52 protein-coding genes, 1 other RNA gene and 1 pseudogene (1 of these 54 cut by a window edge) are annotated in these 57,671 nt (G+C 57.7%); 24 read left to right on the forward strand and 30 right to left on the reverse strand.

The genetic code is table 11. The features are described from left to right. Positions 1–133: 133 nt before the first annotated feature. Positions 134–766: a 23S rRNA (uridine(2552)-2'-O)-methyltransferase RlmE gene (rlmE, locus tag AB4N80_RS01025; protein ID WP_003177853.1), complete on the reverse strand. Its 633-nt coding sequence runs from the start codon at positions 764–766 to the stop codon at positions 134–136. 105 nt (positions 767–871) lie between these two features. On the opposite strand from rlmE, the gene AB4N80_RS01030 reads away from it, so the two are divergent. Further along, entirely contained in the window at positions 872–1,180 is a 309-nt protein-coding gene (locus tag AB4N80_RS01030) for a YhbY family RNA-binding protein (protein ID WP_003177852.1), read from the forward strand. Positions 1,181–1,190: 10 nt separating this feature from the next. On the opposite strand, the gene AB4N80_RS01035 is transcribed toward AB4N80_RS01030, so the two are convergent. The 8 genes from AB4N80_RS01035 to grpE form a co-directional block, all read right to left on the reverse strand. After that, entirely contained in the window at positions 1,191–1,595 is a 405-nt protein-coding gene (locus AB4N80_RS01035) for an MFS transporter (RefSeq protein WP_092328556.1), read from the reverse strand. 28 nt (positions 1,596–1,623) lie between these two features. After that, on the reverse strand, positions 1,624–2,100 hold the full coding sequence (gene greA / locus AB4N80_RS01040; RefSeq protein WP_030139783.1) for a transcription elongation factor GreA: 477 nt from the start codon (positions 2,098–2,100) through the stop codon (positions 1,624–1,626). A 2-nt stretch (positions 2,101–2,102) separates the two neighbouring features. Beyond that, positions 2,103–5,324, reverse strand: a complete 3,222-nt coding sequence (gene carB / locus AB4N80_RS01045) for a carbamoyl-phosphate synthase large subunit (RefSeq protein WP_122569139.1) — start codon at positions 5,322–5,324, stop codon at positions 2,103–2,105. 105 nt (positions 5,325–5,429) lie between these two features. After that, positions 5,430–6,566: a glutamine-hydrolyzing carbamoyl-phosphate synthase small subunit gene (gene carA, locus AB4N80_RS01050; protein WP_460080276.1), complete on the reverse strand. Its 1,137-nt coding sequence runs from the start codon at positions 6,564–6,566 to the stop codon at positions 5,430–5,432. 255 nt (positions 6,567–6,821) lie between these two features. Further along, positions 6,822–7,628, reverse strand: coding sequence for a 4-hydroxy-tetrahydrodipicolinate reductase (dapB, locus tag AB4N80_RS01055; RefSeq protein ID WP_122569137.1), 807 nt, complete (start codon positions 7,626–7,628; stop codon positions 6,822–6,824). A 9-nt stretch (positions 7,629–7,637) separates the two neighbouring features. Continuing rightward, on the reverse strand, positions 7,638–8,762 hold the full coding sequence (dnaJ, locus tag AB4N80_RS01060; protein WP_030139779.1) for a molecular chaperone DnaJ: 1,125 nt from the start codon (positions 8,760–8,762) through the stop codon (positions 7,638–7,640). A 322-nt stretch (positions 8,763–9,084) separates the two neighbouring features. Then, a complete protein-coding gene (gene dnaK / locus AB4N80_RS01065; RefSeq protein WP_122569136.1) occupies positions 9,085–11,001 on the reverse strand; it encodes a molecular chaperone DnaK in 1,917 nt (638 codons plus the stop codon). Positions 11,002–11,102: 101 nt separating this feature from the next. Continuing rightward, entirely contained in the window at positions 11,103–11,669 is a 567-nt protein-coding gene (gene grpE, locus AB4N80_RS01070) for a nucleotide exchange factor GrpE (protein WP_060739227.1), read from the reverse strand. Between the two features lie 243 nt (positions 11,670–11,912). Between grpE and recN the strand changes: the two genes are divergently transcribed. Next, positions 11,913–13,586 carry a DNA repair protein RecN gene (gene recN / locus AB4N80_RS01075; RefSeq protein WP_072411328.1) on the forward strand — a complete coding sequence of 558 codons (1,674 nt, stop codon included), beginning with the start codon at positions 11,913–11,915 and terminating at the stop codon, positions 13,584–13,586. Between the two features lie 75 nt (positions 13,587–13,661). Here recN and fur read toward each other — a convergent pair whose 3' ends face one another. Continuing rightward, positions 13,662–14,066, reverse strand: a complete 405-nt coding sequence (gene fur, locus AB4N80_RS01080; RefSeq protein ID WP_003197684.1) for a ferric iron uptake transcriptional regulator — start codon at positions 14,064–14,066, stop codon at positions 13,662–13,664. Between the two features lie 97 nt (positions 14,067–14,163). On the opposite strand from fur, the gene AB4N80_RS01085 reads away from it, so the two are divergent. After that, positions 14,164–14,691, forward strand: a complete 528-nt coding sequence (locus AB4N80_RS01085; RefSeq protein ID WP_122569134.1) for an outer membrane protein assembly factor BamE — start codon at positions 14,164–14,166, stop codon at positions 14,689–14,691. A gap of 59 nt (positions 14,692–14,750) precedes the next feature. On the opposite strand, the gene AB4N80_RS01090 is transcribed toward AB4N80_RS01085, so the two are convergent. Genes AB4N80_RS01090 through AB4N80_RS01100 form a run of 3 tightly spaced genes read right to left on the reverse strand, consistent with a single transcriptional unit; the run spans position 14,751 to position 16,904 of the window. Further along, positions 14,751–15,053 (reverse strand): RnfH family protein, encoded by a 303-nt coding sequence (locus AB4N80_RS01090; RefSeq protein ID WP_460080282.1) that lies wholly within the window; start codon positions 15,051–15,053, stop codon positions 14,751–14,753. Further along, positions 15,050–15,493, reverse strand: coding sequence for a type II toxin-antitoxin system RatA family toxin (locus AB4N80_RS01095; protein ID WP_122569132.1), 444 nt, complete (start codon positions 15,491–15,493; stop codon positions 15,050–15,052). The genes AB4N80_RS01090 and AB4N80_RS01095 overlap by 4 nt, the downstream gene beginning before the upstream one ends. Positions 15,494–15,500: 7 nt before the next feature. Further along, positions 15,501–16,904 carry a sodium-dependent transporter gene (locus AB4N80_RS01100; protein ID WP_122569176.1) on the reverse strand — a complete coding sequence of 468 codons (1,404 nt, stop codon included), beginning with the start codon at positions 16,902–16,904 and terminating at the stop codon, positions 15,501–15,503. Between the two features lie 117 nt (positions 16,905–17,021). On the opposite strand from AB4N80_RS01100, the gene smpB reads away from it, so the two are divergent. Further along, positions 17,022–17,504, forward strand: a complete 483-nt coding sequence (gene smpB / locus AB4N80_RS01105; protein WP_003197663.1) for an SsrA-binding protein SmpB — start codon at positions 17,022–17,024, stop codon at positions 17,502–17,504. 464 nt (positions 17,505–17,968) lie between these two features. Here the strand turns inward: smpB and AB4N80_RS01110 are convergent, their stop codons facing one another. Then, positions 17,969–18,736 carry an FCD domain-containing protein gene (locus AB4N80_RS01110; protein WP_122569130.1) on the reverse strand — a complete coding sequence of 256 codons (768 nt, stop codon included), beginning with the start codon at positions 18,734–18,736 and terminating at the stop codon, positions 17,969–17,971. A 262-nt stretch (positions 18,737–18,998) separates the two neighbouring features. On the opposite strand from AB4N80_RS01110, the gene AB4N80_RS01115 reads away from it, so the two are divergent. The 12 genes and pseudogenes from AB4N80_RS01115 to AB4N80_RS01170 all read left to right on the forward strand — a co-directional run bounded on the left by AB4N80_RS01115 (position 18,999) and on the right by AB4N80_RS01170 (position 32,124). Then, positions 18,999–20,693 (forward strand): lactate permease LctP family transporter, encoded by a 1,695-nt coding sequence (locus AB4N80_RS01115; RefSeq protein WP_122569129.1) that lies wholly within the window; start codon positions 18,999–19,001, stop codon positions 20,691–20,693. Positions 20,694–20,843: 150 nt separating this feature from the next. Further along, positions 20,844–21,668 carry a (Fe-S)-binding protein gene (locus tag AB4N80_RS01120; protein ID WP_122569128.1) on the forward strand — a complete coding sequence of 275 codons (825 nt, stop codon included), beginning with the start codon at positions 20,844–20,846 and terminating at the stop codon, positions 21,666–21,668. Next, a complete protein-coding gene (locus tag AB4N80_RS01125) occupies positions 21,665–23,122 on the forward strand; it encodes a LutB/LldF family L-lactate oxidation iron-sulfur protein (RefSeq protein WP_460080288.1) in 1,458 nt (485 codons plus the stop codon). Before AB4N80_RS01120 ends, AB4N80_RS01125 begins: the two co-directional genes overlap by 4 nt. Beyond that, entirely contained in the window at positions 23,119–23,790 is a 672-nt protein-coding gene (locus AB4N80_RS01130; RefSeq protein ID WP_122569126.1) for a LutC/YkgG family protein, read from the forward strand. The genes AB4N80_RS01125 and AB4N80_RS01130 overlap by 4 nt, the downstream gene beginning before the upstream one ends. Next, entirely contained in the window at positions 23,787–26,654 is a 2,868-nt protein-coding gene (locus AB4N80_RS01135; RefSeq protein WP_305491683.1) for an FAD-binding and (Fe-S)-binding domain-containing protein, read from the forward strand. The genes AB4N80_RS01130 and AB4N80_RS01135 overlap by 4 nt, the downstream gene beginning before the upstream one ends. Positions 26,655–26,753: 99 nt before the next feature. Then, on the forward strand, positions 26,754–27,044 hold the full coding sequence (locus AB4N80_RS01140; RefSeq protein ID WP_122569124.1) for a hypothetical protein: 291 nt from the start codon (positions 26,754–26,756) through the stop codon (positions 27,042–27,044). Between the two features lie 96 nt (positions 27,045–27,140). Next, positions 27,141–27,537, forward strand: a transfer-messenger RNA (tmRNA) gene (gene ssrA, locus AB4N80_RS01145). 90 nt (positions 27,538–27,627) lie between these two features. Beyond that, positions 27,628–28,323, forward strand: a complete 696-nt coding sequence (locus AB4N80_RS01150) for a hypothetical protein (protein WP_122569123.1) — start codon at positions 27,628–27,630, stop codon at positions 28,321–28,323. A gap of 129 nt (positions 28,324–28,452) precedes the next feature. Beyond that, positions 28,453–29,190: a hypothetical protein gene (locus tag AB4N80_RS01155; RefSeq protein WP_186729529.1), complete on the forward strand. Its 738-nt coding sequence runs from the start codon at positions 28,453–28,455 to the stop codon at positions 29,188–29,190. After that, positions 29,148–29,408 (forward strand): annotated as a pseudogene (locus AB4N80_RS01160) (transposase); the annotation flags it as partial. The gene AB4N80_RS01155 and the pseudogene AB4N80_RS01160, both read left to right, overlap by 43 nt. 846 nt (positions 29,409–30,254) lie before the next feature. Further along, a complete protein-coding gene (locus tag AB4N80_RS01165) occupies positions 30,255–30,659 on the forward strand; it encodes a hypothetical protein (RefSeq protein ID WP_163006894.1) in 405 nt (134 codons plus the stop codon). Positions 30,660–31,101: 442 nt separating this feature from the next. After that, on the forward strand, positions 31,102–32,124 hold the full coding sequence (locus AB4N80_RS01170; protein ID WP_122569120.1) for a hypothetical protein: 1,023 nt from the start codon (positions 31,102–31,104) through the stop codon (positions 32,122–32,124). A 222-nt stretch (positions 32,125–32,346) separates the two neighbouring features. Here AB4N80_RS01170 and AB4N80_RS01175 read toward each other — a convergent pair whose 3' ends face one another. Together AB4N80_RS01175 and AB4N80_RS01180 are read right to left on the reverse strand one after the other, a co-directional pair. Then, complete coding sequence (locus AB4N80_RS01175; protein ID WP_122569119.1) at positions 32,347–32,982, reverse strand: recombinase family protein; 636 nt, start codon at positions 32,980–32,982, stop codon at positions 32,347–32,349. Between the two features lie 167 nt (positions 32,983–33,149). Then, the gene (locus tag AB4N80_RS01180) at positions 33,150–33,986 is read right to left on the reverse strand and encodes a hypothetical protein (RefSeq protein ID WP_122569118.1); all 837 of its coding nucleotides are present in this window, start codon (positions 33,984–33,986) and stop codon (positions 33,150–33,152) included. Between the two features lie 141 nt (positions 33,987–34,127). On the opposite strand from AB4N80_RS01180, the gene AB4N80_RS01185 reads away from it, so the two are divergent. The 4 genes from AB4N80_RS01185 (at position 34,128) to AB4N80_RS01200 (ending at position 38,026) form a co-directional block, all read left to right on the forward strand. Then, the gene (locus AB4N80_RS01185) at positions 34,128–34,493 is read left to right on the forward strand and encodes a hypothetical protein (protein ID WP_122569117.1); all 366 of its coding nucleotides are present in this window, start codon (positions 34,128–34,130) and stop codon (positions 34,491–34,493) included. A gap of 439 nt (positions 34,494–34,932) precedes the next feature. Then, complete coding sequence (locus tag AB4N80_RS01190) at positions 34,933–36,111, forward strand: Arm DNA-binding domain-containing protein (RefSeq protein ID WP_122569116.1); 1,179 nt, start codon at positions 34,933–34,935, stop codon at positions 36,109–36,111. 189 nt (positions 36,112–36,300) lie between these two features. Next, positions 36,301–36,966 (forward strand): hypothetical protein, encoded by a 666-nt coding sequence (locus tag AB4N80_RS01195; RefSeq protein WP_163006893.1) that lies wholly within the window; start codon positions 36,301–36,303, stop codon positions 36,964–36,966. After that, complete coding sequence (locus tag AB4N80_RS01200) at positions 36,953–38,026, forward strand: helix-turn-helix domain-containing protein (protein WP_122569114.1); 1,074 nt, start codon at positions 36,953–36,955, stop codon at positions 38,024–38,026. The genes AB4N80_RS01195 and AB4N80_RS01200 overlap by 14 nt, the downstream gene beginning before the upstream one ends. A gap of 46 nt (positions 38,027–38,072) precedes the next feature. On the opposite strand, the gene AB4N80_RS01205 is transcribed toward AB4N80_RS01200, so the two are convergent. The 9 genes from AB4N80_RS01205 to AB4N80_RS01245 all read right to left on the reverse strand — a co-directional run bounded on the left by AB4N80_RS01205 (position 38,073) and on the right by AB4N80_RS01245 (position 45,191). Continuing rightward, positions 38,073–38,432 (reverse strand): transcriptional regulator, encoded by a 360-nt coding sequence (locus tag AB4N80_RS01205; protein WP_122569113.1) that lies wholly within the window; start codon positions 38,430–38,432, stop codon positions 38,073–38,075. After that, entirely contained in the window at positions 38,432–38,734 is a 303-nt protein-coding gene (locus AB4N80_RS01210; RefSeq protein ID WP_122569112.1) for a type II toxin-antitoxin system HigB family toxin, read from the reverse strand. Before AB4N80_RS01210 ends, AB4N80_RS01205 begins: the two co-directional genes overlap by 1 nt. Before the next feature lie 325 nt (positions 38,735–39,059). Further along, on the reverse strand, positions 39,060–39,428 hold the full coding sequence (locus AB4N80_RS01215) for a RidA family protein (protein ID WP_122569111.1): 369 nt from the start codon (positions 39,426–39,428) through the stop codon (positions 39,060–39,062). A 26-nt stretch (positions 39,429–39,454) separates the two neighbouring features. After that, positions 39,455–40,687 carry a D-amino acid dehydrogenase gene (locus AB4N80_RS01220; RefSeq protein WP_122569110.1) on the reverse strand — a complete coding sequence of 411 codons (1,233 nt, stop codon included), beginning with the start codon at positions 40,685–40,687 and terminating at the stop codon, positions 39,455–39,457. Beyond that, positions 40,687–42,114 (reverse strand): amidase, encoded by a 1,428-nt coding sequence (locus tag AB4N80_RS01225; protein ID WP_460080301.1) that lies wholly within the window; start codon positions 42,112–42,114, stop codon positions 40,687–40,689. The genes AB4N80_RS01220 and AB4N80_RS01225 overlap by 1 nt, the downstream gene beginning before the upstream one ends. 4 nt (positions 42,115–42,118) lie before the next feature. Further along, positions 42,119–42,802, reverse strand: a complete 684-nt coding sequence (locus tag AB4N80_RS01230; protein WP_122569108.1) for an amino acid ABC transporter permease — start codon at positions 42,800–42,802, stop codon at positions 42,119–42,121. Further along, positions 42,799–43,455 (reverse strand): amino acid ABC transporter permease, encoded by a 657-nt coding sequence (locus tag AB4N80_RS01235; RefSeq protein WP_122569107.1) that lies wholly within the window; start codon positions 43,453–43,455, stop codon positions 42,799–42,801. The genes AB4N80_RS01230 and AB4N80_RS01235 overlap by 4 nt, the downstream gene beginning before the upstream one ends. Next, entirely contained in the window at positions 43,455–44,243 is a 789-nt protein-coding gene (locus AB4N80_RS01240; RefSeq protein WP_122569106.1) for an amino acid ABC transporter ATP-binding protein, read from the reverse strand. Before AB4N80_RS01240 ends, AB4N80_RS01235 begins: the two co-directional genes overlap by 1 nt. 78 nt (positions 44,244–44,321) lie before the next feature. Further along, positions 44,322–45,191 (reverse strand): substrate-binding periplasmic protein, encoded by an 870-nt coding sequence (locus AB4N80_RS01245; RefSeq protein WP_122569105.1) that lies wholly within the window; start codon positions 45,189–45,191, stop codon positions 44,322–44,324. Between the two features lie 158 nt (positions 45,192–45,349). On the opposite strand from AB4N80_RS01245, the gene AB4N80_RS01250 reads away from it, so the two are divergent. The 3 genes from AB4N80_RS01250 to AB4N80_RS01260 all read left to right on the forward strand — a co-directional run bounded on the left by AB4N80_RS01250 (position 45,350) and on the right by AB4N80_RS01260 (position 51,734). Beyond that, entirely contained in the window at positions 45,350–46,378 is a 1,029-nt protein-coding gene (locus tag AB4N80_RS01250) for a GlxA family transcriptional regulator (RefSeq protein WP_354337130.1), read from the forward strand. Positions 46,379–46,785: 407 nt separating this feature from the next. Next, a complete protein-coding gene (locus tag AB4N80_RS01255; protein WP_122569103.1) occupies positions 46,786–50,031 on the forward strand; it encodes a DUF726 domain-containing protein in 3,246 nt (1,081 codons plus the stop codon). Then, positions 50,031–51,734 (forward strand): LeoA/HP0731 family dynamin-like GTPase, encoded by a 1,704-nt coding sequence (locus AB4N80_RS01260; protein WP_305469636.1) that lies wholly within the window; start codon positions 50,031–50,033, stop codon positions 51,732–51,734. Before AB4N80_RS01255 ends, AB4N80_RS01260 begins: the two co-directional genes overlap by 1 nt. A gap of 121 nt (positions 51,735–51,855) precedes the next feature. On the opposite strand, the gene leuA is transcribed toward AB4N80_RS01260, so the two are convergent. Both leuA and AB4N80_RS01270 read right to left on the reverse strand, forming a co-directional pair. Continuing rightward, on the reverse strand, positions 51,856–53,556 hold the full coding sequence (gene leuA / locus AB4N80_RS01265) for a 2-isopropylmalate synthase (RefSeq protein ID WP_122569101.1): 1,701 nt from the start codon (positions 53,554–53,556) through the stop codon (positions 51,856–51,858). A 336-nt stretch (positions 53,557–53,892) separates the two neighbouring features. After that, a complete protein-coding gene (locus AB4N80_RS01270; RefSeq protein WP_265072675.1) occupies positions 53,893–55,374 on the reverse strand; it encodes a leucine-rich repeat domain-containing protein in 1,482 nt (493 codons plus the stop codon). 521 nt (positions 55,375–55,895) lie between these two features. On the opposite strand from AB4N80_RS01270, the gene AB4N80_RS01275 reads away from it, so the two are divergent. After that, positions 55,896–56,168: a hypothetical protein gene (locus tag AB4N80_RS01275; RefSeq protein ID WP_122569099.1), complete on the forward strand. Its 273-nt coding sequence runs from the start codon at positions 55,896–55,898 to the stop codon at positions 56,166–56,168. Positions 56,169–56,543: 375 nt separating this feature from the next. On the opposite strand, the gene AB4N80_RS01280 is transcribed toward AB4N80_RS01275, so the two are convergent. The 3 genes from AB4N80_RS01280 to AB4N80_RS01290 form a co-directional block, all read right to left on the reverse strand. Next, positions 56,544–56,969, reverse strand: coding sequence for a hypothetical protein (locus tag AB4N80_RS01280; protein ID WP_354337127.1), 426 nt, complete (start codon positions 56,967–56,969; stop codon positions 56,544–56,546). Continuing rightward, complete coding sequence (locus tag AB4N80_RS01285; RefSeq protein WP_265072673.1) at positions 56,956–57,246, reverse strand: hypothetical protein; 291 nt, start codon at positions 57,244–57,246, stop codon at positions 56,956–56,958. The genes AB4N80_RS01280 and AB4N80_RS01285 overlap by 14 nt, the downstream gene beginning before the upstream one ends. A gap of 268 nt (positions 57,247–57,514) precedes the next feature. Beyond that, positions 57,515–57,671, reverse strand: partial view of a hypothetical protein gene (locus AB4N80_RS01290; protein ID WP_460090331.1) — the 3' portion only. 521 nt of this gene lie beyond the right edge of the window; 157 of the gene's 678 nt are visible here — the last part of the coding sequence; the start codon falls outside the window, past its right edge; its stop codon occupies positions 57,515–57,517.

The raw sequence follows: 57,671 nt of genomic DNA on the forward strand, positions 1-57,671 counted from the left end.
GCCTAACTTACTACATTACCTACGACTCTGGCAGGCGCCGTCTGTAACCCTTTGTGAAACACTTTCTACACAATATTCGCTAAGGCTCACGGGACGAAATACGAAAAACCTATCGCCCCGGTCGAAAAAGCTCTTATTCCTCACTGCGACCACGGAAACCACGGCCCAGCAGGTACTGCTCACGGGAGCGATCACGCGATGATTTCGGCTTGCGCGTCGTGACCTTCTCGAACTGCTTGCGCACGCTCTTGTGGTATTCGTCGAAGCCTTCACCCTGGAAGACCTTGATCAAAAAATCACCACCTGGCTTCAACACCCGAGTCGCAAGATCCAGTGCCAACTCGCACAGGAACATCGATCGCGGCATATCAACAGATGCCAATCCACTCATATTGGGGGCCATATCGGAAATCACAAGGTCCACCTCGTTTTTTCCAACCGCTTCAAGGATCTGCGCCAGCACGGCGTCCTCGGTAAAGTCGCCCTGAATGAAGGTCACATCCGGGATGCTGTCCATTTCCAGGATATCGGAAGCGATCAGTGTGCCTTGTCCACCAATCAGACGACTGGTCACTTGGGACCAGCCACCCGGGGCGGCGCCCAAGTCGATCACGCTCATGCCTGGACGGATCAAACGGTCTCTTTCCTGAATCTCCAGCAGCTTGTAGCTGGCACGGGAACGATACCCGTCTTTTTGCGCCATTTTCACGAATGGGTCGTTGAAATGCTCTTGCAGCCATTTAAGACTTGTCTTGGAACGGGCCACGGGCCACCTCAAAAATAAAACGGGTCGTGATTAAGTGGGCGGTCCCGGACTTGCTCGGGTAAACTGGCCGCCGCTTTTTACAAGATCAGACGCAGGGGTCAGATTATGCCGCTCACTCAAGAGCAGAAGAAACAATACAAATCCATTGGCCACCATCTGAAACCGGTTTTGACTGTGGCTGACAACGGTTTGACTGAAGGTGTACTCGCCGAACTGGAACGCGCCTTGGGCGATCATGAGCTGATCAAGATCAAGCTCAACATCCTCGATCGCGAAGCCCGCCTGGCTGCCGTTGCCGAATTGTGCAAGACCGGCAAGGCAGACCTGGTGCAGGTCATCGGCAAGATGGCGCTGATTTATCGCAAGAATTTCAGCGTCAACAAGCAACTGTCGAACGTTCACCGCTTCAAGTGATGCCAAAGGGTCAAGGGTGTGCTTCGCACACCCTGCCGCTCCAGCCGGGAACCGGCTGCAACACCAGCACCAATCCGGAAAAACCCAGCACCAAGTAACTGAATACCTGCCACTGGCTCGCATCCGGCCAGCCGAGATGCACCGCAAAGAACATCCCACACGCGTACAACGACATGAGCAACAATTGCCCACGAATGTCGCGCCATAGACTGGCAAGGCCCTCGGCCTGAACCAGCACCAAAGCCTGAAACATTACGCACGCCGCGGAAAAACCCACCAGCAGCGCCGTCAACATGCCCGCGATTTCATCGATCAGCAGCGGTGCCAGGCCGACTCGACCCAGCACCGGCAGCAAACCGATATGCAGCAACCAGACGCCACCCACCCACAACATCTGGGTGAGTTGCCAGATCATGGCGCCCGCTCGTAGCGGGCGCCTTCGTTCAGATGTGACGGACTTCGACAATCTCATACTCGATGACACCACCCGGCGTCTTCACCGCCACCACATCGCCCTCTTCCTTGGCAATCAAGGCACGAGCAATGGGTGAACCGACGGAAATCTTGCCGAGCTTGATGTCTGCCTCGTCCTCGCCAACGATCTGATACGTCACGCTTTCATCGGTCTCGACGTTGGCGATTTCCACCGTAGTGCCAAAAATGACCTTGCCGGTGTGCGGAATCGTCGTGACATCGATGATCACCGCATTCTGCATGCGGCCTTCGATGTCACGAACACGCGCCTCGACCATCCCCTGCTCCTCTCGGGCAGCATGGTATTCGGCGTTTTCCTTCAGGTCGCCCAGTTCACGCGCTTCACCGATCGCCTGGCTCAAGCGCGGGCGCTCGACCTTGGTCAGGAAAGCGTGTTCTTCTTCCAGGGCCTTCGCGCCCTGAACTGTCATCGGGTACTTGGTTATGCTCATGCCTTCAATCCTGCATGTAGATCCTGCAAGCGACGTACGGTCTTCTCGGGACCGAACTTGAGCGCTTCGCAGATCGCTTCGCCTGCCGCAATGGTCGTGGTGCAGTAGATCTTGTGCTGCAGCGCATTGCGACGAATGGAGTAGGAATCAGCGATCGATTGACGACCTTCGGTGGTGTTGATGATCAGCGTGACTTCGTCATTCTTGATCATGTCGACCACGTGCGGACGTCCCTCGGTCACCTTGTTCACGCGGCGCACTTTCAGGCCTGCGGCTTCGATCAACCTGGCAGTACCGGCAGTGGCGACCACTTCGAAGCCCAAGTTGATCAGATCACGGGCTACGCCTGCAACCAGTGGCTTGTCGTCATCACGCACGCTGATGAACGCCGTGCCACCAGTCGGCAACACTTCGCTGGCGCCCATCTGGGCCTTGGCGAACGCCTCACCGAAGGTATCGCCCACGCCCATCACTTCACCGGTGGATTTCATTTCCGGGCCGAGGATCGGGTCCACGCCAGGGAACTTGGCGAACGGGAACACCGCCTCTTTCACACTGTAGAAGTTCGGAATGATTTCCTTGGTGAAGTTCAGCTCTTTCAGGGTTTTGCCAGCCATGACTCGCGCCGCGATCATCGCCAGGGAAACACCGATGCACTTGGAGACGAACGGCACGGTCCGGGAAGCGCGCGGGTTGACTTCGATGACGTAGATGTCTTCGCCCTGCAGGGCCAGCTGCACGTTCATCAGGCCGACGACGCCCAGTTCCAGGGCCATTTTCTTGACCTGTTCGCGCATCTCGTCCTGGATGTGCGCCGGCAGCGAGTAAGGCGGCAGCGAACAGGCGGAGTCACCGGAGTGAACACCGGCCTGCTCGATGTGCTGCATGATTGCGCCGATCACCACGTCCTTGCCGTCGCTGACCGCGTCCACGTCCATTTCGATGGCGCAGTTGAGGAAGTGGTCCAGCAGCACCGGGCTGTCGTTGGACACCTGGACCGCTTCGCGCAGGTAGCGCTTGAGTTCGTCTTCCTGATAGACGATTTCCATCGCACGACCGCCCAGTACATAGGACGGACGCACCACCAGCGGGTAACCGATCTTGGCGGCGGCACGAATCGCTTCATCTTCGCTGCGCACGGTGGCGTTTGGCGGCTGGCGCAGGTTCAGGCGCTCGACCATCTGCTGGAAGCGCTCACGGTCTTCGGCGCGGTCGATCGCATCCGGGCTGGTACCAATGATCGGCACGCCGGCGGCTTCAAGGGCACGGGCCAATTTCAGCGGGGTCTGGCCGCCGTACTGGACGATCACGCCTTTTGGCTTCTCGACGCGGACGATTTCCAGCACGTCTTCCAGGGTCACAGGCTCGAAGTACAGGCGATCGGAGGTGTCGTAGTCGGTGGACACGGTTTCCGGGTTGCAGTTGACCATGATGGTCTCGTAACCGTCGTCGCGCAGGGCCAGTGCCGCGTGTACGCAGCAGTAATCGAACTCGATACCCTGGCCGATCCGGTTGGGACCGCCACCCAGGATCATGATCTTGTCGCGAGTCGATGGCGCGGCTTCGCACTCTTCTTCGTACGTGGAATACAGGTAGGCGGTGTCGGTGGCGAACTCGGCCGCGCAGGTGTCGACGCGCTTGTAGACCGGGAACACTTCCAGCTTGTGACGATGAGCGCGCAGGCTCTTCTCAGTCACACCCAGCAGCTTGGCCAGGCGCATGTCGGAGAAACCCTTGCGCTTGAGGCGGAACATTGTGTCGCGATTGATGCTGGACATGCCCAGGGTCTTGACCTTCTCTTCTTCCTTGATCAGATCTTCGATCTGCACCAGGAACCAAGGGTCAATCATGTTCATGCCGAAAATCTGCTCGACGGTCATGCCGGCGCGGAAGGCATCGGCTACGTACCAGATGCGCTCGGCACCCGGCACGGTCAGTTCGCGCTTGAGCACGCTCATGCTTTCCGGGTCGTTCAGGTCCAGCTTCGGATCGAGGCCGCAGACGCCCACTTCCAGGCCGCGCAGGGCTTTCTGCAGGGATTCCTGGAAGGTCCGGCCGATGGCCATGACTTCACCGACCGACTTCATCTGAGTGGTCAGGCGGGCGTCGGCCTTGGCGAATTTTTCGAAGGCGAAACGTGGCAGCTTGGTCACGACGTAGTCGATGGACGGTTCGAAGGACGCCGGAGTCTTGCCGCCGGTGATGTCGTTCGACAGCTCGTCCAAGGTGTAGCCCACGGCCAGCTTGGCGGCGACCTTGGCAATCGGGAAACCGGTGGCCTTGGACGCCAGGGCCGACGAACGGGATACCCGCGGGTTCATCTCGATGACCACCATGCGACCGGTGTTCGGGCAGATGCCGAACTGGACGTTGGAACCGCCGGTTTCCACGCCGATCTCACGCAGCACCGCCAGGGAGGCGTTACGCAGGATCTGGTATTCCTTGTCGGTCAGGGTCTGGGCCGGTGCGACGGTGATCGAGTCGCCGGTGTGCACGCCCATCGGGTCGAAGTTTTCGATGGAGCAGACGATGATGCAGTTGTCCTTTTTGTCGCGGACAACTTCCATCTCGTATTCTTTCCAGCCGATCAGGGATTCATCGATCAGCAGTTCCTTGGTCGGCGACAAGTCGAGACCACGGGCGCAGATTTCTTCGAATTCTTCACGGTTGTAGGCGATGCCGCCACCGGTGCCGCCCATGGTGAAGGACGGACGGATGATACATGGGAAGCCGAGGCGTTCCAGGACGGCGTTGGCCTCTTCCATGCTGTGGGCGATGCCCGAGCGTGGGCAGTCCAGGCCGATGGATTTCATCGCCTTGTCGAAGCGCGAACGGTCTTCGGCCTTGTCGATGGTGTCGGCGTTGGCACCGATCATTTCCACACCGAACTTCTCCAGGACGCCTTCGCGCTCCAGGTCCAGGGCGCAGTTCAGCGCGGTCTGGCCACCCATGGTCGGCAGCAGTGCGTCCGGGCGCTCTTTCTCGATGATCTTGGCAACGGTCTGCCACTTGATCGGCTCGATGTAGGTGGCGTCGGCCATGGCCGGGTCGGTCATGATGGTGGCCGGGTTGGAGTTCACCAGGATGACGCGGTAGCCCTCTTCGCGCAGGGCTTTACAGGCCTGGGCGCCGGAGTAGTCGAATTCGCAGGCCTGGCCGATCACGATCGGGCCAGCGCCGAGAATCAGGATGCTTTTTATGTCTGTACGTTTTGGCATGGGTTTGTCACTCAAATCCGCAGGTCAGTCGGCTAGGCCGTCGAACAATCTTTGAAGCGCCCGAGGGGGCCGCCGCACTCGGGGCCGCCCTCGGGCTTCACGCGGTCAGCGTCGCTTGGCCATCTCATTGATGAAGCGATCGAACAGCGGCGCCACATCGTTCGGGCCCGGGCTTGCTTCAGGGTGGCCCTGGAAGCTGAACGCGCTCTTGTCGGTACGCTCGATACCTTGCAGCGTGCCGTCGAACAGCGACTTGTGAATCGCACGTACGTTGGCCGGCAGGGTCGCTTCATCCACCGCAAAACCGTGGTTCTGGCTGGTGATCATCACCACGCCGGTATCCAAGTCCTGCACCGGGTGGTTGGCACCGTGGTGGCCGTGGCCCATTTTCAAGGTCTTGGCGCCCGAAGCGAGGGCCAGCAGTTGGTGACCGAGGCAGATACCGAATACCGGGATCTCGGTTTCCAGCACGTCCTTGATCGCCTGAATGGCGTAGTCGCAAGGTTCCGGGTCACCCGGGCCGTTGGACAGGAATACGCCGTCGGGCTTGAGGGCCAGGACGTCGGTGGCCGGGGTTTGGGCCGGCACCACGGTGACACGGCAACCACGCTCGACCAGCATGCGCAAGATGTTCAGCTTGACGCCGTAGTCGTACGCCACCACGTGGTACGGCAGCTCGGAAGCCTCGATCGTCGCGTGACTGTCGGTCTTCAGGTCCCAGACCGTGGAGCGCCATTCGTACTGTTGCTTGGTGCTGACGACTTTCGCCAGGTCCATGCCCTTGAGGCCAGGGAAGCCCTGGGCAGCGGCAATGGCGGCTTCTTCGGAAATGTTGTCGCCGGCCATGATGCAGCCGTTCTGCGCGCCTTTTTCCCGGAGGATGCGGGTCAGGCGGCGGGTGTCGATACCGGCGATCGCCACGACATTGTTGGCTTTCAGGTAATCGGACAGGGACATCGTGTTACGCCAGTTGCTCGCGACCAGCGGCAAGTCACGGATGACCAGGCCGGCGGACCAGACACGATCGGACTCGGCGTCTTCCGGCGTGGTGCCGGTGTTGCCGATGTGCGGATAAGTCAGGGTAACGATTTGCTGGGCGTAGGAAGGATCGGTAAGAATTTCCTGATAGCCGGTCATTGCGGTGTTAAACACCACCTCACCAACGGTCTGACCGTCGGCTCCAATGGCTTCGCCGCGAAAAATGCTGCCATCAGCAAGGGCGAGTATGGCTGGCTTAGTCAAGAAGACCTCCCGTAAATAAAGCCTGAAAGGGCGATCGCAGGTTGTAAAAAAGCGGAGTGACGTATGGACACGTCACCCCGCTTGTTCACTGAATTATTCTGCGCGCTTTTAGTGGACACACTAAAGCTGTAGCTTACAGAAAAAGGCTTTTTTGGTCCACCGCTAATGAGCCTTAAAGGCAGGGGAATGCGACAGGTCGTCGCGAAGCGGTGTAAAACGGGGCGCAGTATAACCTGAACCCCGCCTTCAATGGCATCAACGCAGGTCGAGAACGTCCTGCATGTCGTACAAACCAGGCTCACGGCCATCCAGCCACAGCGCGGCACGTACAGCGCCCTTGGCGAAGGTCATCCGACTGGATGCCTTGTGGGTGATCTCCAGGCGTTCGCCTTCAGTGGCGAACAACACGGTGTGATCACCTACCACATCACCGCCACGCACCGTGGCGAAACCGATGGTATCGCGCTCACGGGCACCGGTATGCCCTTCACGCCCGTACACGGCGACTTTCTGCAGATCACGCCCCAGTGCATCGGCAATCACTTCACCCATGCGCAAGGCCGTTCCCGAAGGTGCGTCGATCTTGTGCCGGTGATGAGCCTCGATGATTTCGATATCGGCATCGTCACCCAAGACCCGGGCCGCCATGTCCAGCAACTTCAGCGACAGGTTCACGCCCACACTGAAGTTCGCCGCGAACACGATCGGAATGTCTTTGCCTGCATCGGCCAGCAATTGCTTTTGCGCAGCATCCAGCCCCGTCGTGCCGATCACCATGGCCTTGCCGTGCTTGCGGCAGATCGTGAGGTTTTTCAGCATCACTTCCGGCAGGGTGAAATCGATCAGTACATCGAACTCATCAAGCACCTTCTCCAGGCCACCGGACATCGGCACGCCGATACGCCCCAGCGATGCCAGCTCGCCAGCATCGGCGCCCACCAGCGTACTGTCGGGCCGCACGATGGCCGCCGTCAGGCCGGAGAGCGGCGAGCGCTGCTGCACCGCCTCGACCAGCGCCTTGCCCATGCGCCCCGCAGCGCCCATCACAGCTATACGTCGCATGCGAACTCCTTACAGGTCGCCGAAGAAGCGCTTCACGCCTTCGAACCAACCGGTGGTTTTCGGGGAGTGACTGTTGTCATCCGCCAGCGAACTGCGGAACTCTTCCAACAGCTCCCGCTGGCGCCGACTCAGGTTGACCGGCGTCTCCACCGCCACACGACACATCAGGTCACCCGCACCACCGCCACGCACTGGCGCGACACCTTTGCCACGGATCCGGAACTGCTTGCCGGTTTGCGTGCCCTCGGGAATCTTCAGCTTGACGCGACCGTCGAGGGTCGGGATCTCAAGCTCGCCGCCCAAGGCTGCATCGACGAAGCTGATCGGCACTTCGCAGAACAGGTGCTTGCCGTCGCGCTGGAAAATCGCATGCTCGCGCACGTTGATGACCACATACAGGTCGCCAGTCGGGCCGCCCTGGGCACCCGCCTCGCCTTCGCCGGACAGGCGAATACGGTCGCCAGTATCGACACCGGCCGGCACTTTGACCGACAGCGTCTTGTACTCTTCGACACGTCCTTCGCCATGGCAGGAGTCGCACGGGTCGGAAATGATCTTGCCTTGGCCATGGCAACGCGGGCAGGTCTGCTGGACCGAGAAAAAGCCCTGCTGCATGCGAACCTGGCCGATGCCGCCGCAAGTCGGGCAGGTCACAGGCGAGGAGCCCTTCTTGGCACCCGAGCCATCGCACGGCTTGCAGTTGACCAGTGTCGGCACACGGATATTGACGGTGGTACCGCGCACCGCCTCTTCCAGGTTCAACTCCAGCGTATAGCGCAGGTCACTGCCACGCTGAGCGCCACCACGGGCACCGCCACGACCGCCGCCGAAGAAATCACTGAACACATCACCGAAAATATCGGAGAAGTTCTGGCCGCCGAAACCGGCACCGCCGCCGCCCATGCTTGGGTCGACACCGGCATGCCCGTACTGGTCGTAGGCCGCGCGCTTGCTGGAATCGGACAGAACTTCGTAAGCCTCGTTGGCTTCCTTGAACATCTCTTCCGACGCTTTATCGCCGGGATTACGGTCCGGGTGGTGCTTCATCGCCAGGCGACGATAAGCCTTTTTCAGCTCTGCCTCGCTGGCCCCCCGCTCGACACCCAATACTTCGTAAAAATCACGCTTCGCCATTAGTCTTTGCACTCTTATAGGACGTCCGGCAAACCTCTCCTGAACCTTGCCAAACTCGTTGAGCCCCAATGCAGGCCCGGACCCAACTCACGTCAATTCAACGATCCTGGTCTTTAAATATTTCAGCCAGGGCCCCGGCCAAAACGCAGTGCCCATCGCCGGAAAGCAGGAGCATTCCCGAACGCACCGCCAACATCCGAACACTGTCGCATGCTGTAAAAATTCATTAGCTCCAGACACGCCAACGCGGGAGCAAGCCCCCGCGCGGCGACATCCTACCAGCCACCGCACAAATGCAGTCAACCGGCCGACCAACAAGCGATTACTTGTGGTCTTTCACTTCTTCGAACTCAGCATCGACAACGTCGTCAGCTTTCTCGGCCGACTCGCCCTGCGCAGCCGCGCCTTCGGCAGGCTGAGCCTGTTCGGCGTACATCTTCTGAGCCACTGGCGCGGAGACCTTGGACAGCTCTTCGATCTTCGCTTCGATGGCGGCCTTGTCGTCGCCTTTCACGGCGGCTTCCAGGGCAACCACGGCCGCCTCGATGGCGGTTTTCTCTTCCGCGGTCACTTTGTCGCCAGCATCAGCGATCATTTTGCGGGTCGAGTGCACCAAGGCATCGCCCTGGTTGCGAGCGCTGGCCAGCTCTTCGAACTTGCGGTCTTCCTCGGCGTTGACTTCAGCGTCGCGAACCATCTGCTGAATTTCTTCCTCGGACAGGCCGGAGTTGGCCTTGATCACGATCGACTGGGTCTTGCCGGTGGCCTTGTCTTTCGCGCCGACGTGCAGGATGCCGTTGGCGTCGATGTCGAAGGTCACTTCGATTTGCGGCACGCCACGTGGCGCTGGCGGAATCTCGGCCAGGTCGAACTTGCCCAGGGACTTGTTCTGGGCAGCCTGCTTGCGCTCACCCTGCAGCACGTGGATGGTCACGGCGCCCTGGTTGTCGTCGGCGGTCGAGAACACCTGGGATTTCTTGGTAGGAATCGTGGTGTTTTTCTCGATCAGCGCGGTCATCACGCCGCCCATGGTTTCGATACCCAAGGTCAGCGGGCTGACGTCGAGCAGCAGAACGTCCTTCACGTCACCGGCCAGAACGGCGCCTTGGATGGCAGCACCCATGGCAACGGCTTCGTCCGGGTTCACGTCCTTACGCGCTTCTTTACCGAAGAAGTCGGTGACCAGCTTCTGGACCAGTGGCATACGGGTCTGACCGCCCACCAGGATCACGTCGTTGATCGAGCCAACGTCGATACCGGCGTCTTTCATGGCGATGCGGCAAGGTTCGATAGTGCGCTGAACCAAGTCTTCCACCAGCGCTTCGAGCTTGGCGCGGGAGATTTTGACGTTCAGGTGCTTAGGACCGGTGGCGTCTGCGGTGATGTACGGCAGGTTCACGTCGGTCGACTGGCTCGAGGACAGTTCGATCTTGGCTTTTTCAGCGGCTTCTTTCAGGCGCTGCATGGCCAGCGGGTCACCCTTGAGGTTCATGCCGCTTTCTTTCTTGAACTCGTCGACGAGGTAATCGATCAGGCGGATGTCGAAGTCTTCACCACCGAGGAACGTGTCGCCGTTGGTTGCCAACACTTCGAACTGGTGCTCGCCGTCGACTTCAGCGATCTCGATCACGGAAACGTCGAAGGTACCGCCACCCAGGTCGTAAACGATCACGGTGTGATCGCCCTTGGCCTTGTCCATACCGTAGGCCAGAGCAGCCGCAGTCGGTTCGTTGATGATACGTTTTACGTCCAGGCCCGCGATGCGGCCGGCGTCTTTGGTCGCCTGGCGCTGACTGTCGTTGAAATACGCAGGAACGGTGATGACCGCCTCGGTCACCGCTTCGCCGAGGTAGTCTTCGGCGGTTTTCTTCATTTTCTTGAGGATTTCAGCCGAGATCTGAGGTGGCGCCATTTTCTGGCCGTTCACTTCAACCCAAGCGTCGCCATTGTCAGCCTTGGCGATTTTGTAAGGCACCATCTTGATGTCTTTCTGGACGACTTCTTCGTCGAACTTGCGACCGATCAGACGCTTCACCGCGTACAGGGTGTTATGCGGATTGGTCACTGCCTGACGTTTGGCCGACTGGCCAACCAGAATCTCGCCATCATTGGCGTACGCGATGATCGACGGCGTGGTGCGCGCGCCTTCAGCGTTTTCAATAACCTTGGCCTTGCCGTTTTCCAGCACGGAGACGCACGAGTTGGTGGTCCCCAGGTCGATGCCGATAATCTTGCCCATGTTAACTCTCCCGGAACTTGGATTTTGTTGCCGCAGCAGTGGTGGCTAACTGCGGTAGCACTTAAACGCTTGACTTATAGATGGGGCCGCTGCGCCCGATTTCAAGCCTGCTCATCAATAGAAGGCGAAACCGGTGCCGGCGCCTTGCTGACCACGACCATGGCCGGACGCAGCAGGCGGCCGTTGAGCAGGTAGCCTTTCTGGAAAACCTTCAGGACGCTGTTCGGCTCGACGTCGGCACTTTCCTGCATCGCCATGGCCTGGTGATGTTCGGCGTTGAAGGGTTCGCCATGTGGATCAAGGGCTTCGAGCTGATAACGCTTGAGGGTGTCCTGGAACATTTTCAGGGTCAGCTCGATGCCTTCACGCATCGGACGGATGTTCTCGTCGTCCGGGTTGGACAGCTCCAGGCCGCGCTCCAGGCTGTCGATGATCGGCAGCAGGTCGCCGGCAAAACGCTCCAGGGCGAATTTATGAGCCTTTTCCACATCTTGCTCGGCGCGACGGCGGACATTCTGCAGGTCGGCTGCTACACGCAACGCCTGATCCTGCGCACCGGCCAGTTGCTCCTCGAGCACTTGTACACGTGCCGCCAGGTCTTCACCGGAATCCTGGGAAGCCTGATTGGCGTCTAGATTTTGCGTGTCCTGCGTCTGTTCGTCAGCCATAGAGATTTCTCCTTTCAACTTCGTCCGCGAGCTCGACTCGCGCTTCTGCCCCGGTATATGGGGCCGGGTTTTCCAGCTTCAAGGGCCACCTGACGAATTAACCTTACAAAAAGCAGCTGCATAATCATTCCTCGCCGCGCTAAGAAAAACACTTTCCCAAGCAAATCGAGCTAAGCGTGGGCATTGTCAGGCCGAAACAAAACACTGTATAAATAACCAGACCTAAAGCCTGGGAGCGGCCTTATGCTGGTGCACCTGTCCGTACACAATTACGCCATCGTCGAACACCTCGACCTCGAACTCGATCGAGGCATGAGCGTGATCACCGGTGAAACCGGCGCGGGCAAGTCGATCATGCTCGACGCCCTGGGCCTGACGCTGGGCGACCGCGCCGACAGCGGCGTGGTGCGCCCCGGAGCGGACAAGGCCGACATCCTGGCGACGTTCGACCTGGTCGACATCCCCGAGGCCAGCGCCTGGCTGGCCGAACGCGACCTGGACACCGACGGCCTGTGCATCCTGCGCCGGGTCATCACCGCCGAAGGTCGCTCCCGAGGCTACATCAACGGCACGCCCTGCCCCCTGGGCGACCTCAAGGCCCTCGGCGAACTGTTGATCGACATCCACAGCCAGCATGAACACCAATCCCTGCTCAAGACCGATACCCATCGTCGCCTGCTGGATGAATACGCCGGCGCCACCGATCTGGCCCGGCAAGTCCAACTGGCCGCCCAACGCTGGCGCCAGACCCGGCAGGAACTGGATCGCCTCTCCAATTCCGGCGACGAACAGCGTGCCCGTCACCAGTTGTTGAGCTACCAGCTCGAAGAGCTGGAGAACCTGTCCCTGGGTGAAAATGAACTGGAAGAACTGGAGCAGGAACATAAGAACCTGACCAACGCCGAAACCCTGCTGGGTATCTGCCGCCAAGTGGTCGAACAATGCAGCGAGAGCGATTCGGGCAATGTGCTCAACGCACTGACAGCGAGCCTGAACCGACTCTCCAGCGTGAACAACTCGGTGGGCGCCCTGAACGAAGCGACCAACCTGCTGACGAGCGCGCAGATCCAGGTCGAGGAAGCCGTTGGGGAACTGAACCGTTTCCTCGATCACTTCGACGCCGACCCGGCACGCCTGCAGTACCTGGAAGAGCGCCTGGACACCATCTATACACTGGCGCGCAAGCACCGCATCCAGCCAACCGACGTTGCCGAACTCCAGCAGCGCCTGCTGGAAGAACTGGAAACCCTGAACGCCAACGATGAATCCATCGAGCGCCTGGGAGACGAACTGGCTTCCTATGCCCGTCATTACCAGGAAAAGGCCAAGGAGCTCAGTGAACTTCGGCGCCAGGCCGCGACAGGGCTGGCCAGTGCCGTGGAGCAGGAGATCCAGCGCCTGGGCATGCCGGGCGGACGCTTCACCATCGAATTGCGCCCCAACGCCGGTGACGAGCTCCAACCCAATGGGCTGGAACAGGTTGAGTTGCTGGTCAGCGCCAACCCCGGGCAACCGCTCAAGGGCCTGGCCAAAGTCGCCTCCGGCGGTGAGTTGTCTCGGATCAGCCTGGCCATCCAGGTCATTACCGCGCAGACCTCTCGTGTGCCGACGCTGGTATTCGACGAAGTGGACGTGGGCATCGGTGGTCCAACCGCGGAAATTGTCGGCCAACTGCTGCGCCGACTGGGGGAACGCGGCCAGGTGCTGACCGTCACTCACCTGCCCCAGGTCGCTGCCCAGGGACACCAGCATTTATTTGTGCACAAGGTACGTGGCGAAGACGCCACTCGCACTGCTGTGTCCAAACTCAACAAAAACGAGCGAGTGGAAGAGGTGGCGCGCATGCTCGGGGGCATCGACCTCACCAAGGAATCCCTGGCCCACGCGAAAAAAATGGTCGTTACCGCGAAAATCTGAGAACGGCAGAAAGCACGAAGGCGACCCTGGGGTCGCCTTCGTTCGTTTCGCGAACCTTAAGTCCGCGCGACATGCTTACTTTTTCTTGCGTACGTACAGCACAAGATTGTGATCAACCATCTCGAAGCCATACTTGTCGACGATTGCTTTCTGCAGCCGCTCGATTTCTTCGTCGAAGAATTCGATGACTTCACTGGTCTCGACGTTGACCATATGGTCGTGATGCTTGCCGTCGTCCAGTTCGAAGACCGCATGGCCTCCGTCGAAGTTGTGTCGCACCACAAGGCCAGCTGCCTCGAACTGGGTCAGAACACGGTAAACCGTGGCCAGACCGACGTCCTCACCAGCCTCCATAAGCGCCTTGTAGACATCCTCGGCACTCATGTGGCGTTGCTCGGCGGAATCGAGCATTTGTAGAATCTTGACCCGTGGCAGGGTCACTTTGAGGCCGGCTTTGCGTAGTTCGCTATTTTCAACCATGGTCAGCTTTCTCGCGATGCTGCTTCGCAGCTTCTCTTAATGCGGGTATGATCGGCGTTTACGTTGTCCCAGCCAAGATAGTGGAAGTCGCCCACCGATGCAAAACACCAAGCTCTTGCTAACCAGTTTCACCTTTGTGGGACTGCTCGCACTCGCCGGTTGTTCATTCCCCGGGGTTTACAAAATCGACATCCAGCAGGGCAATGTCGTCACGCAGGACATGATAGACCAGTTACGCCCGGGAATGACCCGTCGGCAAGTACGGTTTATCATGGGTAACCCCCTGCTGACCGACACGTTCCATGCCGATCGCTGGGATTATCTGTACAGCTTGCAGCCAGGCGGCGGTGAGCGCCAACAGGAACGCATCAGCGTTATCTTCAGTCCTGACGACCAACTCGTCAGCTTGTCGGGCGATTTCATGCCTGGCGTGAGTCGCGACGAGGCCATCATGGGCAAGGACAGCGGCACCACCGTGACCGACCCAGCCCAGAATGCCGAACAGCCGAAACCGGAAAAACCGGTCAAGCCAGGTTCGTTGCTGGACCAGATCCAGAAGGATGTCGACAAAGTCGAGACCGTACCGGTCCCGACACCCGAGCCCCTGGACACCTCGCCGCAATAAATTGCGACATGAAAAAACCCGGCATGCCGGGTTTTTTATTGCCTGCGATTCAGACCAGGTTATTGCTCCGATTGTCGCGCCAGGGCGGCCTTGGCCGCGCGCAGGCGACGAATTTCCTTCGGATCAGCCAACAAAGGTCGATAAATCTCCAATCGATCAGCCGCCTGCACCACCTGGTTATCCGGATCGGCAACCACCTTGCCAAAAATCCCCACCGGGCAAGTTGCCAGGTCCAGCTCCGGGAATGCATCGGCAATCCCCGAGCCCAGCAGCGCCGCACGAACACGGGTGCCTTTCTGGACCACGCAGGTGCGCAAGACCTGGCGATCCACCGCGGCATACACCACTTCTATCTCAATCAACGCTTGAGCTCTGCATTCTGCTTGGCCCGCTGGCAGAACGCGTCGACCAGGGTATTGGCGGCCTGATTGAACAGCGGCCCCAACGTCGCGCGTACCAGCGGGCCGGCGTAGTCGAACGACAGGTCCAGGCTGATCTTGCAGGCTTTTTCGCCCAGAGGCTTGAACACCCAGACGCCGTGGAGCTGATTGAAGGGCCCCTCTTCCAAGTTCATTTCGATGGATTGCCCCGGCACCAGCGTATTACGCGTGACGAAGCGCTGGCTCAAGCCGCCCTTGGCAATGTTGAGGCTGGCGCGCATATGGGTATCAGAACTCTCCAACACCTCGGCGGATGAGCACCACGGCAAAAACTCCGGATAGCTCGCCACATCGTTGACCAGGTCATACAGCGCCTGCGCCGGATAGGGCAGCAAGGCCGAACGTTGAATGTGTGTCGTCATGTAAGCGTCACTTCCACAGCTGAGCGGCAAACACTACGAGAATGCCGATGGGCGCCACGTAGCGCATCAAGAACAGGCTCAAGGCGAACAATACAGGGTTGCGCAGCGACAGTTCATCGCGCACAGCTTCACGCCCCATGATCCATCCTGCAAACACCACGAAACACAAACCACCCAGTGGCAACATGATCCGTGACGTGAAGAAATCAATCACGCCGAAGAAGTCCAGCCCCCCGGTTGCTCCCCACTGGTAGAGATGGAACAGCCCGTCTTCGTTCACGAAAAACTTTGCCTGCTTCCATATATTGAAGGAAAACACCGTGCCCAGGCCGACAAACCAGCAGGTGAAAGCCAACCAGAAAGTCACCCAGGCACGGCTGAGGCGGGTCCTTTCGACCAGATAGGCCACCATGGGCTCCAGCAGGGAAATGGCCGAACTCCAGGCCGCGATGGCCACCAGGAGGAAAAACACCACGCCCATCACTTGGCCGAACGCCATGCTGCCAAAGGCAAATGGCAGGCTGACAAACATCAGTCCTGGTCCTTCACTGGGGTTCAGGCCAGCGGCGAACACAATCGGAAACAATGCCACACCCGCCAGCAGCGACACGAAGGTGTCCAGCAGCGCGACGCCGACAACGGTTCGGGTCAGGGAGGCGTTCTTGGGCATGTAGGCGCCGTAGATCATGATCGAACCGACCCCGACGCTCAGGGAGAAGAACGCATGCCCCATGGCCGGCAGCAGCCCGTCCAGGACTTTCTCCGGCTGGAAGTCGAACATGAAATGCACGCCTTCCATGAAATGCCCGGTAGTCATGCTGTAGCCCAGCAATACCAGGATCATCACGAACAGCAACGGCATCATGATCCGCAGGCTGCGCTCAAGCCCGGCCACCACGCCCCGGGCAATCACCACCGCCGAGAGGACCATGAAAATCGTGTGCCAGAGGGTCAACCTCCAGGGATCGGCGATCACGTTGCCGAAGTAGGCGCCGACCTGATCGGGCGTCACGCCTTGAAAATCCCCACGCCCCATGTCGATGATGTAGTCCAGCGACCAGCCGCCGACCACGCTGTAGAACGACAGGATCAGCAACGCCGTGATCATCCCGGCGAACGCGCCCCACGACCACTTGGGCGAATGCCCTGCCGCCACTGCCAGCACCTTCAAGGCGTTGGCCGGGCTCTGCCGGGCACGACGACCAATCAGGGTTTCAGCCAGCATCACCGGCGCACCGATGAGCGCAATGCACGCCAGGAACATCAATACAAAGGCGCCGCCACCGTAGACGCCGACCATGTAGGGAAACTTCCAGATACTGCCCAACCCCACCGCCGAACCGGTTGCAGCGAATATAAAGACCCAGCGGCTAGCCCAACTGCCGTGGACAGAAACCTTGTCTGTCGACATCGTGATCACGCCCAGCGTTCGAAAAAGAGGCCGCATTGTCCGGGATTCACTCAACGTGCTCAAGCACGCAGCTTCACCGTAGCCGACACGCACGCAACTGCCTATAATGCCGCCCCTATGGCTAAACAGAAGAAACACCCCACAGGGACCATCGCGCAAAACAAAAAGGCGCGACACGATTACTTCATCGAACAACGTTTCGAGGCTGGCATGGTCCTGGCCGGCTGGGAAGTAAAGAGCTTGCGTGCCGGCAAGGCGCAACTGGTCGACAGCTATGTGCTGCTCAAGGACGGCGAAGCCTGGCTGCTGGGCAGTCATTTTACGCCGCTGACCACCGCCAGCACCCATGTGATCGCCGACCCGACGCGCTCGCGCAAACTGCTGCTGAACAAACGCGAGCTGGAAAAACTCTTCGCGTCTGTGCAGCAGAAGGGCTACACCTGCGTCTGCACGTCACTGTACTGGAGCAAGCACTTGATCAAGTGCGAAATTGCCCTGGGCAAAGGCAAGAAGGAATACGACAAGCGCGATACTGAACGCGAACGCGACGCTGGTCGCGAGTTGCAGCGCGCGGTGCGCAACAAGGGCAAGGAAGACTGATTCTTTCGCCTTGAGACCGCTTTCGCGAGCAAGCCCGCTCCCACACCAGATCCCGGCAATGCACAGATCCTGTGTTCACTGAAGATCCAATGTGGGAGCGAGCTTGCTCGCGATGGCGTCGACACATCCAAAAATTGATGTGTCAGGCAGACCGCTATCGCGAGCAAGCTCGCTCCCACCCAGATCCCGGCAATACACATATCCTGTGTTCACTGAAGATCCAATGTGGGAGCGAGCTTGCTCGCGATGGCGTCGACACATCCAAAATTGATGTGTCAGGCAGACCGCTATCGCGAGCAAGCCCGCTCCTACACCAGATCCCGGCAATGCACAGATCCTGTGTTCACTGAAGATCCAATGTGGGAGCGAGCTTGCTGGCGATGGCGTCGACACATCCAAAAATTGATGTGTCAGGCAGACCGCTATCGCGAGCAAGCTCGCTCCCACAGGGGCTGCGGGCACGATTACATCCCCTTGCGCCGCTCCGCCCGCGCCACCCGCTGCACTTCCTGGCGTACCTCTTCCAAGACCTCCTGCACGTACAAGATATGTCGGCTGGACACTTCCCGCGCCTGCTCGGCCTGCCCTTCCATAATGGCTTGATACAACTCTCGGTGCTGGCTGATCAGCATGTCGCGGGTTTCGCTGCGCTGTTTGTACATGCCACCGATGTTGGTCACCACGTTGCGCTTGAGCAGATCGAACAGCCCGCGAATGGTGTGCAGCAACACCGCGTTATGACTGGCCTCGGCAATCGCCAGATGGAACCGCGCATCCGCTGCGCCCTCCTCGGCCCGGCTGACTTCGTCGTGCCGCGAGTAGCAATCCTGCAGCTCATCGAAAGCCGCCGTCAGTCGCTCGCGATCCACATCCGTAGCTCGTAGCGCCGCGTAGTAGGCACAGGACGCTTCCAGCGTATGGCGGAACTCCAACAAATCCCGTTGCGCCTCAGGATTGCTTTCCAGCAGTTGCAGCAGCGGATCACTGAACGTCGAGCCCAGTGACTCCACCACATAGTTGCCGCCGCCCTGACGACTGATCAACAAACCTTTGGCCGTCAGCTTCTGGATCGCCTCACGCAACGAAGGGCGTGACACGCCGAACTGCTCGGCCAGGGTCCGCTCGGCGGGCAGCCGCTCGCCGGACTTCAGCGTGCCCTCAAGGATCATGCCTTCAAGCCGCTCGACAATATCGTCAGACAAACGGCGCTGACGAATCTGATCAAACCCCATAACTCGATTCTCCGCGATCCCGACGACTCGCCGGGCTCTCTATTCTGGCCCATCCGGGCCGCGTCCACACCCACCAAAAGCCGTTTATGCCAACGGATCAGATGCCCTCTGCACCGCTTATTCGACGAAAGTTTCAGGGAGGCAAATTGACACACGACAACCAAGGCTTTTACCCTAGCCAACAGCGATTGTAAATTGGTATTACCAATTAACCAAAGCGCTGACCAGTGCCTGACCAACAACAATTAGGGGCCCACCCACTATGCAAACCTGGCAACAGCTCTACAGCCCGCTCGGCAGCCTCGGCTTGTCCGCACTCGCGGCCGTTATTCCCATCGTGTTTTTCTTCCTGGCCCTGGCGGTGTTTCGCCTCAAGGGGCACGTGGCCGGCAGCATCACCCTGGCCCTGGCGATTGCCGTGGCGATCTTTGCGTTCCAAATGCCCGCCGACATGGCCTTCGCCGCTGCCGGTTATGGTTTTGCCTATGGCTTGTGGCCCATCGCCTGGATCATCGTCGCCGCGGTGTTTCTCTACAAACTGACGGTCAAGAGCGGCCAGTTCGAAGTGATCCGCAGCTCGGTGCTGTCGATTACCGACGACCAACGCCTGCAAGTGCTGTTGATCGGCTTTTGCTTCGGCGCATTCCTGGAAGGTGCCGCCGGTTTCGGTGCGCCGGTGGCGATCACCGCCGCGCTGCTGGTCGGCCTGGGTTTCAACCCTCTGTACGCCGCCGGCTTGTGCCTGATCGCCAACACCGCCCCGGTGGCGTTCGGCGCGCTGGGTATCCCGATCATCGTGGCCGGCCAGGTCACCGGGATCGATGCGTTCAAGATCGGCGCCATGACCGGTCGCCAGTTGCCGCTGCTGTCGCTGTTCGTGCCGTTCTGGTTGGTGTTCATGATGGACGGCCTGCGCGGCGTGCGGGAAACCTGGCCAGCAGCACTGGTGGCCGGTTTGAGCTTCGCCATCACCCAGTACTTCACCTCCAACTTCATCGGCCCCGAACTGCCGGACATCACCTCGGCCCTGGCCAGCCTGATTTCCCTGACCCTGTTTTTGAAAGTCTGGCAGCCCAAGCGCAGCGCAGGTGCCCAGATTGCTGGCGCCACTTCCAGCGCAACGGTCACCGCCAGCGTCGGCGGTTTCGGTCAGCCGCGCAGCACCGTGGTTTCGCCCTACAGCCTGGGGGAAATTATCAAGGCCTGGTCGCCGTTCCTGATCCTCACTGTGCTGGTAACAATCTGGACCCTGAAACCGTTCAAGGCGATGTTCGCCGCCGGCGGCTCCATGTACGGCTGGGTGTTCAACTTCGCCATCCCGCACCTGGACCAGATGGTGATCAAGGTCGCGCCGATCGTGGTCAATCCAACAGCCATCCCGGCGGTCTTCAAGCTTGATCCGATTTCCGCTACCGGCACGGCGATTTTCTTCTCGGCCTTGATCTCGATGCTGGTGTTGAAGATCAACCTTAAAACTGGTCTTACCACTTTAAAAGAGACCTTCTACGAACTGCGCTGGCCGATTCTGTCCATCGGCATGGTGCTGGCCTTCGCCTTCGTCACCAACTACTCGGGCATGTCCTCGACCATGGCACTGGTGCTGGCCGGCACGGGCGCGGCGTTCCCATTCTTCTCGCCGTTCCTGGGTTGGCTGGGCGTGTTCCTGACCGGTTCCGATACCTCGTCCAACGCGCTGTTCAGCTCGCTGCAAGCCACCACCGCGCACCAGATCGGCGTCAACGACACCTTGCTCGTCGCGGCGAACACCAGCGGCGGCGTGACCGGCAAGATGATTTCGCCACAATCGATCGCGGTGGCCTGCGCGGCGACCGGGCTGGTGGGCAAGGAATCGGATCTGTTCCGTTTCACCCTCAAACACAGCCTATTCTTTGCAACGATTGTCGGCCTGATCACGTTGGCCCAGGCCTACTGGTTTACCGGCATGCTGGTTCATTAAGTCCTACACGCGATACTGGAAAAACCGACGCCGAACCCTGATTCGGCGTCTGCTATTCACAACCGGGTCTGCAAGGCTGCTGAAAGATTTCCTGGCTATATTCAGCAGCCTCAGCGGACGGATAACCGGGACCACCCGGAGACACGCCTGATGAGCGAGCTTTTTTACAACGCCGTACCGAACGCGACCCGAGTCGCCCCGCCCTTGCCCGAGCCTCGGCAGTACCCCAGCGAAAAACCGCCACGGGTCTACCTGTTCGGAACGTGTGTGGTGGACCTGTTCTATCCCGAAGCCGGGATGGATGCCATTCACCTGCTGGAGCGCGAAGGGATCCGGGTGGAGTACCCACAAGGGCAAAGTTGCTGCGGCCAACCGGCCTACACCTCGGGGTACACCGAGCAGGCGCGGACGGTAGCTCGGGCGCAACTGGCCCTGTTTGCCGGCGATTATCCAGTGGTGGTGCCCTCGGGCTCCTGCGCCGGCATGCTGCGCGAGCATTACGCCGACCTGTTCAAGGATGAACCCGACACGCTCAAACAGGTCCAGGCCCTGGCGGCCCGGACCTATGAATTGGCCGAATTCCTGCTGTTTGTCTGCAAAGTGCAGCTGCAGGACAGCGGCGAGCCGGTGAAAATTGCGTTGCACACGTCCTGCTCGGCACGGCGTGAAATGAATACCCACCTGCATGGCCGCGCGTTATTGGCACAGCTACGCAATGTGGAGCGCGTCGAGCACAGCCACGAAAGCGAGTGCTGTGGCTTTGGTGGGACGTTCAGCGTTCGCATGCCGGATATTTCCGGCGCGATGGTGGCCGACAAGACCCGGGCGCTGAAAGAATCCGGTGCGCACAAGATCATCAGTGCCGACTGCGGTTGCTTGATGAACATCAACGGCGCACTGGAAAAACAGCAGGAAGCGTTACGCGGCCAGCATCTGGCGAGCTTCCTCTGGCAGCGTAGCGGAGGTGTCGCATGAGCACGCCGACGCTGATCCCGACTGTAGAGGTGCAGGAAGATTTTCGCGCCCGGGCCCACAAGGCTTTGGACGACACGCAACTGCGAAACAACTTTCGCAGCGCGATGGATTCACTGATGACCAAACGGGCAACGTCTTTCAGCGATGCCCACGAAAGAGAACACCTGCGAGTGCTCGGCAATGCCGTCCGCGCCCGCGCGTTATCCAAGCTGCCCGACCTGCTCGAGCAACTTGAAACCAACCTGACCCGCAACGGTGTGAACGTACACTGGGCGGAGACGGTGGACGAGGCCAATGGCATCGTCCTCTCGATCATCCGTGCTCACGAGGCGCGGCAAGTGATCAAGGGCAAATCGATGGTCAGCGAAGAGATGGAGATGAACCATTTCCTCGAGGCTCGGGACATTGAATGTCTCGAATCCGACATGGGGGAGTACATCGTCCAGCTCGATCACGAGAAGCCTTCACACATCATTATGCCGGCGATCCACAAGAACGCCGGTCAGGTCGCGTCCTTGTTCCACGACAAACTCGGCGTGGAGTACACCAAGGACGTTGACCAACTCATTCAGATCGGTCGCAAGGTATTGCGGCAGAAATTCTTCGAAGCCGACGTCGGCGTCTCGGGCGTCAACTTCGCCGTCGCCGAAACCGGCACGCTGTTGCTGGTGGAAAACGAAGGCAACGGGCGGATGTCCACCACCGTGCCGCCAGTGCACATCGCCGTGACCGGCATCGAAAAAGTCGTGGAGAACCTGCGCGATGTCGTGCCGCTGCTCTCGCTGCTGACCCGTTCGGCCCTCGGCCAGCCCATCACCACCTACGTCAACATGATCTCCGGCCCGCGCAAGGCCAACGAACTGGACGGTCCCCAGGAAGTCCACCTGGTGCTGCTGGACAACGGTCGCAGCCAGGCGTTTGCCGACAGCGAATTGCGCCAGACCCTGAACTGCATCCGCTGCGGCGCCTGTATGAATCATTGCCCGGTCTATACCCGAATCGGCGGTCATGCCTACGGCGAGGTTTACCCGGGGCCTATCGGAAAAATCATCACGCCGCACATGGTCGGCCTGGCCAAGGTGCCGGACCACCCCAGCGCCTCTTCGCTGTGCGGCGCCTGCGGTGAAGTGTGCCCAGTGAAAATCCCGATCCCCGCCCTGCTGCGGCGGCTGCGCGAAGAAAACGTCAAGGCACCGGACAGCCCGAACCAAGTAATGCGCGGCCAAGGCAGCAAATATTCAGCCAAGGAACGCTTCATCTGGAATGCCTGGGCCCGGCTCAACAGTTCGCCACGGTTGTACCGGCTGTTCGGTTTCCTCGCCACGCGCCTGCGTGCCCTGACACCGAAAAACGTCGGCCCATGGACCCAGAACCACAGCGCCCACAAACCCGCCGCCCGCTCATTGCATGACCTGGCCAGCGAACACCTGAACCAGCAGGGAGACCGCCGATGAGCGCCAAAAACAATATCCTCGCCAAGCTGCGTAAAAGCCTGACGGGCACCACGCCGGTTGCCGACAACTTCGATGTCGAACTGGTGACGCAAACCTACCGCTACGCGCCCGAGGAACGCATCCCGCAATTGCGCAAGCTGATGGAAGCGGTGCACACCGAAATCCACCTGACATCCGGCGAAGGCTGGCCGGCCCTGCTGGCGCAATTGCTGCGCGACCGTCAACTGCCGAGTTTGCTCATCGCCCCGACCACAGCGCACGGGCAAAAAATCACACAGTTTTGGGCGAACAATCCGGACCTACCAACTCTCAAGGCCTACGACCGCCCGGTAGAAGAATGGAAAGCTGAGTTGTTCAATGATACCCCCGCCAGCCTGACCGGAACCCTCGGCGCCATCGCCGCCACCGGTAGCCTGATTCTCTGGCCGACCCGGGAAGAACCACGCCTGATGAGCCTGGTACCGCCCGTGCATTTCGCCCTGCTCAAGGCCAGTGAAATCCGCGACAACTTCTATGAAGTGCAACAGGAATTCGAATGGGCCCAAGGCATGCCCACCAACGCCCTGCTGGTGTCGGGCCCGTCGAAAACCGCCGACATCGAACAAGTCCTGGCCTATGGCGCCCATGGCCCTAAGGATCTGGTGGTTTTGATTCTGGAGGACCAATGACCCTTCCGGCCCCGTTCCTGCGCGATGTACAGCAACTGATCCCGCAAAAGCGACGTTTCGACGATCCTCTGTCGACCTTGGCCTTCGGCACCGACGCCAGTTTCTATCGGCTGATTCCGAAACTGGTGGTACGGGTCGAAAGCGAAGACGAAGTGGTCGCCCTGCTACAACTGGCCCAGCGCGATCAGGTGCCCGTCACCTTCCGTGCGGCTGGCACCAGCTTGTCTGGCCAAGCCATCAGCGACTCGGTGCTGATTGTGCTGGGGGATAACTGGAACGGTCGCGAGATTCGTCAGCAAGGCACGCAGATCCGTTTACAACCCGGCGTGATCGGCGCCCAGGCCAACGCCTGGCTGGCGCCGTTCGGGCGCAAGATCGGCCCTGATCCGGCCTCGATCAACGCCTGCAAAATCGGCGGCATCGTCGCCAACAACGCCAGCGGCATGTGCTGCGGCACGGCCCAGAATACCTATCACACCCTCGCCGGTATCCGCTTGGTCCTGGCCGATGGCACGCGCCTGGATACCGAAGACGACAGCAGCGTGGCGGCTTTTCGTACAAGCCATGGCGAACTGCTGGAACGCCTGGCGACCCTGGGTCGCGAGACCCGCGCCAATAGCGAATTGGCTGCGCGAATTCGCCACAAATACCGTCTGAAAAATACCACCGGCCTGTCACTCAATGCCCTGGTGGATTTCGACGAGCCTGTGGATATCTTGAGCCATCTGTTAGTGGGCTCCGAAGGCACCCTCGGCTTCATCAGCGCGGTGACCTACAACACCGTCATCGACCATCCGAACAAGGCTTCGGCGCTGATCGTCTTCCCCGATGTGGAAACCTGCTGCAATGCGGTCACCGTGCTGAAAAGCCAGCCTGTCTCAGCGGTAGAACTGCTGGACCGCCGCAGCCTGCGCTCGGTGCAGGACAAACCGGGCATGCCGGATTTCGTACAGCATTTGTCGATCAATGCCTGCGCCTTGCTGATCGAATCCCGCGCCGCTTCTTCGTCGCTGCTACAAGAACAACTGACCCGGATCATGGCTTCGCTGGCCGGTTTCCCTGTGGAAAAACAGGTCGATTTTACCGAAGACCCACGGGAAAACGCCCGGCTCTGGGCGATCCGCAAGGACACCTTTCCAGCGGTGGGTGCGGTACGCAAAACCGGCACCACGGTGATCATCGAAGACGTGACCTTTCCGGTGGAGCAACTGGCCATTGGCGTGAATCGTCTGATCGAGCTGTTCGACAAACATCACTACGACGAAGCGATCCTTTTCGGACACGCGCTGGAAGGCAATCTGCACTTCGTCTTCACCCAAGGCTTCAACAACCCTGAAGAAGTCGCACGCTACCAGGCCTTCATGGACGACGTGGCGCAACTGGTGGCGGTGGAATTTGGCGGTTCGCTGAAAGCCGAACACGGCACCGGACGCAACATGGCGCCGTTCGTCGAGCTGGAATGGGGCAGCGACGCCTACCAGTTGATGTGGCAGCTCAAGCGCCTGCTCGATCCCAACAGGATCCTCAATCCGGATGTGGTGCTCAGTGAGGATCCGCAGATCCACCTTAAACATCTCAAGCCGCTGCCGGCCGCCGATGAGATTGTGGACAAGTGCATCGAGTGCGGTTTCTGCGAGCCGGTGTGTCCGTCCAAGGACCTGACCTTGAGCCCGCGCCAGCGCATCGTGATCTGGCGGGATATCCAAGCGAAGAAACGCGCAGGCACGGACACCACCGAGCTGGAACGTGCCTACCAATACCAGGGCATCGATACCTGCGCCGCCACGGGCCTGTGTGCACAACGTTGCCCGGTAGGCATCAATACCGGCGAGCTGGTGAAAAAACTGCGCAGCCGTGACGCGACGCAGACGAAAACCGCCAACTGGATTGAAGGAAATTTCGCCACCACGCTGCAAGGCGCACGCTTTGCCCTGCACGTCGCCAACGGTGCGCGCATGCTGCTGGGCGCCCCCCGCCTGGCAAAACTGTCGGCCTCGTTGACGCGCCTGTCCAAGGGCCAGGTGCCGCAGTGGACCAACGCCATGCCCCAGCCAGAAAAGGCCATTCGTTTCAGCCCTACCGTTTCGGACGCACGTCCGAGGGTGGTGTACCTGGCGGCGTGCGTGTCGCGGGTCATGGGCCCGGCGGCGGCGGACAAGGAGCAGATGTCGCTGTACGACAAGACCCGCGGCCTGCTGGAAAAGGCCGGCTATCAGGTGGTCTTTCCAGACAATGTGGACAATCTCTGCTGCGGCCAGCCTTTTGCTTCCAAAGGCTACACCGAACAAGCCGAGCACAAGCGTCAGGAACTGATCGGTGCCTTGCTGCACGCCAGTCGCGGCGGGCTCGACCCCATCTACTGTGACACCAGCCCGTGCACGCTGCGGTTGGTCCAGGATCTGGGTGACGTGCGACTGGATCTGTACGACCCGGTGCGCTTCATCCGTACCCATTTGATGGACCGTCTCGACTTCATCCCCCAGGAGGCGCCCGTCGCGGTGCACGTCACGTGCAGTACACAGCACCTCGGCGAAAGCCAGGCGTTGATCGACCTGGCGCGCAAGTGCAGTAAACAAGTGGTGATTCCGGAAGGTATCCATTGCTGTGGTTTCGCCGGCGACAAGGGCTTTACCACCCCCGAACTCAACGCCCATTCGTTGCGAACCCTCAAGGACGCGGTCCAAGATTGCACCGAGGGCATTTCCACCAGCCGCACCTGTGAGATCGGTCTTACACAACACGGCGCAATCGACTACCACGCACTGGTGTATCTGGTAGACCGTGTCACTCGCCCCAAACCCGCCAACGGTGAGGGCCTTGCGATGGGACTCGAAGAAAAATCGAATTCCTGCGCTTCGCTGTAGTCACTTGAATAGGCCCGGCTGCACTGGGCCATCCACCACCAACTCGGCCTGGCCGCGACTGTTCAGCGGCACCGAGACCCTACGTTCAAGGAGATACACATGAAGCGCACCGCACTTGCTGGCTTGTTCATTTCCGCTGCGATGTTGGCCTCTCCGGTGTTTGCAGATAGCCAGGCAGACCTTTGCCAGATCAATCTGCAAAAAATCAAGGATGCGAAAGTCAGCACCGAGCAGATGAGCGAAAGCATGAAAACCGATATCGACGCCACCGTCGGGCAGGCCACGGCCGAACAAGCCAAAGGCACCGAGGAAGGCAGCAAGAACTGCATCTCGTTGACCACCCAAGCTCTTCAGAAACTGCAAAACAACACCAAAGGCGATCAGCAGTAATGTCGCGTCCGGCCAACCTTCGGGTTGGCCTCAGACGCGGATTGGCGTACACTGCGAATGCCTGCCGCTCCTCCAGCTTCATGGAGCGACAGGTTCGGGGCCGTTTAGGATTCGACGCCGGTTGCGAAACTTTAGGTGCATGCCGAGTTGGTAACAGAACTCGTAAATCCACTGTTGCAACTTCTATAGTTGCCAATGACGAAAACTACGGCCAGGAATACGCTATCGCTGCGTAAGCAGCCTTAGATCCTGAGCTTCTGGTACCTTCGGGTCCAGCAATCATGAGGGGATGTCTGTAAACCCAAAGTGATTGTCATATAGAACAGAATCGCCGTGCAGTACGTTGTGGACGAAGCGGCTAAAACTTACACAACTCGCCCAAAGCACCCTGCCCGTCGGGTCGCTGAGGGTTAACTTAATAGACACGGCTACGCATGTAGTACCGACAGCGGAGTACTGGCGGACGGGGGTTCAAATCCCCCCGGCTCCACCAAACAAGTTAAACAAATCAGGCACTTAGCAGATAAAGCAAGTGCCTTTTTTGTGCCTGAATGGGCTGTTTTGGCTCCGGAATGCCAGCTTAATGACAGCTTTTATAGCGCGCCCTGTTCATCTCCTGGCTGGGCGCTCATCTACGATTGCGGATAGGCGCAGGGATATCGAAGCGATGATGGGTGTTGAAGTTTTCGAGAGCGCCTTCAACGAGCTCAGGGCGCGTTTCGCTGGCCTGACGAAGGATGTATATCTGGTACCACGCGAGCAGATGAAAGAGGAAACTGACCTTCTACGACTGTGCGGAGTTGAGTACGACGAAAAGCTCTATTTCAACGATCAAGCGGCTGACTTGGCTACCTACAGAACCAGTGACGCCGGAGGCGTAACTATCAATTTTTTACGGGGCGGCAGTGGTCGTAGCGCGGTCTTCATTAACGAGAGCTGCATGCCTGAGGGTACCCGTGAGGATCTCGTTTGGCTCTGGCGGTACAACTCGCTACATCACGAGTTGATGCATGCCCTTGATTTCAACAAGCAGAAAAATTTCAACACCTCTACACGAACGATGGATCTAGTAGGTGCTGAAGTCTTCGCCGATCAAAGAACCTTGCTGCACTTGAAATCCAAAATGTCCAACGGATTCATGAAAATTGCCTTGCAGCAATATGCCCAGAACGCCCGGACGATGGGCGAAAAGGTGGGTATTAGGACTCAGATCTACCAGCGTCTCCTAACCAAAATTGATCAGAAAACTATCAATTATTGGGCGACAATGGAAATCTAGCGGCACAGCTATTGATGCCCTGTACTCAACGACCGATGTTAAGAAACCCAGGGTTATACGATCAAGGATGCTACGTTTTTCGTCCTTACCATTAAACTCAGACTGACTTGCATACGAGCAGGCAAGAAGATGATGTTTCTAAAAAAAATTAGCACCTTAATAGCGGCACTAGGCGTAGTTGGCTTATTCATAGGATTAGCCATTGACTTCCCAGACTTCCGTGAGAAGTACTTCTACAAGCACGGACTCTGGTCAGGAAAGTTCTCAACGACAACAGAGTACACCATAATCACTGGAGACTACCCAGAAACCCCAGCTGGCCAGCCTCGCTTCGTCGTAAACATAGAGTCAGCCGAAGGTTCGGGATCTGTACATGGCGAAATGTTTTCAGAAGGAATTTGCAAATACAACCCTATTTCTTGGTACTTCTACCTCGACAGTGACGCCCCTGGGTTACAAGGTTATGCAAGCCTGGGACATTCTAGGAAATTCATACTAAGTTACCTTCGTGATTCAAAAAAAGTCCCCATGGCCGAAATAAAAATCACCATATCAGAACCTCATGACTCACCTACAGCCATGGAAATAGAACCATTAGCAGTTGCGCCAGGGCTTGAAATACCAGGAAAAATCATAGCTGGGAAAGATCTTGAAGCTTACAGTGACGACTACGATTTTCTTCAGGATTACTGCGGGAAAACAAGCCAGGAGTTTCATATCAAAATGATAGAAATGATTAAAGAAGAGCGCATCAATGAGGAAAAGCGCAAGCTAGAACATAAAAAGACACAAGAAGAAAAGGCTAGTGAGACTGAATCGCCACTGTTATCCCGTTTTTTGTCTTCCCGCCTGCCATTCGGAAAGTGATCTATACGACCAACGCGATCGAGAGCATCAACGCTCAGTTATGAAAGATCATCAAGACAAGAGGCCACTTCCCAACTGATGACGCTGCCACCAAATTAATCTGGCTGGGCTTGCGCAACATCACCGCAAACTGGGGCAGTGCAGCCCATGACTGGAAAAGCGCCATGAATCAATTCGCGATCCTGTACGGGGACCGGTTCATCAGGCCGACGTGGTAAATGAAGGTCTGCCTAACGGCAGGCCGTCACCGGCCCGCACACAAAAAATCTGACACTCCCTCCGCCGCTGTCATACGACACATTGTAACTGTGAAAGCCCCTTAGTCCCGGGACTGTAGCGACGACACTTCTTCACGACACCCCCTTACCTTGACGATAACACCCCTTTACAACACGCCTTAACCTGCACAAGACGCCCTGAAAAACCCGCACCCCAGCAACCATGCGGGTTGCACCAGCAACACCTCTTCACGACACCCCTTACCTGGACGACAACACCCCTTTACGACACCCCTTAACCTGTACAAGACACCCTAAAAAACCTGAAACCCAGTAACCATGCGGGCTACAGCGGCAACACCTTTTCACGACACCGCTTCGGCCAAAAATCGGCAGATTCTCTCTATGTGAGGTGAACCGTCAGACTCCCATAAGCAATAGAGGTAGTGTGAGCATGCTTTTTTGAAACATGTGTCGCGAAGCGGATATGAGCGGCGCGCCGGTTACCCTCGAATTCAATCAGCCAGGTACCGGCGGAAAGGGATTTGAGGAGGATGAAATCCTTGGGATTGGCACAACGGGTGAGAAGCTGAAGCCAGTGCAAATTTTCAGCCCAGAAGGAGCAAGACATGGACTCGATTGAGCTACTGGTTTATGCGGTCATCGGCGTGGTCGGCACGCTGGGGGTGGCTGCGGTGATTGGCTACAAGGTCGCAGATCATCTCGACAAGAAGCATCACACCGACTGATTTTGCAGCACATCGGCAGATGCGCATGGTGGTGGCTTGGGATTCGCCAGTGCTCGGGTAACGTTCAGGCATGTGCCAAGTCCAGCAGGTTCACGTCATGAGCAAAGTTAAGTGCCCGTGCTGCAAGAAGATGATGGTTCCGAAGGTGGTCACCAGCGCGCCGTTCTACATCAATGGAATACCCGTGGGCGGCGGTGACCCGGAGTCGTCCGTATGCCCCTTCTGCCTGTCGCAGAAGTGGATGCTCACCGAACATCAGGCTCTGGCTGCCGGCAAGGCCAATGCCGAGTTCTACGGCATCATGGTTCTCGCCTTGGTGAACATCGTTGCGTTCGCCCGTTTCGGCGAACTGGCGGGCGGTATGACGCTTGCGGTGTCAGTCGCAAGCTTCTCCTGCGCGCCAGAATTATCAGGGCATTGCTACGGCACCTGGGCCGTTAGACGAGCCAGCGCATTCCAGGCGACCGGAATGCTACCCAGGCGACGAATACAGCCTGGGTAGAATTCGTAAAGGATGTCGCTGCTGCTCGACAGTGCGCAAAACTGCGTCGCTACTTGATCATTTCATCGCGGATTTAAGCGCTGTGGTGGTACTGAACCCTGTATGGCGAGCGGTTGCCCGAATGCCCTGGCCAGCGCCAAGCAGCTCACCAACGCGCTGATGCAGCCCCTTTTCAGGCGGACCTTTGTAAACACCGGAAAATTTTGCCCCTCCCAAGGGGAAGGTTGGCCGTTCGAACCGGCTCTGACACCATACATTCCCTGCCTCGTAGCGTTTTTCTGATTCCTCCGAATGCATCCATGAGTGCACGGTGGGTGCAGGAACCCAAGCCTCTCGCCTCCGGATCTCTCTCCATCCTCATATTCCGTCCCTTTCTTCAGCTGAACATTGCCTACACTCGCAGTGTGTAGACCAATCTCGTGCTTATAGGGGGGTGCCCAGGTTGACTATTAACATCGCAATCGCCACTTATGATGCAATCGTCCTGGGGTGTGACAGCCTTTCAAGCCAGGTAGAGCAAGCAATTTTGCCTTTCCGGAACGGGGGCGGTTTTGCCCGAGATGCTGATGGCAACGAATTGATTGATGCGACAGGCCATAAAGTGGTTTCGGCAGCGGAGTTGAGACCTTACGTAACCAATGTATTCGGTGGCGCACAGAAGATGTTCTGCCTTTATGAAGACGAGGACACTACCGTAGCTGCAGTCACTTCTGGGATGGCCACCCTTTGCGGGGTTACGATTGCGGGAGTGGCCAACCGCTTCAAAAAGAGAAACGCAGGAGAGGGGGCTACCTTTCGTACTGTTCAGGCCGTCGTTGAGGCATTTTTGGCGCACGTTCGCCAGGAGTGGGAGGCTGAGGTCGAATATGCGACCGCCCCGGAAGAGCTAAGACCTTATTTTCCAGACCTCCAGTTCATCGTGGGCGGTTACGGCACGGATGATGCTAGCAGTAAGGTATTCAAGCTATCGGTCAGCGCTTTGACGGTTGAAGAGCAGTTCGCTTGGCGAAGTCGTTCGGGAACCTGTTTTGCTGGGCAGTCGGATTTCGTTGAACGGCTACTCGTTGGGGTTGATGGCAGGCTTGCAGATCAAATTAATGTGACCGTTGGTCAATTAATGGCCAGCCAGGCGCCGGCGATTGTCCAAGCTTTTACTGATCAATTGAGAGCTGCAGGTGGCGAAATACCTGACGGATTCACGTTTTCCACTCCAGGTTCTCCTGTTGAGCTACCATGGTGGGACAGTGTTGCTCGTATTGACTTTGGAAATTTGCCTGCACAGTATGCCGTCGATTTAGCGGAGCTTTTGGTTAATTTGCAGTCAGGAATGCAACGCTTCGCAAGTGGTGTAGCGACCGTAGGTGGAAGGACTCACATCGGGGTGCTCAAGAGGGGCGAGAAATTCGTCATGCTCAATGAGCCAAAATTGGTACATAACCACACGGGTTATTCTCATGATTTATAGCAATCGCGATTCGTCTGGTCAGATTGGTTCAAAAACGCAGGAAGAACGAGGCAGCTTTGCCGGTTCTTTTGCTTGCTCTGATCGCAGTGGCGCAATTCCTTCGCTGCAGGATTCCCGCCCCCCTGTGCAACCCAGCACCTCGGTGAAAGGGTGTTCGACTACGTTTCGAAACGGGATGATTGAGGTCGCTTAACAGTATTTCAGCTACAAAAAAGGCCAGCATTAGCTGGTCTTTTTATTTTCTGATGCGTGTATGTCGCGAATTCTTAGCACTGTAGTTGTCGAGCAATCAGCGTGACGAGCGGTTGCCCTAATACCTAGTCCGGCGCCGAGCAGCTCGGTAACGCGCTTATGCAGGTCTGCATCGACTGGCCGGCCCTGATACTTGCCGGCGGCCTTTGCCTTCTCGATGCCCTGGGCCTGGCGCTCGCGCCGTTGCTCGTAATCCTTGCGTGCAATAGCTGCCATCATCTCTACCAGCATTGAGTTAATCGCCCCCAGCATCCGGCCGGTGAACTCGTCGCCTTTTGTGTCCTGCATTCCCTGGTGACTGGTCGGCAGGTCTAGCGCGACGATGCGCAAGCCCTTGGAATCGATCGCAGCCTTGAGCTTTTGCCAGTCTTCTACCGGGAGGCGGGAGAGGCGGTCTATGGATTCCACCAGCAGCACGTCACCCTTGCGCGCATCTTTCAGCAGGCGCAGCAACTCCGGCCGGTCGGCAGTGGCGCCGCTGACGTTCTCCAGGTACACGCTGGCGATGACCTTGTTATGGTCGCTGGCGAACTGCTCAAGCGAGGCGCGGGCGCGGCCGGCGTCTTGCTCTTCGGTGGATGCTCGGAGGTATGCGCGGATGAACATGACGGGTGCCCGTATCAGTTAGGGCGTTCTACTAGAACTGTTGCATTTTGGGTGTTACTTATAAAGCGAAAAGTCTGAAAAAGACAAAATAAGCCCGTATCTAGATAGGCATACCCAAAAAAATCGTCGCAGACTTGCGAAAGCCTGCGACGAAAAGACCAGCAGAATTATTTCCCTACGAAGTAGAGTGCCCGGCCTTGGTTGAAGATGGCCGCCGGGATCGAATCCTTCCTAAGTCGCTGACCAGGATGGTAGATGTAGATCCATTCGGGTAGGTACTTCGATGCCTGCAGCATGGCTTCCGAGGTCGTCATGTCGTTCTTGTAGGCATCAAGCGTGAACTGGTTGTGCCGGATAAATATCGGCCCGTAGCTGCGAGGCGACGCCAAGAAGCTTGGTGACGCAGCGGGTGTATCTGCGAATGGGATAGGACGTTCCACAAAGATATCTGCTGGCGTTGCGTACGAGCGCGAATGATCATCAGGATATCGGCCGGTCTGCATACCCAGCTTTGACAAACCACCTGAAAAACTCTTTCTGCGGGCCTCCTCCACTTTCTGCAGGACCAAATCCGATGCCTCCTGTGGTGAGCCGGCCTGATCGGAAGGCACCCAGGCAACAACCTGAGTTGCCCGAACCGGATCACTTGATCCACCCAGTAGCATCAAACCCAAGCCAACACCTGCGGCTGCGCCACCGCTCATGCCTGAAGGTGGTGACACATATCCAATTGCACTTAATCCAGCGTCCCCTAGCCCTGCCACTGAGCTGTTGGTGGGGCTCACTCTATCAACTCCCCCTACCATCTCGATTGGAACGTCACGCTGCCCGGAAATCCCCATGGCAGTCAGAACGTGCATCGCATCCGACCATTTTTCCTTCGGGACATCCTTTGGCTCAGGAAGCTGAACAGTCTTCGGCGATTGAGTGGAAGAACACCCAACCAGAAAAGCTACTGCCGCAGCCAGCAAGCTGACTCGAATCACTGTTGATCTACTACCCATGGCGCTACTCCCTGTTGTGATCAACACAGCTTACGGCGGCTTGTAGAAAACCCAACGGCATACACCTGCGACAGGGCCGGCTTGGGATTTCCAAGACCTGGCATAGCGTGTCATGCAACGTCATGCACACGGAGCACCACCATGGAATTTCGTGACCTTGGGAACGGGCGAACTTTCCCACCAGTAGCACCGAATGGCCGGATTTACGCCGTACCAGTCACCCAGGAAAACCAGGTAGAAATTTTCTGCCTGACACCTGAAGGGGTCGTTGGAAGCGGAGTTAAGGCCAACTGGGCTGAGATCACAGGTTTCTATTACGACGACGAGTCTTGGGAAATCATCCTGCGCAACTACATCGGCAGGGGAATACGCTTCCGCCGGGGCGTGCCCTGCGGAATCGTCGAGGACGGTTGCGAAACCTTCAAAACAAATATTCAAGGGTTCGCAATCCCAATCTGCGTAATGAACCGCATCGCTTTCGAGCAGAAAAAACTGCATCAGACCTGATGGCTGCTTTGGTCTTTCAGAGCAACCAGCAGCCTGACTACGTCGAAAGGCTTGCCCATGCCCTGGTAGGGAATTTCTCAGAGATCTAATTTCCGTCGCTTTTGTTGCTTGAAAGCGAAACCCACGCCAGGGAACCGTCCGTAGGCTGTATCCGAGTAGTTAAAGGAAGTCGGATATGACCAACAGAACTTTTAGATGCTGTTCGCATGAGCAAGCCCACTACGCCAAATCGATACGCGACCTATGCGCAATCGTTACCCCTGAATAGCCAGGAATACCGACGCATGCGCTACGTAACCGTGAGGAAATTTGCCAGCGAGTCTGGTTACTCCGAAGACGCGATCCGCTCGAAGCTTCGCGACGGGATTTGGCGGCTCGGAGAGATATGGATCAAGGCCCCAGATGGCCGAGTACTAATTGATGTGGAGGGATATGAGTCGTGGGTAGAGATGGGCGGGGAGTTCGGGCAGTCTCCGAGTCGAGTATCGAAATCACGTTCATGTATCGCGGCGTTCGGTGCCGTGAGCGGATCTCGCTCAAGCCCACCGCCACTAACCTGAAGCGGGCCGAGCAGCACAAGGCGGCAGTAGAGCACGCGATCGCCAACGGCACATTCGACTATGCCATCACCTTCCCTGGCTCACCCAGGGCGGCGAAATTCGCGCCTGAGGCCAGCCAGGAGACCGTCGCGGGCTTCCTGACCAAATGGCTGGCCGGAAAGAAGCAGCACGTGTCGAGCAGCACCTTTGTGGGATACCGGAAGATCGTCGAGCTAAGGCTGGTGCCTGCACTGGGCCCTACCCTGCTGGTCGACCTGAAGCGCAAGACGGTGCGCGACTGGCTGAACACGCTCGAGGTGTCCAACAAGACGTTGAGCAACATCCAGAGCTGCCTCCGCTCCGCGCTGAACGATGCCGTGGACGATGACGAGCTGATCGACACCAACCCCATGGCCGGGTGGACGTTCTCGCGCAAGGATCAGGTGAAAGAAGACGACGTTGACCCGTTCAGCCCTGAGGAACAGCGCGCCATCCTGGCGGCGGTTGATGGCCAAGCCAGGAATTTCGTGCAGTTCGCCCTCTGGTCAGGCATGCGCACCAGCGAACTGGTCGCCCTGGACTGGGGCGATATCGACTGGCTCAAGGGTGAGGTCTACGTTACCCGGGCGATGACCCAGGCCGCAGCAGGTGAAGCCGAGGTGACAAAGACCCTGTCAGGCAAGCGGCGTATCAAGCTGTTGGCGCCAGCCATGGAAGCCTTGGTAGCGCAAAAGTCACACACCTTCCTCGCAGGCAATGAGGTGTTCCAGAACCCTCGCACGCTCGACCGCTGGACTGGCGACCAGCCGATCCGAAAAACCATGTGGGCGCATGCCGTGAAGAAGGCAGGCGTCCGATACCGCCGACCATACCAGACCCGGCATACCTACGCCTCGATGATGCTTTCTGCTGGTGAACATCCCATGTGGGTCGCGGGCCAGATGGGTCACAGCGACTGGACGATGATCGCCCGGGTGTACGGCCGATGGATGCCCTCGGTGGACCAATCAGCTGGGACTAGAGCCGCCAGCATCTGGGCAGCAAGTTCGGTAGATGACGAAATGAAAAAAGGGGCCTAAGGCCTATGGCGGGCCAAACAGAAGCACAAGCCCGCATCATCGGCATGTGATCTGGTGGGGTGGGGATTTTTAACGAGGAGCAGGCCCGCACAGCTCAAGCTCGAACCGAGCAAATATCTTTTCTGCCTATTGCATGCTAATTTTTTCCACCTACAATGTAGGAATGAAAAATTAGCATACGAGCTAGATATGACCGATGACAACGCACCGATTATTCAACAGCCAGCCTCTGTGCTGGACGCGCTTCAGAACCTTGGTTTGACGCGAGAAGCAGTGGTGCACATTGCTAGATCTGCAGTGTCTGCCCGCTCTGAATACCTTCCAGGAATAGATGCAGTTAATTTTCCCGGAACACGCGCCTACCAAGAAGGCATACGGCAAATGCGTCTTCGGCTTAAAGCGTTACCACAAGGATGGGTGACTCGAAAATTCAACAATATCGAGCTCGTATACAGCCCCGATTTAGGGATCATGGTTGGCTTCCAAAACGTAGACCGCGCGTGTGGGAAAGTTGACCCCCAAGCGATTTCCGAGCGCGGCGAAGGCACAAGGCAGCTCGTATCACTGCCATATCAACGCAGCCTTTTCGGTGGCGACAAGACCAAAGCCATACCGCAATCCAGTGGCGCCTTTCCAATTATCTGGTTTATTTGCGTTGCCGCCCATGTAGACCGCATTCAAGTTGAGGTGTCCAGACCAAAGCCGTTCACAGCAGATCAGTTTGAAGGATTCTTTGAGCGGATATTCATTGCGGATGAACCTGTAGATGACAAGCCGCTTAGCGAAGTGATCGTTGACGATCAAGTAGACGAGCCCGAAATCTTCATCAGCAAAAAGCAAAATGGCAACTCTTAATCTTTCAAGGCTGACCTTGGCAAGAAAGCGTAGGCAGCTCACTAAAAAACAGCTTGCCGAGATGGCCGGAATCTCCAGCATTACGCTGACCCGCATTGATACGGGGGTAATTACGTGTCCAGGGAATGACACTGTTGAAGCGCTGGCCCGGGCCTTGGGCTACCCCGTCAGTTTTTTCTACCTCGATGATGTTGAAGAGCTAGATCAAAAAGAGGTCAGCTTCAGAAGCCTCAAGGCCATGACAGCAAGGCAAGCTGATGCTGCCATAGCTAGCGGCTCGCTAGGTTATATTTTCAATGAGTGGGTTTCCGGCAAGTTCAATATGCCTTCTCCAGACTTGCCAGAACTCAGATCCGAGGATCCGGGTTCCGCAGCTGCATCTATTCGTAGGCATTGGGGGTTAGGATTTAGACCAATCCCTAACCTGATAAGACTGATGGAATCCAAAGGGGTTAGAGTCTTCACTTTGTCGGAAGGAAAAAACGTAGATGCGTTTTCCTTTTGGAGGGATGGAACACCGTTTATTTTCCTGAACACTTTAAAGTCAGCAGAACGGAGCAGGTTTGATGCCGCTCATGAGCTTGGGCATTTACTGATGCATTCTCATGGATATCCTGAAGGCCGAGAGGTGGAGAAGGAGGCTGATAGTTTTGCATCACACCTGTTAATGCCGAGAGAAGACGTTTTATCTCAGCTACCTGCATCGCCATCTATCAGAAGCTTGGTGTCTGGGAAAAAAAGGTGGGGTGTTTCAGTGGTTGCTCTGGCGCGGACTGCCAAAGACGTAGGGCTTTTAACAGACTGGCATTATCGGGAACTGTGCAAGCAGATGGGCACTGCTGGTTACAGATCTGTAGAGCCCGAACCTATTCCTCGCGAAAGATCAGCGCTGTGGAAAATGGTTCTTGAAGAGCTATGGAAAGACAGGTACACCAAGGAGTCCATTGCCGCTCAACTCCAATTGCCATTGGACGAAATCGACTCACTGTTGCAAGGAGTGCTTGGCGGTTCTGACAATTTAAACCAACTTTCAGAGCGGGCGCCTTTGCGATTGGTCTGAAAGCAGCCCGGCCCTGCGCCGGGCTTTTCGTTTCTGATGCAGAACCTCACACCGCTCCAGCCAGCAGGCTCTCGTAGGGTATCTTCAGGCCATCGTGCAGTCGCTTGATCATTGCCAGGCTCAGCTTGCGCTTGCGGTTGAGCACCTCGGATACTCGCCCGCTTGAGCCGATAAAAGGCTCAAGATCGCGCGGAGTCAGGCCCTGCTGATCCATGCGAAATTTAATTGCCTCAACCGGATCAGAAGGCGGCATTGGATAGTGCTCGTCCTCGTACTTGCCGATCAGCAGCGCCAGAATCTCCAACTCGTCTCCAGCGGCAGAGCCGACAGGTGCACCCCACAATTCATCCAGGCGAGCCATGGCAGTTGCATAGTCATCCGGGGTACGGATTGGCTTGATATTCATTACACGGTCTCCGCGTTGATTCTGTCGTATTGGGCGTGAGTGCCAACGAAGCGCACCTTGGCAAGCTGCCGGTCATAATCAATGGCCAGCACCACCCGGTACTTGTTCCCCGCGATGTTGAACACCACTCGCCCTCCCTTGAGGATACTGGCCGTGCGGATCTCCGCTTTCAGATCCTGCGGAGTGCGATAGGTAGCCTTCTCCATGTGCCGGTACCATTCGACCAGAGGCGTCTGCGCGTCGTCGTAGGCCGCACTGCTCTCCCAGAATGCCCGCAGCGTACCCCTCGAAATAACATGCACCGCCAAATCCTCCCATTTCGGGAGAATATACCGAAATGACTACATCAGAGCAAGCGGAGGCGGCAGCGCTGCCTTGCCTATATCAACGCCACCCTTACCGCTTCCCGCCACATATCCTGCACCGGCCTACGGATCTTATCGAACTGCGACGACCACCGCAGCGCCGTGCAACCAATGACAGCTTAATAGCAGCCTCCTGGCTGGAAGCATCGAAAACACTGGGTTAGCTGCGGGTTCAAATCCCCCCGGCTCCACCAAATGATCAAAAAAAGACGTCCAAGGACGTCTTTTTTTGTGCCTGAAATATCTACCACAGCGGACTAGATCAAACACCAGAAGCAGATCTCACCGCTACAACCATAATCTCCACCAGCACCTCAGGCCGCGCCAGACGTGCCTGAACAGTGGCCCGTGCCGGAGCACTATCCGCTGGCAGCCAGGCGTCCCACACCGAATTCATCAGCGCGAAATCACGATCAATGTCTTTGAGCCAGATCTGCGCGCTCAAAAGCTTCCCCTTGTCGCTGCCCGCCAGCGACAACAGCGCATCGATCTTGGCCAGCACCTGCTGCGTCTGCTCTTCGATGCCAACCTGCAGATCAGTGGGCACCTGGCCGGACAGGTAGAGCAAGTCGCCGTGACTGACCATCCCGGACATCCGCGCGTTGCTCTGAAAACGTTGAATCGTTGCCATCGGTTTTACTCCATGAATTGAGAAAGCTAAGGCGCCGTGCCGTCGATCAACCGGACCAGACGCTGGGCACTACCGAACGCCAAGGTCATGCCCAGCGCACCCTGGCCGCAATTGACGTACAGGTTGTCACAACCACTGACGGCCAGAATCGGCCGCCCGGTGGGGGTCGCAGGACGCCAACCGGTCCAGGGCTGACAATCATCGGCGTTCCAGCCAAAACCGAACAATGCCTGGGTCGAGGCTTTCAGTTGTTCGATGCGTTTAACGGGAATTGACGCATCCAGCCCACACAACTCGACCATCCCCGCGACGCGTAAGCGATCACCGATCCGGGCGAACACCGTTTTACGCCGCATGTCAGTCACGCTGACCGTCGGTGCATTCATCGAATCAGTGATCGGCAACGTAATGCTGTATCCCTTGAGCGGGTAGACCGGCATGCGCACACCGAACGCTGATAACAACCCCGCACTGTAAGCACCCGCCGCCAGCACGACCGCTTGCGTCCCTAAAAGACCTGGGCCTTCGATGGCGTGGTGAATCTCCAACGCGGTGATACGCCCGCGTTCACGTCGGAAAGCGGCAACCTCACTGTCAAGCAGAAAGCGCACACCCTGCTTGCTCAATAACCGCGCAAGCTCCTGACAAAGCTTGCGCCCATCGACCGCGCATTCGCTGTCGGTATGGATCGCGCCGTGAAACGCCTTCTTATAGCCCTCTAGTGCAGGCTCGATCGACAAGGCTTCGGCGGGGCTGACGATTTTTTGTTGCCTGGCGCCTTGGGCGGCCTGGAACTTCACCTGCTCGCTGGCCTTGCGCAGGCTTTCAGCATCGGGGTAGAGAACCAGTTTTCCGGTACGGGCGAAATCGCACTGCACCTTTTCCTGACTGATGAATGCGTCCAGCGCCAGCCGACTTTCATGCGCCAGTTCCAGTAACTCGACAGTGGTCTGACGCGAAATGGACGTACGGCAGGCCGCGAGAAACTCCACACACCAGCGCCATTGTTCCACGCTCCATTGCGGCGAAAACTTCAGCGGCCCGTTGCGCGCCAACAGCATTTTCGGAATGCCCGGCAACAGAGAGGGATCAGCCAGCGGTTGCACATAGCTGTAACTCAGTTGCGCTCCATTGGCCGCACTGGCCCCCATGCCGGCCTCCCCCGCACGATCGATAACGGTGACGTTATGACCGGCCTTGTGTAAAAACCAGGCACTGCTCAAGCCCACGATTCCAGCGCCGACGACACAGATTTCCATTACGCCACCACCCTGTCAGACAGGTCCCAACCCACAGGCCGCCGTAGGTGCCAATCACTGACTTGCTGGTAGGCATGGGCGATCCGCAGGATCAATGGTTCGGCGAAAGCACGCCCGACGATCTGCATCGAGACCGGCATACGTTGCTCGTCGAAGCCCGCCGGCAGCGCCACTGAGCAGAGATTGAGCAGGTTGGCGAAACGGCCGAGCAAGGCCAGGGGCGTACCGTACTCATCGACCTGATTCAACGGCACACTGCCAATGGCGTTGGTCGGAAACGCACAGGCATCGACATTGGACATGGCCTCTTCCATGGCTCGACGGGCAACGCGTCGCTGGTTGTGCAAGTTGATATAAGCCGCCGCGTCGACGGCGCGTCCGCTCAACACCCGACGCTGCACATGAGGATCGAAGCGCAGATCATCACGCTCGAACAAACTGCCAAGGCTGGCATAGCCTTCGGCGCTCATAAGGCCACCGGCGACACGCATGCACTGATCCAGCGAAGTCGGTAGCGGCTGTTCGACCAGGTGCATGCCCAGTGCGGCCAATTGCTCAAGCCCCTGGTCATAGGCTGCCAATACGCCAGGCGCGATGTGTACGCGTTCGGTCTGTGGCAACACCCAGATGCGCAGACCGGCCACCGGAAGATTCAAGCCTGCCGCGGCGCTGAAGACTGGCGACTTGGCCGAGACAGGATCCAGCGGGTCCGGCCCCAGCAGTGCGTCAAGCATCCACGCGGCGTCTTCGACGGTGTGCGTAATCGGCCCCACCGAATCCAGCGATGGACACAATTCAATCAAACCATGACGGCTGATCAACCCACGCGTGGTTTTCAAGCCAACCAGACCACACATGCCCGCGGGAATCCGCACCGAGCCGCCGGTGTCGGTGCCCAACGCTGCGCTTGCCAACCCGCCGGCCACGGCCACCGCTGAACCACTGCTGGACCCCCCTGGCGCACGATGCACGTCGGCGTCCCATGGGTTCCACGGCGTGCCCATCACGGCATTGGTGCCCCATCCTCCGAAAGCGAATTCAACGGTGTGGGTCTTGCCCATGATGATCGCCCCGGCGCGCTCCAGTCGCTGCACTGCCGTGGCGGTGAGCCGCGAGATACGCGGCTTCTGTGCCAGCGAACCACCGGTTATGGCCTTGCCGTCGATCTCGAACAAATCCTTGATCGCAACTGGAATGCCATGCAATGGCCCCAGGTTGACACCGGCAGCCCGCTGCCGATCGGCCGCGATGGCGGCACCGAGCGCGCGCTGGGGGTAGGCCTCGACATAAGCATTGAGTTGACCGTTGAAGCGCTCGATCCGCTCCAGTTGCGCGCAAACCAGGGACTCGCTCGTGAGCGCTCCGGACTCCAGCGCTTGCCGCAACTGGCCAATACTGTGGGAAGCGGTTCGATCCATGATGTTCATGTGTTCAACCTCGAATGGTTTTGCGTCCGCGAGAAAATCGTACTTCCAGCACTCGCGATAACAGAGAAAGAGGGAAAGCGATGACGAAATAGAACAGCCCCACCAGCAGGAAAATATGCATCGGCAAAAAGGATTCGGACGCGATGGCCCGGGCCGCCAGCATCAACTCATCGGTGGCGATCAAGGCGCACAGGGAGCTGTCCTTCAGAATCGACACGTAGGCATTGAGCAACGGCGGCAACATGCCGCGAATGGCTTGCGGAAAGATCACGGCGGTGAAGGCTTGCAACGGCGTCAGGCCCGTGGCGATGGCCGCCTCACGTTGGCCTCGATGCAAGGAATCCAGTCCACCGCGCAGGATTTCCGCGACGTAGGCCGAGCCCTGCAAGCCCAAACCGATGGCTCCGGCCCAGTAACCGGACAGCGTCAGCCCGAGGCTGGGCAAGGTGAAATACAGCGCCAGCAGCAACGCCAGGAGCGGCACCGCACGCATCCCCTGGATGAAGCACACCGCCAGACGCTTGAGCAATACGCTGGGGCTCTTCATCGCCCAGGCCAGTAACGCGCCCAACATCGCCGCCAGGGCGAAGCCTGTCAGGGACAACTCGGCGCTGACCCGTGCGCCGAGTAGCAGGCGAGCGATCCAGTCGCTCCAGTATTCCGGGTATTGCTGGAAAAAACTGATCATCGCGCCGCCCCCAGATGACGTTCAAGTCGGATGAAGCCCACGCCAATTGGCAGGATCATCGCCGCATAGATGCACATCACCGCCAGATAAATCAGCGAGGTCTGGAACGTGGATGTCACCAGATTGCGTGCCAGGAACATGATTTCCGGCACGGCAATGGCCGAGGCGATGGACGTGTCCTTGATCAGTTGCGTGACGTAGTTGGCATACGCCGGCAACGCAACGCGCAGGGCCTGGGGCAAGAGGATGTAGCGCAGAATTTGCATACGGTGCAGGCCGATGGCCTGCCCGGCTTCATGCTGGCCGACGTGCAGCGATTGCAAGCCAGCTCGGAAAGTATCGGCCAGCACTGCGCTGCCTACCAGGCTCAAGCCGACGATGGCCGCCAGCCACGCGGGCAAATTGATGCCCAGGTAGGACAGCCCAAAGTAGATCAGAAACAGGTGCGCCAGCGCGGGCACGTTGCGCATCCATTCGATGAAACAGGCGATCGCGCCGTGTACCAGTCGCGATCGGCTGAACGTCAGTAAAACCGCCAGCACCAGACCACCCGCACTAGCCAGCACTAAGGTGCAGAGGGCGATTTCCAGCGCATTCATTGCGCCTTTCAACAGCAAGGGCAACAGCCCGAGGAAAGCTTCCAGATTCACCATCAAGCGCTCTCCACAGCCATACGCCCAAGAAAACTGCGGGTACGTTCGTGACAAGGATTGTCGATCACTTGCGCCGACGGCCCCTGTTCGACAATGCGTCCGCCGTCCATGAAGATCACCCGATCCGCCACATCGCGGGCAAACCGCACTTCGTGGGTGACCATGATCATGCTGCGGCCCTCTTCCGCCAGCTCGCGAATCACCGCCAACACTTCGCCGACCAACTCGGGGTCCAACGCCGAGGTCGGTTCGTCGAACAGAATCACTTTCGGTTGCTGAGCCAAGGCCCGGGCGATGGCGACCCGCTGTTGCTGACCACCGGACAATTGCTCGGGATAAGACTCGGCCTTGTGCCGCAGATGGACTTTTTCCAACATCGCGTCGGCCAACTCATACGCCTGCTTGCGCGGCATGCCTTGGGCCTTGATGGAACCGAGGGCGACGTTATCGCGCACGTTCAAGTGCGGCCAGAGATAGAACAACTGGAACACCATGGCGATCTCGCGGCGCTGCGCAGCCATCTCCCGGTCACTCATCAGGCGTAAACGCTTGCCGTCCTTGACCTGCCCGATCAGCTCGGTCCCCAGCCAGATCTCGCCACTGGTAGGTTTTTCCAGGTAATTGATGCAACGCAGGCAGGTGGACTTTCCAGATCCGCTCGGGCCAATCAGCGACAGGGTCTCACCAGGCTTCAACTCCAGACTGATGCCCTTGAGCACCTCCAGATCGCCATAGTTCTTGTGTAGTTCGTGCACGCGCAGCAACGCGGCGTCAGACGGGCTCGACATCTTGGCTAACCTCTTCTTGTTATAGGCATGGCGATGAATCGGTGCATCCGCAAGAGTCCGCCCCATCGCCTCACACACTTATTTGCAGCCAGGTAGCGTCCAGTCCGCAGGGCGATCGACGCCGAGCCGCAGGTCCTTGCCTTCGGGCATGAACCAGACATCCTGAGTCAGGCCGTAGCGAGCGCCGATCTTGCGCATCTCACAGTTTTTCCAGAGCGTCTGAATCTGCGCGTTGACTGCCGTCACCAGTTCCGGACTGGCCTTGTTGAAGCCGAACACCACCTGACCCAAGCCAGTCAGCAGTGGGAAATTCGGATCGTTGTCGACAAAGGCGTTGAAATGCAGGTGCCATTGCTCATTGCGGGAAATGGCGTATTGCATGACCGGTGGATCGCCGATCACCGCATCGATGCGTCCGGCGAGTAGATCGCGAACGGCCGCGTCGGACGTGTCGTACAGGGCGACTTGCAGGCCATCGATCTTGCGCATCTCCGGGATGAACGAAAAGCCGGTGATGGTGCCGACTTTCTTGCCTTGCAGATCCTTGAGGCTGTTCCAGTTGGTCTTGTCTGTCTGGGTGATGCCGTTCTTGAAGTAGTGGATAGGGTCGCTCAAGGTCATGATTTTCGAGCGTTGTTCGGTCCAGCCCATGGTGCCTGCCATGACATCCACTCGTTTGGACTGCACCGATGCAATCGTCCCTGACCACTCCATTAATGCCGGTTTGACTTTAAGGCCGAGTTTTTCGGAAATTTGTTGAAGAATTTCACCGTCATAGCCGACCATCCGACTATCTTGATACCCTGTTCCTGGCATATCACCACTGAAGGCGATGGTCAGGCTTCCCGGCTCTACTGTCTCCAATGCGAACACCGGTGCCGCAGCCAGCACGGACACCAGAAAACCGGCACAAATAGCGGAAAAACGCTGAACCTTGGACGTCTTCATCGGATGCTCCTCGATAGTTTTTATTGTGGCAGCAGAACGTTTCGCATGGCCCCATCGTAGTGGGACCGGCGCTATAACTGGTTGGATGCTTTGCACGAATGATTGAATATTTGCGACATTCTGGCGGTGCAGAGAACGGGACACCCCAGGAAAGCCTCGTGGACGGGCTCGATCATGGGCAGGCGCGTCATCCACCCATGCGCCGCGGCACCGCCGAGCTGTCTATTGGCATCATGTTGTGGCCACGCTTTCCCTTGCTGTCACTGTCAGGGCTGACCGATGCGTTGCGGCACGCCGCCGATACGGGCGATCAAAGCCGCCCCATCCGCTGCCAATGGAAAGTACTCGGCACGCCCGGGCAAAGAGTCATTTCCAGTAGCGGACTGGACGTGCCCATCGACAGCGAACTCGCTGACCCGGCGCGTTTCGACTACATCGTGGTGATTGGTGGATTGCTCGACTCCATCGAGGCGGTGCCGAAAACCTATCCCGCGTTCCTCCACCAGGCCGCGGCGGCACAGGTGCCGTTGATCGGCCTGTGCACCGGCAGCTTCGTGCTCGCGCGACATGGCCTGATGGAGGGGCGAACGGCGTGTGTCCACGCCTACCATGGCGACGACTGGAAGCGGCTGTTTCCCTCGTTGCGCTTTGTCATCAACAGGGACTTTCTGATCGACCAGGACCGGATCACCTGCGCGGGCGGTGTGTCAGTGATCGAATTGGCCCTTCATCTGATTGGCCTGCATTGCGGACCGGATCGTGCGGGCAAAGTCGTGCATCAGATGACGGTGGCGAAGAACACATCCAACAGTTTCGTCGACCGACGCAAGGCGCTCGGCTACGCCAGCTCCTCCAACCGTCGGCTGCACGAAGCCGTGATGTTGATGGAAAAACACATGGCCCAACCCCTGGATATCGAGGCCATTGCACATCTGGTCGGCACCAGCAAACGGCAATTGGAACGCCTGTTTGTCGCTGAAACCAACAACAGCCCAGCCCAGTTCTACCGCCAGGTCCGACTCCGGTTCGGCAGATGGCTACTCGTGAGTTCCGATCGCCAGATCGGCGAGATCGCCTTTGAATGTGGCTTCGCGGATGCACCGCATTTTATTCGGCACTTTCAGAGCATGTTTGGTATGTCGCCAGGGAAGTTACGCAAAGCCCTGATGCAACAAGATGGGAAATGATGCTGCAAGTGACACTGACTATCACCCGAACCACACTCGCCCAGAGACTCGGAGTAAGAGTTATTGGAGCGTAACGCTTCTGTTACGACCCTCAACGCCGCCGCCCCAGCCCCAAAATGCGCCACGCAATTCGCCTGGAGGGCTTCGCATCCAATGCCGCTCACTTGCGTAATGACGGTTGCCAGCCGAAAGCATGGCAATTTGCCACCGAAACACGGTAAATTCGCCCTATAGGTGATGTCAGCGAACGTCACTACGACTCAATACAAGGAAGTAGCTATGCCCGCAACCAAGGACACTCTCCTCAGGCAACCGCCCCTATTGCACCTGTTTCTAGAGTGCCTGCACTGTACCTCTTCACAGACGCTGCTTGAAAAGCAGCATGCCCGGGGATAGGGAAAACCTACATGCCCCAACCATTCCGTTTCCAGACTTCACCGTCTACCAGCCCCAACCCGACAGAAGCCAACATATTCATCCATGGCTACAGCGCCGGGCATAGCGACCAGGACCAGAAGCTCCTACTCGAGAAAATTCCCGATCAACTTAGCAACTACACCAATATCTTTGCGTTCTGGCCCTCGAATCACTACCTCCACTTCGACAAGTCGTCGCTCTGGGCGCTTGGCACGGCAGGCCTGTCCTCCGGGACAGGAAGCATTGCTGGGCCCTTCGGTTACTGGGGGCTCGCGGGCTCTTTAGCCAAGGATCGGATGAAGAACTTCACTGAAGCCCGCTCACGCGCAGAAAAAATGGGAATGGTGTTACTCGATCAGTTGCAAGAGTACCTGCGCGGCAACCACCCACAGATCGAAACCATCAACCTGATCGGCCACTCGCTTGGCGGCCGGCTGGTCATCAGCAGCCTGAGAAACTTCACGAATAAGCGGCAGCTGGCCATCAACGATGTGCTGCTGATGGCTGCCGCCGCCGAGGTAACAGCCGTCGAAGCGCGTCAGCTGCGTGGTCTGCTTCAGGGGCGACTGATCAATGCCTATTCGAAGACAGACAGGACCCTGCTGTTGAATTGGGGTGAAACCTGCCTGGGACGTAACGAGGTCGAACACTTCGAGAGCATCGAGATGAACGACTTCGGCCACACCGATTACTGGAAGCGGCTACCCGAGGTGCTGGCCGAAACACGCTTCAAAGCGTGCGCGCCCAGCTCGCCAGAGCCTGCCCAAGCACCTGCTGACGCATTCATGCCAACCCTGGCGCCCGAACAACCTGCCGAAGAACACGACATGACACTCGAACTGAACAACCCAAGTGAGGTTTACCAGCGAATCAATGACGAACTGGCACTCATCATAGGCGAACTGAGCAATCCGTCGGACGACGAAGCCTTGAACCAGGCAAGAGAAGAAGCGATTCGACGGCTCACCGAGCATCGGGCGGCACTGATCGAGCGGCTCGCCGAACTTGAGCAGAATGCAGAGTGGAATACGTTCACCATTGCCTTCTACGGCGAAACCGGCGCTGGCAAATCGACCCTTATCGAGACCTTACGCATCTTGCTCCAAGAGCCCGGCAAGAAGGCCAGCCAGCAGGCGTTCCGCAAGCTACACGACCAGTATGGGCTGAGTGAAGAAAACCTGCAGCAGCTGCAACAGAGCATCGAGCAAGCCGAAGCTCGACTTGGCGAACTGACGCAGCAGTTGAGTGCCACAATGCAACAATACGAACAACCTTACAGGGCCGCCCAGAGCGCCCTCGACCAGGCCAACGCCCGATCCTGCGAATTGACGCAACGACTTGGCGGTACGCTCCAGCAACACGAGAAGTCGCACAAAGACGCCCTTGCTGCCGTCACGCGTCTGCACACCCTTCTCGCCGAGCGTAAAAGCACCGCCTCACTCTGGCAGATGCTGTTGAACCTCTTCAGAAAAATGCCAGAGGAGGTCGAGTTGAATGATGCCACCGCCACGCTGACAGCGACCACGACGGCACGCGACAGCGCTGCGGCGACCCTGGACGCCGAGCAGCAGAAAGCCTATCAGGAACGCCTTGCTCTGGAGCAGCAACTGGGCGAAATCGCAACAGCGCGTGACGACGCCTGTGCGGCGATTGCCGCCCAACAGACGGAGGCGACCCACCATCAGCGGACGCTCGCCCAGCAGCGCCTGGAAAATGAAAGCCAGCTGGCACAATTGCTGTCGCAGCTGCAGATTCATGCCGACGGTGAAATCATCGGTGACGGCAGAACCGACTTCACCCGTAAAACACAGCGCTATGACCTCGAACTGGACGGCCAACCCTTCGCCCTGTTGGATGTACCCGGTATCGAGGGTAAGGAAGGCTTGGTACTCGACGAGATAGAACGTGCCGTCCAGACCGCTCATGCGGTGTTCTACGTCACCAACCAGCCCGCACCACCACAAACGGGCGATGGGCAGCACCAAGGCACGCTGGAAAAGATCAAGCAGCACCTGGGAGCGCAAACCGAGGTATGGACGATCTTCAACAAGAAGATCACCAGCCCCAAGCACTCGCTGGCTGATCGATCGCTGATCTCTGACGACGAAAACATCAGCCTTGCCGGGTTAGACGAGAAGATGAGCGAGCAGCTTGGCAAGCACTATCAGGAGGTGTTCCCGCTGACCGCGCTGCCTGCGTTCCTCGCTTCGACCGACCACTTCGCGCCGGGCTCGCAGAACGCCAAGCGCCGCAGCAAAGTGCTTGCGGACTTCGGTGCCGACGAATTGCTGGAAAAATCCCGCCTGCGCAACTTTCTGCAGTTGCTCGGCGGCCGGTTGCTCCATAACGGCAGGGCCAAGATCATTCGGGCCAACTTCAACAAAGCCAATGAGGCGCTCAACCAGACCACTGAAACGCTCTCAGGCGTTCAGCAGACCCTGGCCGCGCTATCGACCCAGCTCTCCCAGGAAGAGCAAAGCGCCAAGAGTCAGTTGAACAGCAGCTTCCAGGCGCTGAAAAAACGTCTGGAATCCTGCGGCGAAACCTTGATCGACGATTTCGCCAGCAACGTGCGCAACAGCGTCTACGCACGCATTGAGGACGATATCAGCAACGATGCTTTCAAAAATGCCCTAAGCGAACAGCTTGAAACCCAACAGCGGCAGCTGGGCAGGCAATTGCCTAAGGCGGTTAACGCAGAGGTCGGAAAATTCCAGAAGGCGGCCGAGGACATTCTCACGCGCTTCGAAAAACATGCCCAAGAGCTGACCGCAAGCTATGGAAAGCTTGGCAGCATGCGATTCAACGAGCATTTCAACCTCAATATAAAGATCGACAACGGCATCAACGTTGCGGGACTGCTAGGCGGCCTTGTCGGTATCGCCTTGGCGCCATTCACTGGCGGAGCCAGCCTGTGGGTTGCTGGAGCCGCAGCCCTTTCCGTGCTGGTTTCGATCGGCAAAGCGCTGTGGAGCGCGCTCAGCTCGGACTACAAAAAGTCCCAACAACGCCAAGCCACGGAGAAAAACCTGCGCAGCGCCACTGAGCAATTGCGCGACACGCTGCGCGACAGCCTGAAAAGCGCCTTGTGCGAAATGCAGGAGACTATCGACCAACTCGACCTGGCACTTGAAGCGCCTGCCAAACAGGCCACTGACCAGGTGCACACATTGACTCGTTCGACCAGTCGCCTGAAAAACCTCTCCCGCCAAATCGAAACCGCAGGAAGTCTGTAATGGAAAACACTCTCAAAACATTCAAGGCCCAACAGGCAAGCGCACTGACGCTGCTCGACAGGCTGCAAGACTTTCTCGAGCAGGGCGCGCAGGCCGGAGTGCCGCTTGACTCGAATTTGAGCAGCAAGCTGCAGAATGCCATCAACAGCGTATCCGGTGAAAAACTCAAGGTCGCGCTGATTGGCGGCTTCTCGGAAGGTAAGACTTCGATTGCGGCGGCCTGGATGGAGAAGCTGGATAGATCCAGCATGAAAATCAGCCATCAGGAATCCTCCAACGAGGTGAAAGTCTACGAAGTCGACGAAGGCTTCGTGCTGATCGACACCCCTGGGCTGTTCGGCTTCAAGGAGCAGGAAAATGCCGAAACTCAGGCCATCGAGAAGTACAAGGACATCACTAGGAAGTACGTGAGCGAATCTCACCTGGTGCTCTACGTGATGAACTCGACCAACCCCATCAAGGAAAGCCACAAGGACGACCTGACCTGGTTGTTCCGCACTCTGGATCTGCTGCCACGCACTGTTTTCGTTCTCAGTCGCTTCGATGAAGTAGCCGACGTGGAGGACGAGCAGGACTATCAGACTAACCTGCAGGTCAAGCGCGACAACGTGGCAGGACGGCTTCGCGAACAGATCGGGCTGAGCGACCAGGAAGTAGCCGAATTGTCCATCGTCGCCGTGGCCGCCAACCCCTTCGACATGGGGGTGGAGCACTGGCTGGCCAACCTCGAACAGTTCAAGGCTCTGTCGCATATCGCCACGCTGCAGACCGCCACCACAGGAAAGATCCAGCAGAACGGTGGCAGCGCCGCGCTGGCCAACGAAATGCGCGCCAGCGTAATCCGCGACGTGCTCAGCAACCAACTGCCCATTGCCATCGAGAACGATCAGAAGGTTTCCCTGGAGGTCGGCAAACTCGATGAGCTCAACGCTCGCCTGGGCAAACAGCTCGCAGTGACCGGGCAGCAAATCGAAGATGCACGCATCAGCCTGCGCGAATTCGCCACACGCTACTTCTCCGACCTGATCCTGCAAGCCAAGGGTTCCAGCCTGGAAACCTTTGCGGACTTCTTCGAACGAGAGGTCGGCGCTGAAGGCATTATCGTGTCCACCCGCCTGCAGAATGAGTTTAGCCGCCAGACTCAGTCGATCACGCTTGAGGTCGAAAAAATGCAGGTTGGCTTCGATAGCGAGGTCAACCACTTCAACATCACCGTCAAAGCCCTGGGCAAGCAAGGCATCAACCACCTGCTCAAAGGCAACCTGATCAACAACACCACGGTACTGGCCGCACGCGATGGCCTCACTACGATTGCCAAGACGGTGGGCATGGATATCGGCAAATACCTGAAGTTCCAACCGTGGGGTGCCGTGAAGTTCGCCAAAGGCGCCAACGGGGCACTGGCCATCCTCGGCGTGGCGCTCGAAGCCTGGGACAGCTGGGAGCAATACAAGCGCGAAGAGGCATTCAAAAAGGCCATCGCAGCAATGGTCGACAACTTCGAACAGCAGCGTCAGGACTTTCTCGCCCTGGTGAACTCCGCGCGCTTCAAGGAGGAGTTCTTCCCCGACTACCTGCTGCTCAACACACGTCGACAAGAACTGCAAAGCAACCTGGATGACAGCCGTGTACGTCAGCAGCGCTTCCAGGCATGGCGCGTTGAAGCGGAAACCATCGACGCTGAATTCAGAAGATTGAACTGACCCCGTTCAGGCGCCCGCAGCGTGATGCAACGGGTGCCTGGACCCGAGCAAATCCACTACCGAATATCCGGTGTCCGCGTCCTCAAACCATGGTTATTTCTTCACTGTCAATCCACACATATCAGAGCAATGCAGGACTGGAAAAACGCATCACGCTAAGCAGCCCCAGGCGTGATGCGTGATTGACGGCGCTTGTCACCGCCTTGAGGGACGCCAGTAAGCTACTGCCATCGCGGGCGGCGCCAAATAGCAGCCGGTTATTCACGCGAATCTCGACATAGGCCAGTGCTTCGGCCTGAGCCCCATCGCGAGCAGCGTGCTCATGATAATCGGCGATATCGAAGTGAACGCCACGCTGGGCAAATGCATCGACCAGCGCCGCCAGCGGACCGTTGCCCTCACCGCTGAGGTCGAACCTGGTGCCCCCCATGTCGAGCACGCCCTCCAGGTAAGTCACAGCGCCCTCGCTGACCAATTTAGGCTGCAACAACGTGTAGGGCTTGCCCTCATCCAGATAGTGCCGGCTAAAGCACGCAAGGATCATCTCGCTACTGATCTCCTGGCCCGATCCATCCGCCTCTTGCTGGACCAGGTTGCTGAACTCCATCTGCAATCGGCGCGGCATCACGATCCCATGCTGTTCAAGCAGATAAGCCACACCGCCTTTGCCGGATTGGCTATTGACGCGAATGACAGCCTCATAGCTGCGTCCCATATCCGCCGGGTCAATAGGCAGATAAGGCACTTCCCAGAAGCCATCGGGGTTAGCCTGGCGCACTGCAAACCCTTTCTTGATCGCGTCCTGATGCGACCCTGAAAAGGCCGTGAATACCAATTCGCCCGCATAAGGATGGCGAGGATGCGTGGGCAGCTGATTACAGTATTCCACCTCGCGCTGGACGTGGATGATGTCCGAGAAATCCAGCTGCGGATCGATACCGCTGGTGTAGAGGTTCATAGCCAGGGTGAGGATATCGACATTGCCGGTTCGCTCGCCGTTACCAAACAGCGTGCCCTCGACCCGTTCGGCACCGGCCAGGCAGGCCTGTTCGGCGGTGGAAACCCCGGTGCCCCGGTCATTGTGCGGATGGACGCTGATGATCACGCTGTCACGACGGCTGAAATGCCGGCAAAACCATTCGATCTGATCGGCGAAGACATTGGCCGTGGAGACTTCGACGGTCGTCGGCAGGTTCAGGATCATCTTGTTGGAAGGCGTTGGCGCAAAGACGTCCGTCACCGCCTCGCAGACTTGCAATGCAAAATCCAACTCGGTGAAACAAAAGGTCTCGGGGGAATACTGGAAGGTCCACTGCGTCTCGGGATTGTTGTCCATGTGCTGTTTGATTTCGCGAGCGGCCTGGGTGGCAATCTCGATGCACCCGGCGCGGTCAACACCGAATACCACGTCTCGAAACACCGGGGCGGTCGCGTTGTAGACATGCACGATAGCGCGGGGAACACCCTTCAATGCCTCAAACGTGCGCTCGATGAGATGACTGCGAGCCTGTGTCATGACTTGAATTGTCACGTCATCGGGAATCGCACCCGTTTCGATAAGTTCGCGCACGTAGTCAAAATCGGTCTGCGAGGCGGCTGGGAAACCTACTTCGATTTCCTTGAAACCGACCTTGACCAACAGGTCGAAGAAACGGCGCTTGCGCTCGGCATTCATCGGCTCGATCAAGGCCTGATTGCCATCGCGCATATCGACGCTGCACCAGCTAGGCGCAACGGACTGGACTTGGCCGGGCCATGTGCGGTCCGGCAGATCCACTGTGGTGAAATGTCGATATTTGCTGGAAGGATCCTTCAGCATCATGGCGTTTATCCTTTTTGATCCATAGGTGGGCAGGTTCGGCGTCTGACGCCACCGAACATTGGATCCAATAATAAACGAGCATAACTTGATGCAAATTGCGTTTTCACATCAACAGCACGGTGAAATCCACAAAAAAGTCTAATAATGTTTAATTTTTTGGTTATTTGTGCTCGACATATAAATACTAGAGCAATTTTTAGTCTTACAGGTCGTAGTTCACCGCACTGCTCTGGCGTCGTAGTCGGTCATGCTCCGTGGAGAGCGCTTCGAAGGCCCGCTGCAAGCGCTTCTTGCGCCAGGGTGTTGTCCAAGCCGCTGCCTATTCCTATCAGCGCGTCAGATTCCCGGACCTGTCACGTGGGCTGGCAACCTGGCCAAGCGATCCCAACCGTCTACATCGATCCCGGCGCAGTTGGGCAACCACAGTGTTTGCAGCGGCAGTTGCTCCAACACCGGCACCACGGCCGACGTGATCCGCGACTCTCCTGGATCAGCCCCAAGCGTCAGGTCCCGCAGCGGCATACGCGCAAGATGGGCCACCCCGGCGTCAGTCAGCCAAGGGCTGTCATACAAACCCAGGCGCTGCAGGGGCAAGTCCCGCAAACAAGCCAGATCGGCATCGCGCAGGTTCAGGCCGCTTATTTCAAGCTGCTCCAACGGTAGTCCCAACTCGGAGAGCTTGCGCAAAACCTTACCGTCGACGCCCTGGCAAAAACTCAGATTGAGCCGCTTCAACGGCAGGCCAGCCAGTTGTTTCAGCTCCTTCCACGTGATGTCGTTCAAGGACAGGTCCAGGAACTCCAACTGCAACCCGCGCAGATCGCTCAACGTACTGGCGCAGACACCTTGCACATCGGAGAGCCCCAATCGCTTGAGCGGAAACTCGTGCAACACATCGAGCCGCTCGATTACCTGACGTAGACACTTGAGGTCCAGCTCCGCAAGCGGCATTCCCTCCAGTACTTCGAGATCGTCTTCGCAGATGAACGCAGAGTGCAGCGATAGCTTTTCCAGGGGCAGATCCCGAATCGCCTGCAACACGCTCTCGCTTGCATAACAATCATCCAGACTCAACGAGCGCAACCCCGTCAGGTCGCGAAGCCAGGAAGGATCGTCGAGGATCGCGCCGCTGCCACTGAGGGACAACTGTTCGAGGGGATGACTTGCCAAGTGCACCATGCCACCAGACGTCAGCTCGCCCACGCGTTGCAAGGTCAGGGAGCGCAGCTTGAGGCGTGACAGTGCACGAAGGCCGTCGTCGGTCATCTCATCGCAACGGTTCAACGACAATTCCTGCAATGGGCTGTCGCTCAGTTGACGGAGAAAACTGTCATCGAAGTCCTCGCCGTAGGTTTGCAATTTCAGCCGGCGCAAGCGTTCCAGCGAGGGGAGGCAGTTGACGTTATCGTCGCGGGAGAAATTACTGACTTCCAAGGTTTCGAGGGTATTGGCGGGTAAACGCTGCCACGTTTCCGGCCCACAAATAAACCTCGGGCTGTTGAGCACCAACCTGCGCAAGGGCAGCCCGGCCAGGGCGTCACACCACTGCGGCTCGGCGTTGTTCAGCTCCAGATGGTCTACCGGCAAGCCACGCAGTTGCGACAGCAAAGGCCCGGGGCGATTTGTATGGGCCGTGGTGTTCAGTTGAGCCACCACCACCTTAGCCGCCGGATCGCACAGGCCCGCCGCGACGCGCAAACCTTTCAGTGATGCCTCCCCGGTATCGAGCAGATCGCGATAGAGCGAAGCACGCGTGGTGGTGTCATCGGGGTTGGCGGCGAGCTGGGCGATCAGAGCGTTGCGGTTGGGGGTTGGCACGGTCTAGGAGTCTGCGAAAGGGATTGAAGGGGGATATGACCGTTAGGGAAGCATAAAAAGGAGTCTTACTGAAGAGGCTGTCAGGGCTAGCCCTGTGGCGAGGGAGCTTGCTCCCTCGCCACAGTTCTCTCTCTAGCATGACGATGTACCGAATGGACGGTTAATTCGAACCCGTTGATAGCTGTAAACCAAATGTAGGGAAATACCGCCGCTGAAAGGCCAAAGCTCCTACATGAAGCTCGGAAAGCGGTGTCTTGTAGCGCTTGAGCGGGGCGGCCTATAGTTCCTCGTCGCCCTAACGGCGACTCGGGTTTGGCGACCCGGCAACGAGGTGCGAGAGCGATCTGCTTGTTTGCAGGCGTCCCCGCATCAGTGATACTGCCACCACAATGGCAGTTGTACGCGGGAGATCTCCGGGTCTGCCGGTACCTCGTTCCGGTTCGCCAACCTGCGTACAGCTGCCACCCTTCGTTTGGCGACGATTAGTTGGTAGCTCTCACTTAATAACGAGGTTACAACTCATGAATCGATACATGCCCATCACCGGCGTCGACTGTGTCCCCGCTACCCTGCTGATCGACACCGAAGCCCCGCTTGATGTCCTCTTCGAAACTGCCGATTACCGCATCCGCACGGTGACTCAACTGCTGGAAAACATCGCGTTCCGCTCGGAGATCAGTTCCGACACGCTGGTGCTTTCCGACTTTTGCAAAATGCTGACGATCGCGTTGCGCGATGGGTGTGATGTGATGGATGTGATTGGCAGACGACTGCGGTCGCAGGCGGCGGAGTAAATGAAGACGGGCGACCTTTGGGGCCGCCCGTTTTGTTCACATGCTGCTCAGCGCACGCGGCTTACTGACTATTCACTAATAGCCGCATCCTCCAGCCACATCTCCGACGGCAAAAACGTACTCAGGTATCAGCAGGCGAATGGAGAGATTACTCCCACCCAGAAATGAGACTCTGCTGGGGAACCCGGAAAAAAAAGGACAAAAAAAGGGACAAAAAAAGGGACAAAAAAGGACAAAAAAGGGGACAGATTTATTTATAAATAGAGAAAAACCAACAAGCCTGCACTCTCTGCGTTTCACAAAACAAATCTGTCCCCTTTTTGCTCCCCCCTTTTCGTTGCCCTTTCTGCTTACACCTTCCCCACTAACAACTTTTTAACTTGCTTCCTTTACATGAACATATGTAACAAGACGAGTATTAGCGTCATAATGCACGGCCACCACTCGTCCATCTGTTAAGAACTGATACCCTGGACTGGTAGGAGCGACACCAGGAATACGGATAGACGGTATATCACGCACGGGTTGGCCAAAGAAAGCAATTGCGTCCTCAACGGTCTCAATCCCAAAACATGCTTTCTTTGTTTCAGCAGCAGCGGGATGAAACTCTCCAACTGCTTGGTAATAGACTCTGTAGGCTACGACCACCCCCTCATTACCTGCCTGAAAGTAAACGCCACACTCTGGCAGCTTTAAAAACTCATCACACTCAACTTTAGTGTACTCAACCAAAGGGAGCACATCTTTTAATTCCGCCAACAAATCAATTACCGGGCGACCTACATAATCATTTGGATTCATATTTAACACCCATCCCATCAAATAATTTCTTATTCAAATCATGAATTTCTTTGCGTGTCATCTCTATTTTACTCGCTGACCAGCCTTCGCTCCTCCAGACGGGGACCCAAGTATTGATATCTGCCTCAGCCGCCTTATAAAGATCAGAGCCATCCTTTTTTATTTTTTCTTGGTTATTTCTACCACCAAAAGTCCTTGAGTCCGCCATATGACTACAGGTTTTCACTACTACACAATTAGTACTGTTTCGAAGGGCTTTCAATTCAGCGTCAGTCAACTCAACGCCAAGTTGGCGTAACGCCTCCTTAACAGCTGCGAAAGAAGCAAAAAAAGGGGACAAAAAAGGGGACAGATTTATTTACTTAGAAGCAGAACATCAGCCCCGCTTACGCTTAAAAAAATAAATCTGTCCCCTTTTTTCTGCGCTTTTATATTCGTAATGAATGCAGCCCGTCAGTGTGAAGCAGAACAGAATCATCGCTACAAAGCGTAAAACAACATCGTGTCGCATCAATGGCCCTCCAAGGCACGTTTTTATCTCTGACTCAGAGAAAAGAAGAGAGAAAAGGGACAGATTTATTTACTAGGAAGCAGAACATCAGCCCGCTTACGCTTAAAAATAAATCTGTCCCCTTTCCTGCTGTGTCCCTTTTTGCTCCTTTTTGCTCCTTATATCTGTGAGGGGTCTTAGGCGTCGCCCCC

The organism is Pseudomonas sp. H3_A02, assembly GCF_054671965.1.

What these genes read in the sequence shown, in the direction of transcription:
- AB4N80_RS01030 (WP_003177852.1), top strand. Translation starts at nt 872, where the DNA reads ATGCCGCTCACTCAAGAGCAGAAGAAACAATACAAATCCATTGGCCAC.
- AB4N80_RS01035 (WP_092328556.1), bottom strand. Translation starts at nt 1,595, where the DNA reads ATGATCTGGCAACTCACCCAGATGTTGTGGGTGGGTGGCGTCTGGTTG.
- carB (WP_122569139.1), bottom strand. Translation starts at nt 5,324, where the DNA reads ATGCCAAAACGTACAGACATAAAAAGCATCCTGATTCTCGGCGCTGGC.
- dapB (WP_122569137.1), bottom strand. Translation starts at nt 7,628, where the DNA reads ATGCGACGTATAGCTGTGATGGGCGCTGCGGGGCGCATGGGCAAGGCG.
- dnaJ (WP_030139779.1), bottom strand. Translation starts at nt 8,762, where the DNA reads ATGGCGAAGCGTGATTTTTACGAAGTATTGGGTGTCGAGCGGGGGGCC.
- dnaK (WP_122569136.1), bottom strand. Translation starts at nt 11,001, where the DNA reads ATGGGCAAGATTATCGGCATCGACCTGGGGACCACCAACTCGTGCGTC.
- grpE (WP_060739227.1), bottom strand. Translation starts at nt 11,669, where the DNA reads ATGGCTGACGAACAGACGCAGGACACGCAAAATCTAGACGCCAATCAG.
- recN (WP_072411328.1), top strand. Translation starts at nt 11,913, where the DNA reads ATGCTGGTGCACCTGTCCGTACACAATTACGCCATCGTCGAACACCTC.
- fur (WP_003197684.1), bottom strand. Translation starts at nt 14,066, where the DNA reads ATGGTTGAAAATAGCGAACTACGCAAAGCCGGCCTCAAAGTGACCCTG.
- AB4N80_RS01085 (WP_122569134.1), top strand. Translation starts at nt 14,164, where the DNA reads ATGCAAAACACCAAGCTCTTGCTAACCAGTTTCACCTTTGTGGGACTG.
- AB4N80_RS01095 (WP_122569132.1), bottom strand. Translation starts at nt 15,493, where the DNA reads ATGACGACACACATTCAACGTTCGGCCTTGCTGCCCTATCCGGCGCAG.
- AB4N80_RS01100 (WP_122569176.1), bottom strand. Translation starts at nt 16,904, where the DNA reads ATGTCGACAGACAAGGTTTCTGTCCACGGCAGTTGGGCTAGCCGCTGG.
- smpB (WP_003197663.1), top strand. Translation starts at nt 17,022, where the DNA reads ATGGCTAAACAGAAGAAACACCCCACAGGGACCATCGCGCAAAACAAA.
- AB4N80_RS01110 (WP_122569130.1), bottom strand. Translation starts at nt 18,736, where the DNA reads ATGGGGTTTGATCAGATTCGTCAGCGCCGTTTGTCTGACGATATTGTC.
- AB4N80_RS01115 (WP_122569129.1), top strand. Translation starts at nt 18,999, where the DNA reads ATGCAAACCTGGCAACAGCTCTACAGCCCGCTCGGCAGCCTCGGCTTG.
- AB4N80_RS01120 (WP_122569128.1), top strand. Translation starts at nt 20,844, where the DNA reads ATGAGCGAGCTTTTTTACAACGCCGTACCGAACGCGACCCGAGTCGCC.
- AB4N80_RS01125 (WP_460080288.1), top strand. Translation starts at nt 21,665, where the DNA reads ATGAGCACGCCGACGCTGATCCCGACTGTAGAGGTGCAGGAAGATTTT.
- AB4N80_RS01130 (WP_122569126.1), top strand. Translation starts at nt 23,119, where the DNA reads ATGAGCGCCAAAAACAATATCCTCGCCAAGCTGCGTAAAAGCCTGACG.
- AB4N80_RS01135 (WP_305491683.1), top strand. Translation starts at nt 23,787, where the DNA reads ATGACCCTTCCGGCCCCGTTCCTGCGCGATGTACAGCAACTGATCCCG.
- AB4N80_RS01140 (WP_122569124.1), top strand. Translation starts at nt 26,754, where the DNA reads ATGAAGCGCACCGCACTTGCTGGCTTGTTCATTTCCGCTGCGATGTTG.
- AB4N80_RS01150 (WP_122569123.1), top strand. Translation starts at nt 27,628, where the DNA reads ATGACAGCTTTTATAGCGCGCCCTGTTCATCTCCTGGCTGGGCGCTCA.
- AB4N80_RS01155 (WP_186729529.1), top strand. Translation starts at nt 28,453, where the DNA reads ATGATGTTTCTAAAAAAAATTAGCACCTTAATAGCGGCACTAGGCGTA.
- AB4N80_RS01165 (WP_163006894.1), top strand. Translation starts at nt 30,255, where the DNA reads ATGAGCAAAGTTAAGTGCCCGTGCTGCAAGAAGATGATGGTTCCGAAG.
- AB4N80_RS01175 (WP_122569119.1), bottom strand. Translation starts at nt 32,982, where the DNA reads ATGTTCATCCGCGCATACCTCCGAGCATCCACCGAAGAGCAAGACGCC.
- AB4N80_RS01180 (WP_122569118.1), bottom strand. Translation starts at nt 33,986, where the DNA reads ATGGGTAGTAGATCAACAGTGATTCGAGTCAGCTTGCTGGCTGCGGCA.
- AB4N80_RS01185 (WP_122569117.1), top strand. Translation starts at nt 34,128, where the DNA reads ATGGAATTTCGTGACCTTGGGAACGGGCGAACTTTCCCACCAGTAGCA.
- AB4N80_RS01195 (WP_163006893.1), top strand. Translation starts at nt 36,301, where the DNA reads ATGACCGATGACAACGCACCGATTATTCAACAGCCAGCCTCTGTGCTG.
- AB4N80_RS01200 (WP_122569114.1), top strand. Translation starts at nt 36,953, where the DNA reads ATGGCAACTCTTAATCTTTCAAGGCTGACCTTGGCAAGAAAGCGTAGG.
- AB4N80_RS01205 (WP_122569113.1), bottom strand. Translation starts at nt 38,432, where the DNA reads ATGAATATCAAGCCAATCCGTACCCCGGATGACTATGCAACTGCCATG.
- AB4N80_RS01215 (WP_122569111.1), bottom strand. Translation starts at nt 39,428, where the DNA reads ATGGCAACGATTCAACGTTTTCAGAGCAACGCGCGGATGTCCGGGATG.
- AB4N80_RS01220 (WP_122569110.1), bottom strand. Translation starts at nt 40,687, where the DNA reads ATGGAAATCTGTGTCGTCGGCGCTGGAATCGTGGGCTTGAGCAGTGCC.
- AB4N80_RS01225 (WP_460080301.1), bottom strand. Translation starts at nt 42,114, where the DNA reads ATGAACATCATGGATCGAACCGCTTCCCACAGTATTGGCCAGTTGCGG.
- AB4N80_RS01230 (WP_122569108.1), bottom strand. Translation starts at nt 42,802, where the DNA reads ATGATCAGTTTTTTCCAGCAATACCCGGAATACTGGAGCGACTGGATC.
- AB4N80_RS01235 (WP_122569107.1), bottom strand. Translation starts at nt 43,455, where the DNA reads ATGGTGAATCTGGAAGCTTTCCTCGGGCTGTTGCCCTTGCTGTTGAAA.
- AB4N80_RS01240 (WP_122569106.1), bottom strand. Translation starts at nt 44,243, where the DNA reads ATGTCGAGCCCGTCTGACGCCGCGTTGCTGCGCGTGCACGAACTACAC.
- AB4N80_RS01245 (WP_122569105.1), bottom strand. Translation starts at nt 45,191, where the DNA reads ATGAAGACGTCCAAGGTTCAGCGTTTTTCCGCTATTTGTGCCGGTTTT.
- AB4N80_RS01255 (WP_122569103.1), top strand. Translation starts at nt 46,786, where the DNA reads ATGCCCCAACCATTCCGTTTCCAGACTTCACCGTCTACCAGCCCCAAC.
- AB4N80_RS01260 (WP_305469636.1), top strand. Translation starts at nt 50,031, where the DNA reads ATGGAAAACACTCTCAAAACATTCAAGGCCCAACAGGCAAGCGCACTG.
- leuA (WP_122569101.1), bottom strand. Translation starts at nt 53,556, where the DNA reads ATGATGCTGAAGGATCCTTCCAGCAAATATCGACATTTCACCACAGTG.
- AB4N80_RS01275 (WP_122569099.1), top strand. Translation starts at nt 55,896, where the DNA reads ATGAATCGATACATGCCCATCACCGGCGTCGACTGTGTCCCCGCTACC.
- AB4N80_RS01280 (WP_354337127.1), bottom strand. Translation starts at nt 56,969, where the DNA reads ATGAATCCAAATGATTATGTAGGTCGCCCGGTAATTGATTTGTTGGCG.